This is a genomic window from Curtobacterium sp. MMLR14_006, assembly GCF_001864985.1.
Taxonomy (GTDB): Bacteria; Actinomycetota; Actinomycetes; order Actinomycetales; family Microbacteriaceae; genus Curtobacterium.
Window position 1 is genome coordinate 691,377 of sequence record NZ_MJGU01000012.1, and the last position, 55,680, is coordinate 747,056.

Below are 55,680 nucleotides of genomic sequence, written 5' to 3' on the forward strand. Positions count from 1 at the left end.
TCGTCGATCGGCATGACGCGGGTCGTGACCTCGAGGTCGGTGCGGATCGCGGTGTTCACGACCTCCTCGATCTCGGAGCGGGTCGCGAGCGAGATCGGCTGCGACCACGAGAAGTCGAGCCGCATGTAGCCGGACTTGTTGTACGAGCCGGCCTGCAGCGCCTCCGGCCCGAGGATGTCGCGGAGCGCCGCGTTCACCAGGTGGGTCGCGGAGTGCGCCTGGGTCGCGCCGCGGCGGTACTCGGCGTCGACGACGGTGCTCGCCGCGTCGCCCACGCCGACCTCGCCGGAACGGACCTGCACGGTGTGGCTCCAGAGTCCGGCGACGGGACGCTGGACGTCGAGGACCTCGAGGTCGAAGCCGTTGCCGACGATCGAGCCCTGGTCGGCGTCCTGGCCTCCGGACTCGGCGTAGAGCGAGGTCTCGCCGAGGACGACCTCGGCGATGTCGCCCGCGACCGCGCGGTCGACGCTGACGCCACCGACGATGATGCCGAGCACGGTCGTCTCGGCCTCGAGCGCGTCGTAGCCGAGGAACACGGTCTCGCCCTGCGCCCGGAACGCGCTGTAGACGCTGAGGTCGGCGATCGCGGTCTTCTTGCTCTTCGCATCGGCCTTGGCGCGGGCGCGCTGCTCCGACATGAGGGTCTCGAAGGCGGTGCGGTCGACGTGGACGCCGGCCTCCTCCGCCATCTCCATCGTCAGGTCGATCGGGAACCCGAAGGTGTCGTGCAGCAGGAACGCGGTGTCGCCGCCGATCGAGGGCGCGCCGTCCTGCTTCGCCCGCTCGACCGCGACGTCGAGGATCGTCGTGCCCTGCGCGAGGGTGCGGAGGAAGGTCTCCTCCTCCGCGTAGGCGATGCGGGCGATCCGGTCGTAGTCCGTGCCGACCTCCGGGTACGCGTCGCGCATCGCGTCGCGCGACGCCGGGAACAGCTCGGGGAACGTCGCGGTCTCGACGCCGAGCAGGCGCATCGCGCGCACGGTCCGGCGGAGCAGGCGGCGCAGGATGTAGCCGCGTCCCTCGTTCGACGGGCTGACCCCGTCCGCGATGAGCATGAGCGAGGACCGGACGTGGTCGGCGATCACGCGCATCCGGACGTCGTCCTCGTGGTCGGCGCCGTAGCGTCGGCCGGAGATCTCGGCGGCACGGTCGAGGACCGGGCGGACCTGGTCGATCTCGTACATGTTGTCGACGCCCTGCTTGATGAACGCGACGCGCTCGAGGCCCATGCCGGTGTCGATGTTCTTGTTCGGCAGCTCGCCGGTGATCGCGAAGTCGTACTTCGAGCGGACGTCGGCGATCTGGTACTGCATGAACACGAGGTTCCAGATCTCGACGTAGCGGTCGTCGTCGGTGGCGGGACCGCCGTCGACGCCGTACTCCGGGCCGCGGTCGAAGAAGATCTCCGAGCAGGGGCCCGCCGGACCGGGCTGCCCGGTCGACCAGTAGTTCGTGTCCTTGCCGAGCCGCTGGATGCGCTCGTCGGGCAGCGAGGAGTGCTGCTTCCAGAACCCGATCGCCTCGTCGTCGTCCTCGTACACCGTGACCCACAGGTCGTCGGCGGAGAAGCCGAGGCCGCCGTCGGACTCGTCGTTCGTCAAGAACTCCCAGGCGAACTGGATCGCCTGCTCCTTGAAGTAGTCGCCGAACGAGAAGTTCCCGTTCATCTGGAAGAACGTGCCGTGCCGCGGGGTCTTGCCGACCTCTTCGATGTCGTTCGTGCGGATGCACTTCTGCACGCTCGTGGCACGCGGGTACGGAGCGGGGACGAGCCCGGTCAGGTACGGGATGAACGGCACCATGCCGGCGACCGTGAACAGGAGCGACGGGTCGTCGGAGACGAGGGACGCGGACGGGACGACGGTGTGGCCGCGGTCACCGAAGTACTGGAGCCAACGGCGGCGGATCTCTGCGGTCTGCATGGTGCTTCCTGGGTTCAGGTCGTGGGCGGGAGGAGCGACGGGCCGGCCGGGTGCCGGTCGGCTCAGGCGTCGGTGCGGAGCTCGGCCTCGCGGGACCGGTAGCCGTCGGCGACCGCGCCGGTGAAGGCCTTCGTCCGGGCGTCGACCTCGGTGAGGAACCGTGCGCCACCGGGGGTCCGGGTGACCTGGTGTGCGACGGCGGCCCCGATGACGACGCCGACGACGACGAAGAACAGCTGCTTCACGGTGCCTCTCCCTCTCTGCACCCCGGCGGTGCATGCCGCGACAAGCTTAGCCGTCGGGCCCGGGACGCCGAACGGCGGGCCGTCCTGGAGAGGACGACCCGCCGTTCGGGTGCGATCAGGAGATCAGCGAGCTGCGTAGTACTCGACGACGAGCTGCACTTCGCAGGTCACGGGGACCTCGGCGCGCTTCGGGCGACGCACGAGGCGGGCCTGGAGCTTGTCGATCTCGACCTCGAGGTAACCCGGGACCTTCGGCAGGACCTCCTGGTGACCACCGGCAGCGGCGACCTGGAAGGGCTCGAGCGACTCGGAGCGCTGCTTGACGTGGATCTGCTGGCCCTCCTTGACGCGGAAGGAGGGGCGGTCGACGAGCTTGCCGTCCACCAGGATGTGGCGGTGCACGATCAGCTGACGGGCCTGCGCGGTCGTGCGGGCGAAGCCGGCACGGAGCACGAGGGCGTCGAGGCGCTGCTCGAGGAGCTCGACCAGGTTCTCACCGGTCAGGCCCTTCGTCTTGCGGGCCTCTTCGAAGACGATGCGGAGCTGCTTCTCGCGGATGCCGTACTGGGCGCGCAGACGCTGCTTCTCACGGAGACGGACGGCGTAGTCGCTGTCCGCGCGGCGACGGGTGCGACCGTGCTCGCCGGGGCCGTAGGGGCGCTTCTCGAGGTAACGGGCCGCCTTCGGCGTCAGCGGGATGCCGAGCGCGCGCGAGAGGCGGGTCTTGCTGCGGGTACGTGACTTGGTAGACACAGGGTCCTTTTCTCTGTTCGAACTGGGTGGTCGCGGGCATCGCACGAGTGGTCACGGCCTGGCCGTGCACGCTCGAACCCGACGACGGGATCCAGAGGGATGAGCCTGTGGGATCGGACGGCTACAGTCCGAACCTCTGTCCGCGTACCACCGGAGTGGCACTCTGTCCTCGATGCAGCCGAGCCCGAGGACCAGGACGTAGGCCCGTCAACGATAGCAGCATCCGGGCCGGTGCAGAAGCACCGTGTCAGTGCCCGCGTGTGATCTTCCGGAGCCGTTCGAGGCGCGGCCCGACCTCGCGTTCGTAGCCGTTCGTGGTCGGCGTGTAGTACTCGGTGCCCTCGAGGGCGTCCGGCAGGTACTGCTGCTCGGCGACCCCGTGCTCGGCGTCGTGCGAGTACACGTAGCCCTTGCCGTGGCCGAGCCGCTTCGCCCCGGCGTAGTGCGCGTCACGCAGGTGCATCGGCACGGTGCCCATGCGCCCGGCCTTGACGTCGGCCATCGCCTGGTTCACGCCGTTGTAGGCGGCGTTCGACTTCGGGGCGGTGGCCAGGTAGACCACGGCCTCGGCCAGCGGGATGCGGCCCTCGGGCATGCCGATGAGCTGCACCGCCTGGGCCGCGGCGACGGCGATGGGCAGCGCCTGCGGGTCGGCCATGCCGATGTCCTCGGAGGCCGAGATGATGATGCGCCGGGCGATGAACCGCGAGTCCTCGCCCGCCTCGATCATCCGCGCGAGGTAGTGCAGCGCCGCGTCGACGTCGCTCCCCCGCACCGACTTGATGAACGCGCTGATGACGTCGTAGTGCTCGTCGCCCTGCCGGTCGTACCGGAGCAGTGCGCGGTCGACGGCCGCGGCGACGGTGTCCGCGTCGACCACGGGGACGGTGTCGTCCTCGTCGTCCTGGGCCGCGGTGGCGGACGCCGCTGCTGCCTCGAGCGCGGTGAGGGCACGTCGGGCGTCCCCCGAGGCCAACCGGATGATGGCGCCACGGGCCTCGTCGCCGAGCACGACGGCGCCGCCGAGCCCGCGCGGGTCCTCGACCGCGCGGTCGACGAGCATGCCGAGGTCGGCGTCGGTGAGCGGCTTGAGCGTCAGGAGCAGCGAACGGGACAGCAGCGGGGAGATCACCGAGAACGACGGGTTCTCGGTGGTGGCGGCGATGAGGATGACCCACCCGTTCTCGACCCCGGGCAGCAGGGCGTCCTGCTGGGCCTTGCTGAAGCGGTGGATCTCGTCGAGGAAGAGGACGGTCGTCGACCCGTACAGGTCGCGGTGGGTGAGGGCCTTCTCCATGACCTCGCGCACGTCCTTCACGCCGGCCGTCACCGCGGACAGCTCGACGAACTCGCGCCCGGACTGCCGTGCGATCGCCTGCGCCAGGGTCGTCTTGCCGGTGCCGGGCGGTCCCCAGAGGATCACCGAGACACCGCCGGGGTTCTCACGTGTGCCGGACGCCAGCTGCACGAGTGGCGACCCGCGCCCGAGCAGGTGCTGCTGCCCGGCGACCTCGTCGAGGCTGGTGGGGCGCATCCGGACCGCGAGCGGGACGGAGCCCTGCGCGAGACCGGCGCGACCACCCGTCGTGGGGGCACGCATGCCCGAGTCCGCTGCCATCCTGCAATCGTAGGCCGGTCCACCGACGCCGGCCGCGCCTCCCGGTCGGTCACGGTGACCGTTCGGATACGCTCGTCGCACACTGCGAGGAGAGGGCAGACCAGCACCGTGGCACCGAAGAACCCAGCGCGTGACAACCGCGAGGCGCGCGAGCGCCTCCGCCTCTACCAGGCCCGCCAGGGGCTGCACGAGCGGCAGCGTCGCCGCCGGAAGCGGGACGACCTGCTCGGCGTCGGTGCGCTCGTGCTGGTCGCCGCCCTGGCGACCGGGTCGCAGCTCGCCTTCGCGGGCTCGCAGGGGAACGGGCCGGCGGACGCCGGCGCGAGCGCCACCGCCACACCGACGCCCTCGGCGAGTGCCACGGCGGCGAACACGGGCGACGTGCCGAGCAAGGAGATCGCGAAGGGCGCGACCTGGACGGGCTCGCTCACGCTGAACGGGTCGATCGACCTCGGCATCGAACTGGACGGCGCGAAGGCCCCGCAGGCCGCGAGCGTCGAGATCTCGTTGATCAAGGAGCAGTTCTACAACGGCACCTCCTGCCACCGGCTCGCCGACAGCGACGGGCTGCAGTTCCTGCAGTGCGGCTCCGCCAACGGCGACGGCACGGGCGACGCCGGGTTCCAGTACGGCCCGCTCGAGAACGTGCCGAGCGACGGCGTCTACGACGAGGGCACCATCGCGATCGCCCGGTCCGACTCGCCGTACTCGCAGTCGACCCAGTTCTTCATCGTCTACGGCGACACGCAGCTCAGCGGGGCGACCGGCGGCTACACCGTGGTCGGCAAGGTGACGAGCGGCCTGTCCGAGCTGCGGTCCGAGATCGCGGACAAGGGCATCTCCTCGCCCGGCGACGACGGCACCGGGGAGCCGAAGGTGGCCACCACGATCACCGCGGCGACCATCAGGCAGCAGAAGTAGTCCACAAGCAGGCACCGGCGGCGGACCGACGACCCCGTCCGTGCAATAGGCTGACGACCTGACCGTGCCGACGGGGACGTCGGCGATGCACGACCACGATCGAGGCGAGACCTGTGGCATCTGACGAAGCAACGACCTGGGGGCGGGTCGACGAGAACGGGACCGTGTACGTCCGGTACGACGAGACCGAGCGTGTCGTGGGCGAGTACCCGGACGCCACCCCCGACGAAGCCCTCGCCTACTTCGCGCGGAAGTACGCCGACCTCGAGGGGCAGGTGAAGATCGCCGAGCAGCGCGTGCAGCGCGGTGCCTCGGCGAACGACGTCGCCCGCACCGTCGAGCACCTGTCCGCCCAGGTGGCCGAGGCCCGCGTCGTCGGCGACCTGAAGTCGCTCGAGACCCGGGTGGCGGCGCTCTCCGAGCAGCTCGGCTCCCTCACCCAGGCGCAGGCGCAGCAGGCCCAGCAGGCCCTCGACGACGCCCTGGCGCACCGCACCGCCCTGGTCGAGGAGGCCGAGGCCCTGGCCGCGGTCGACCCGGCTCGCGCGCAGTGGAAGCAGATCACGGCGCAGCTCGACGACGTGTTCGCGCGGTGGCAGCAGCACCAGCACGACGGCCCGCGGATCCCCAAGAACGAGGCCAACGAGCTCTGGAAGCGGTTCCGCGCGGCGCGCTCGACGGTCGACCAGCACCGTCGTGCCTTCTACTCGGAGCTCGACGCGCAGCACCGCGACGCGCGGTCGCGCAAGCAGGAGCTCGTCCAGCAGGCCGAGGCGCTCGCGCCCCGCGGTTCGGACGCCATCCCGGCGTACCGCCAGCTGCTCGACGAGTGGAAGAACGCCGGCCGCGCCGGCAAGCGCCACGACGACACGCTCTGGGCACGCTTCAAGGCCGCCGGTGACGTGCTGTTCGAGCAGCGCCACGCCGAGAGCGCCGCCGAGAACGAGGAGTTCTCGGCCAACCTCGAGGCCAAGCAGGCCCTCCTGGTCGAGGCCGAGCCGCTGCTGCAGGCCACCGACCGCGTGTCCGCCCGGAAGACCCTGACCGGCATCCAGCGTCGGTGGGACGAGATCGGCAAGGTCCCCCGCGGGGACGTCCGCCGCGTCGAGGACCGCCTTCGTGCCGTCGAGGACCACGTCCGTGGCCTCGAGGACGCGCACTGGAAGGAGTCGAACCCGGAGCGCAAGGCCCGTCAGACCGGGCTCGCCAGCCAGCTCGAGGACGCCATCGGCAAGCTCGAGTCCGAGCTCGCCGCCGCGCAGGCCACCGGCGACGCCCGCAAGATCAAGGACGCGCAGGAAGCGCTCGACGCCCGCAAGATCTGGCTCGACGCCCTCGGCAGCTGAGCCGTCCCCCACGAAGGCTCACCACGCAGGACGCCCCGCGACCGATCGGTCGCGGGGCGTCCTGCGTGGTGGGCCCGCCGCCGTCCCGGCGAGGCACCGACCGGCTCAGACCGGCGCGGGCAGTCCGAGCAGCAGACGGATGTCGAGGTCGTCCTGCCGCATCTGTGCAGCGAGCTCGTCCATCGACGAGAACTTGACCATCCCGCGCACGTACGACACGAAGAGCACCGAGATCCGGTCGTCGTACAGGTCGATGTCGACGTCGAGCAGGTGGGCCTCGATCTGCTTCGCGGGCACGCCCTCGAACGTCGGGTTGTTGCCCACCGACACCGCCGCCGGGTAGACCGTGCCGTCGTGCAGCACGCGCGCTGCGTACACGCCGTCCGCCGGCACGAAGCCCTCGCACGCCGGGTCGAGGTTGGCCGTCGGGTAGCCCATCGCCCGACCGCGCTGGTTGCCGTGCACGACGGTGCTGCGGACGGCGTGCTCGCGGCCGAGCAGCCGCGCGGCCTCGGCGACGCGGCCCTGCCCGAGGAGCTCGCGGATCCAGGTCGAGGAGACCCGGCGTTCGCCGTCCGGGCGGACGTCGTCCACCAGGTCGACGTCGTCGATGAGCTCGACGGTGAAGCCGTGCTGCTCCCCCAGTGCCCGCAGGAGCGTCACGTCGCCGGCGCCCTTCGCGCCGAAGCGGAAGTCGCTGCCGACGAAGACCAGGCGTGCGTGCAGGGTGTCGACGAGGACCTCGGACACGAAGGCCTCTGGCGCCTTGGACTGCAGGGCCTCGTCGAAGCGGAGCAGCAGCGTGGCGTCGACCCCGGCCTCGGCGAGGAGCTCGCGGCGCTGCGCCGTGCTGGTGAGCGCCGGCGGCACGTGCGGCGGGTCGATGACGTTGAGCGGGTGCCGGTCGAAGGTCACGACGGTGGACACCAGGCCGTGCTCGCGTGCGGCACGCTCGAGGTGCGCGATGACCGCACGGTGCCCGACGTGGACGCCGTCGAACTTGCCGATGGTCACCGCGCTCGGGCCGAAGCCGTCGGCCACGTCGGCCGGGTCGTCGTAGTACTGCACGGGGGCTCCTACTCGCTCACCGGTGCGTCGACCGACGTCGCGGGCACGCCCGCCGCGGTGCGGTGGTGCTTGCGCAGCCACCAGAGCCCGGCGATCGGCAGGACGAGGGGCGCGAAGGCGTAGCCCAGGCCGTAGTACGACCAGATGGTGTCGTCGGGGAACAGCTGGCGGTCGACGAGCGACAGGGTGCCGATGACGAGCACCCCGGTCATCTCGAAGCCGATGGTCACGCAGGCGATGCGGTACCAGGTGCGTCCGGGGACGATGAGCGCGATCATCGCCACGATGTAGACCACGGCCGCGACGGCGCTCAGCGTGTAGGCGAACGGCGCGAACGAGAACTTCTCGATGATCTGGACGACGCTCCGACCCGTCGCCGCGAGGGCGAGGATGCCGTAGACGGCGATGAGGACGCGGCCGATGCCGGTCGCGAGTGAGGATCTGGTCGCCATTGCACCGATCCTACCGACGACCGACGACGCTCCGTACCGCTCCCGGGTGCCGGGCCGGGTCAGTTCAGGGCGAACCAGATCTGGTACATCCGGTAGACCATCACGGCCACCGTGAACGCCCCGGCGCCGAGCACCACGGTGCTCCACTTCGTGCGGTCGACGAGGGCCCACACCACCGCGGCCGGCGGCACGAGCAGCACCGACACGGCGTAGACGCCGAACTCCAGGGCGTTGCCCTGCGGCGGGCTGCCGGTCAGCGGCAGCACGAGCGAGATGACGCCCTGCGCCACGAGCAGCAGCTCGACGAGCACGAGCGAACCGACGGTGTAGTCGTTCGGCTTCCAACCGACGAAGCCGACCACGACCGCGAAGAGGCCGGCCAGCACCGCGACCACGAGCTGCACCCACATGTACCACTCGATCACGGGCGCGCCTCCGTGGGTGCCGGGAAGTTCGTGATGACCCGCAGCTGCCCGCGTCGCACCGACACCAGGCCCACCAGGCGGTCGTCGGCGACCGCGACGGCGGCGACCGGTGCGTCCGAGTCGGGGTGGTCGGCGGCCACACGCTTGCCGTCGGTCAGGTCCTTCGCCGCGGCGGCGTCGAGCGCCACCGTCGGGAACAGTCGGCGTGCGACGTCGACCGGTCGGGCGAGGGCGGCCCGGACGTCGACGGCCTCGGACTCGACGTCCACCGCGTCGGCGACGTCGAAGGGGCCGACCGCGGTGCGCCGGAGCGCGGTGAGGTGCGCCCCGGTGCCGAGGGTGGCCCCGACGTCCCGCGCGAGGGCGCGGACGTAGGTGCCGGACGAGCAGGTGACCACGACGTCGAGGTCGACGACCGCCACGTCGGCTCCGTCGACCGTGACGGTGTGCTCCGTCCGGGCCGTGACGTCGAAACGCGACACGGTGACGCTGCGGGAGCGCAGCTCGACCGTCTCGCCCTTGCGTGCCAGGTCGTAGGCGCGTCGGCCGTCGACCTTGATCGCGCTCACCGTCGACGGCACCTGGTCGATCTGCCCGCGCTGCGCCGCGACGGCACGCTCGACGGTGGCCTCCGACACGTCGGCGCCGGCGACCCCGACGGCCGCGGTCGGCGCGCCGTCGGCGTCGTCCGAGTCGGTCGAGACGCCGAGGCGGATGGTCGCCGTGTAGGTCTTGCCGAGCCCGACGAGGTGCGTCAGCAGCCGCGTCGACGCGCCGACGCCGAGCAGCAGCAGCCCGGTGGCCATCGGGTCGAGGGTGCCCGCGTGGCCGATCTTCTTCAGGCCGAGCCGCCGGCGTGCGATGGAGACGACGCGGTGGCTGGAGATCCCCTGCGGCTTGTCGACGAGGAGGATGCCGTCCGGCACGGTTTCGAGCACCAGAGGAGCGTAACAGCGCCGGTCAGCAGGCGTCGTTCCACTCGCGGCGGGGGTGGTCCGGGTCGGTGACGTCGAGCACCGCCGACGCGGCGATCTTGACGTCCGCCCGGCGTTCGAGCCGGCCGGCCTCCTGCTCGACCCAGAGCGACCAGCGCCAGAGCCCGCGGACACCGTGCCCGAGGACGCCCTGCCCGTGCACGACGAGGACGCCGTCGCCGGCACCCGTGGTGCGGAAGGGGGCGACGAGGTCGGCACGCAGGGTGTCGGCGTCGGTGGAGGGCGCTGCCGCGGCCATCGCGGACACGCCCTGCTGCTCGAAGCCGGCGACCAGGCCGCGGGCGACCCGCTCGAGGTCGGTGCCGTCCTGGCCGTCGATGCCGATGACGGTCCGGTTCGTGCCGACCTGTGCGATCACCTCCGACGCGATCGCGGCCATGGTGTCGGTCTCCTGCGGTGCCCAGCGTGCCATGCGACCACCGTAGGCTGTCGTGGTGAACGCGAGCAGGGCCTCCCGACCGGATGTGGACAACGCGAGCGTCCCGGACGTCGCGACCCCGCTGATCACCTGGTTCCGGGCTGCCGGACGGGACCTGCCGTGGCGTCGGCCCGGCTTCCCTGCGTGGGGCACGCTGGTCAGCGAGGTCATGCTGCAGCAGACGCAGGTCGCGCGCGTGGTCCCCCGACTGGAGGCGTGGCTCACCCGGTGGCCGACCCCTGCGGATCTCGCCGCGTCGCCCCCGGCGGACGCGGTGCGTGCCTGGGACCGGCTCGGCTACCCGAGACGCGCGCTCGCGCTGCACGCCGCCGCCACGGCGATCGCCGAGCGGCACGGCAACGTGGTGCCGCGCGACGTCGAGGCGCTGCTCGCGCTCCCCGGCATCGGCGACTACACGGCGCGCGCCGTCGCGGTCTTCGCGTACGGCGACCGGCACCCCGTCGTCGACGTCAACGTGCGCCGCGTCCTCAAGCGTGCGCTCCTCGGCGAGGGCGACCCCGGACCCGCGAAGGCCGGGGTCGACCTGCCGCTCATGGAGTCGGTGCTGCCCGCGGACCGCGACGCCGCCGCAGCGACGAACGCCGCGGTGATGGAGCTCGGTGCACTCGTCTGCGTCGCCCGCGCCCCGGCCTGCGACGCGTGCCCGATCGCGGACCGCTGCGCGTGGCGCGCCGCCGGGTACCCGGAGCACGAGGGGCCCCGGGCGCCGAAGCAGGCGAGGTTCGCCGGGAGCGACCGGCAGGTGCGCGGCCTCATCATGGCCGAGCTCCGCGCCAGCGACGTCCCGGTCACGCGGTCCGAGATCGAACCGGTGTGGCCGGACGCCGCCCAGCGGGACCGGGCGCTCGCGTCGTTGGTGCGCGACGGACTCGCCGTCGGCGACGACGCGAGCGGGTACCGGCTGCCGGAGGGCTGACCGGACGGCTCAGGCGCGCGCCGCGTCGGCGTCGCCTGCGTCCTCGTCCTCGTCCTCGTCGTGCTTGTACGGGTCGGCGTCGCCGGCGTAGCTCGCGCCGGCCGCGGCCGCACGCACCTGCTCGTCGCGCACCTGGGCCTGCACGAGCAGGTCCTCCATGTGCGCCGACGTCTCCGGCAGGGCGTCCGCGATGAACTCGAGCGACGGCGTGAGCCGCGCCGTGATGTTCTTGCCGACCTCGGACCGGAGCATGCCCGTCGCGGCCTTGAGGGCGGCGGCGGAGTCGGCGCGCTCCTCGTCGGTGCCGTAGACGGTGTAGAACACCGACGCATGCTGCAGGTCCCCGGTCACCCGGACGTCGGTGATCGTGACGAACCCGAGTCGCGGGTCCCGCAGGCCCTTGTCGAGTCGACGGGCGACGACTTCCTTGATGCGGTCCGCCATCTTGCGTGCGCGCTGCGGATCGGCCATGGGTGCCTCCTGGGGCAGTGGCGGGACGCGTCCCGCCGGTGGTTCTGCGTGGATGGGGGTTCACCCCGTCCCCGCGTGGAAAGGGGTCGGGCCCCGGCCTCCCACGCGGGGAGGCCGGGGCCCAGGGTACTCACGCGATCAGTCGCGCGGCTTCTCGACGAGCTCGGTGGTCTCGATCTCGTCACCGATCTGGATGTCGTTGAACTTGCCGAGACCGATACCGGCCTCGAAGTCCGTCCGCACCTCGGTGACGTCGTCCTTGAAGCGACGGAGCGACTCGATCGCCAGTCCGTCGGCCAGGACCACGCCGTCACGGATGACGCGCGCCTTGGCGTTGCGCGTGATCGTGCCGGAGCGGACGATGACACCCGCGATGTTGCCGAACTTCGAGGACCGGAAGACCTCGCGGATCTCGGCGACACCGGACTGGACCTCTTCGTACTCGGGCTTGAGCATGCCCTTGAGGGACTGCTCGATGTCCTCGAGTGCGTTGTAGATGACCGAGTAGAAGCGCACGTCGATGCCTTCGCGCGCCGCACGCTCGCGGGCCTTGACGTCCGGGCGGACGTTGAAGCCGACGACGATCGCGTTGTCGATCGTGGCGAGGTCGATGTCCGACTCCGTGATCGCGCCGACACCGCGGTGCAGGATCCGGAGCTGGACGCTGTCGTCGACCTCGATGTCCAGGAGCGACTGCTCGAGTGCCTCGACGGCACCGGAGACGTCACCCTTGATGATGAGGTTGAGCGAGTCGACCTTGCCCTCTTCGAGCGCACGGGTGAAGTCCTCGAGCGAGATGCGCTTGCGGGCCTTGGCCAGCTGGGCGTTGCGCTCGGCGGCTTCGCGCTTCTCGGCGATCTGACGTGCCGTGCGGTCCTCTTCGGTGACGAGGAACGTGTCACCGGCGCGGGGCACCGAGGACAGACCCTGCACCTGGACCGGGCGGCTCGGCGTCGCGGCCTTGACCGCGACACCGTTCTCGTCGGTCATCGCACGGACGCGGCCGTAGGCCGTGCCCGCCACGATGGCGTCACCGACGTGCAGCGTGCCGGACTGGATGAGGACGGTCGCCACCGCACCGCGGCCCTTGTCGAGCCGGGCTTCGATCGCGACACCGCGGGCGTCCTTGTCGGGGTTCGCACGCAGGTCGAGCCCGGCGTCGGCGGTGAGCAGCACGGCGTCCAGGAGGTCCTGGATGCCGACGTTCTGGCGAGCCGACACGTCGACGAACATGACGTCGCCGCCGTACTCCTCGGCCACCAGGTTGTACTCGGTGAGCTGCTGGCGCACCTTGGCCGGGTTCGCGCCTTCCTTGTCGATCTTGTTCACCGCGACCACGATCGGCACACCGGCCGACTGCGCGTGGTTCAGTGCCTCGATCGTCTGGGGCATGATGCCGTCGTCCGCCGCGACCACGAGGATCGCGATGTCGGTGACCTGCGCACCACGGGCACGCATGGCCGTGAAGGCCTCGTGACCCGGGGTGTCGATGAACGTGATCGGACGTTCGATGCCCTCGTGCTCGGTGACGATCTGGTACGCACCGATGTGCTGGGTGATGCCACCGGCCTCGCCCTCGACGACCTTCGAGTTCCGGATCGCGTCGAGCAGGCGGGTCTTGCCGTGGTCGACGTGACCCATGACGGTGACGACCGGGGGACGCTGCTGCAGGACGGAGTCGTCCTCATCGGCGTACTCGGCGTCGATGTCGATGTCGAAGCCCTCGAGGAGCTCCTTGTCCTCGTCCTCCGGCGAGACGATCTGGATCTTGTAGCCCAGTTCCTCGCCGAGGACCTCGAACGTGGCCTCGTCCAGCGACTCCGTCGCGGTCGCCATCTCACCGAGGTGGAACAGCACCGTCACGAGGTTGCCGGGCATGGCGTCGATCTTGTCCGCGAAGTCCGAGATGCTCGCACCACGACGGAGTCGGACGACCGTGTTGCCGTCGCCGCGAGGGACCTGCACACCGCCGAGCGACGGCGCCTGCCGCATCTCGTACTCGGCGCGCTTCGTCCGCTTCGACTTGCGGGCACGGCTCTTGCCGCCACCGCGACCGAACGCACCGGCGGTCCCGCCACCGGGACCACGGCCACGACCGCCGCCACCGGCGGGACGCGGGCCGCTGAAGGCCGGACGCGGGAAGCCGCCACCGGCACCGGCACCGGCACCACCCGGACGACCACCGGGGCCGCCACGGCCGCCGCCCTGGCCCGGGCGCTGCCCGAAGCCGGGGGCACGGTTGCCCTGACCGGGGCCGCCGGGACGCGGAGCACCCGGACGGGGAACGCCCGGACGCGGCGGAGCCGGACGCGGGATGCCGTTGCCACCACCGGAGCCGGCAGCCGGACGCTGCCCCATGCCCTGGTTCGAGGCGAACGGATTGTTGCCGGGACGCGGCGGGCGCGAGCCCATGCCCTGGTTCGACGCGTAGGGGTTGTTGCCCGGACGCGCGCCACCGGGCTTCGGGCCACCCGGCTTCGGACCAGCGGCGGCGGGCTTCGGGTTCGTACCCGGCTTCACCGCGTCGGACTTGGGGGCGTCGTCGGTCGAGGCGGCCGCAGCCTTCTCGGCGCGGGCCTTCTGCGCAGCCTCGGCCTCGGCCTGTCGCTGGGCGACGGACTTCGGCGCGGCCGGGGTCGGCGCGTCCTCGGCGGGAGCCGCCGGTGCTGCCGGGGCCTCGGGCTCCGGAGCGGGTGCCGGACGGACCGGGCCCGGGCGGGGGCCGCCGGGCTTCGGCGCGCCGGACTTCGGGGCGCTGGTCTTCGCGGGTGCGCTCGGCGCGGGGGCCGAGGCAGCCGGCTTCGCCGGGGCACCGTCCGCCTGCAGGGCGGCACGGAGCTTCCGGGCGACGGGGGGCTCGATGCTCGAGCTGGCACCCCGGACGAACTCGCCGAGCTCCTTGAGCTTCTCGAGTGCGGTCTTGCTGTCGACGCCGAGTTCGCTTGCGATCTCGTGTACGCGTGGTTTAGCCACTGTTCTCCTTCACGGGTCCCACCCCGTGAAGGGGCAGGACTCAATGGATGACGGGTCTCATTTCGAGCCGCTCATCAGTTGTCCATAAGCCGTTCAGCCTGTTCTGTCATGTCCGGGCGCTCGGCCGACTCCTGTGGGAGACCGGCGATGTGGTCGAGCACCGCGGACGTGTCGGGATCGCGATCCAGCCGCAGCGCACGGCGGAAAGCCCTGCGCTTGACGGCCTGATCGTAGGCATCGACGGTCGGTGTGAGCCATGCTCCCCGGCCCGGCATGACTGCCTTCGGATCCGCCACCACGCGCCCGTCGCTCAGGGCGACGACTCGGAGGAGGGAGGATCGGGAAGCGCGACGACGACTGCCGATGCACGTTCTGACGGGTTCCACTCTACTCCTTGCCTCGGACGTGCGCGATCCGGCGCGCCCTCGGCGTCACGCCGAGGGCGGAATCCGTCTAGTCCTCGCCGTCCAGGATCGAGTCCGGCTGGATGTCGATGCGGGCACCGGTGAGCTTCGCGGCGAGGCGGGCGTTCTGCCCCTCCTTGCCGATCGCGAGCGACAGCTGGTAGTCCGGCACGAGTGCGCGGACGGCCTTCGTCGAGGCGTCGAGCACGAACGCGCTCGTCACCTTGGCCGGCGACAGGGCGCTCGCGACGAACGAGGCGAGGTCGGACGACCAGTCGACGATGTCGATCTTCTCGGCGCCGAGCTCGTTCGTGACCGAGCGGACGCGGGCACCGAGCTCGCCGATGCACGCACCCTTCGCGTTCACGCCGGGCTCGTTCGCCTTCACCGCGATCTTCGTGCGGTGACCGGCCTCACGCGCGAGCGACGTGATCTCGACGACCCCGGACGCGATCTCCGGCACCTCGAGCGCGAACAGCTTGCGGACGAGACCCGGGTGCGTGCGGGACACCGTGATCTGCGGGCCCTTGTTGCCGCGGGCGACGCTCGTCACGTACACGCGGATGCGGGAGCCGTGCGTGTAGGACTCCCCCGGCACCTGCTCCTCCGGCGGCAGGATGGCCTCGATCGTGCCGAGGTCGACGTGCACCATCTTGGGGTTCGGGCCCTGCTGGACCACACCCGCGACGATGTCGCCCTCCTTGCCGCGGAACTCGCCGAGGATCTTGTCGTCGCCGATGTCGCGCAGACGCTGGTTGATGACCTGCTTCGCCGCGAACGCCGCGATGCGGCCGAAGTCGCTCGGCTGGTCGACGGCTTCACCGATGACGGTGCCCTCGTCGTCGAGCTCGGGGACGAAGACGCTGACCTCGCCGGACTTGCGGTCGAGCTCGACGCGCGACTGCGCGTGGGCCGGCTCGCCGTTCTCGTCGGCGTGCTTCTGGTAGGCGGTCAGGATGGCAGATTCGATGATCTGGACGAGCTCGTCGAACGGGATCTCCCGCTCGCGCTCCATGAGTCGCAGGACTGCGAGATCGATCTTCACCGAGGGCCTCCGTATTCAGATGAGTCGCTTCCGCGGGGTGGGACTGCGCAGAAGTCGGCCACAAGCGTACCCCAGAACCACGGGACGGACGGGAGGCCCGGTGCCAGCTGGCACCGGGCCTTCCGTCCGTCTCGTGGTTGCGTCTAGATCGCGCGGACCGCGTCGAGCAGCTCGGCGACCGGGACGTCGCGACGCTCGCCCGTGGCGCGGTCCCAGAGCTCGACGACGCCGTCTGCCGCGCCGCGACCGGCGACGACGACGATCGGCATGCCGAGCAGTTCCGCGTCGCGGAGCTTCACGCCGGGCGAGACCTTCGGCCGGTCGTCGTACACGACCTCGAAGCGCTCGCCCTCGAGCTGCGCGACGATGTCCGTCGCCAGGTCGTAGGCGACCGTGTCCTTGCCGGTGGCGACGACGTGCACGTCGAAGGGAGCGACGTTCTTCGGCCAGACCAGGCCCTTGTCGTCGTTGTGCGCCTCGGCGAGGATCGCCAGGATCCGCGTCACGCCGATCCCGTAGGAGCCCATCGTGACCGTGGCGAGCTTGCCGTTCTCGTCCTGCACCTTGAGGCCGAGCGCCTCGGCGTACTTGCGGCCGAGCTGGAAGACGTGGCCGATCTCCATGCCGCGGGCCGTCTCGAGCGGGCCGGACCCGTCGGGTGCCGGGTCGCCGGCACGGACGTCGGACACCTCGGCGACGCCGTCCGCGACGAAGTCACGACCGGCGACCAGCCCGGAGACGTGCACGCCGCGCTCGTTGGCGCCCGTGACCCAGGCGGTGCCGTCGACCACGCGCGGGTCGACGAAGTAGCGCAGGCCCGTGGCGCTCTCCGCGCCGAGCACCTGCGGGCCGATGTAGCCCTTCACCAGGCCCTTGTGCTTGCGGAAGTCGTCGTCGCCCGCGGCCTCGACCTCGGCGGGGGCGAACGCCACCTCGGCGCGCTTGAGGTCGACGTCGCGGTCCCCGGGCAGCCCGACGACCACGACCTCGCGCGTGCCGTCGAGGTGGGTGAGCGCGAGGACGACGTTCTTCAGGGTGTCCGCGGCGGTCCAGGGTGCGCCGTCGCGCGGGGCGACCGCGTTCGCGTGCTCGACGAGGGAGTCGATCGTCGGGGTGTCCGACGCGGGGAGCAGCACCGGCTCCGGCTGCCCCTCGATCGGCAGGGCGTCGGGGACCGGGGTGACGTACGCCTCGACGTTCGCCGCGTAGCCGCCCGCACTGCGGACGAAGGTGTCCTCGCCGACGCCGATCGGGTGCAGGAACTCCTCGGACTTCGAGCCGCCCATGGCCCCGGCGTCCGCCTTGACGATCACGTACTCGAGGCCGAGCCGGGCGAAGATCTTCTCGTACGCGTCGCGCATGACCTGGTAGCTGCGCTCGAGGCCCTCGTCGGAGATGTCGAACGAGTACGCGTCCTTCATCGTGAACTCGCGACCGCGCAGGAGTCCGGCGCGGGGGCGGGCCTCGTCGCGGTACTTGTCCTGGATCTGGAACAGCGTGACGGGCAGGTCCTTGTACGACGAGTACAGGTCCTTCACCAGGAGCGCGAACATCTCCTCGTGCGTCGGCGCGAGCAGGTAGTCGGCGCCCTTGCGGTCCTGCAGGCGGAACATGCCGTCGCCGTACTCGGTCCAGCGGTTCGTCGCCTCGTAGGGCTCGCGCGGAAGGAGCGCGGGGAGCAGGACCTCCTGCGCACCGGCCGCCACCATCTCGTCGCGGATGATGCCCTCGATGCGCGCGCGGACCCGCAGGCCGAGCGGCAGCCAGGCGAAGATGCCCGGCGACTGGCGACGGACGTACCCGGCGCGGACGAGCAGCTTGGCGCTCGTCACCTCGGCGTCGGAGGGGTCGTCGCGGAGGGTACGGAGGAAGAGATGCGAAAGCCGTGTGACCACGGGGCAAGCCTAGCGGCGACGAGGGGCGTGCTCGTGGTCGCGGTCGCGGTCGTGGTTGTGCCCGCCGTCGTGGTCGCGGTCGTGCCCGTCGGCACTCGGTGAGCAGAAGATGTCGAGTGCGCCCGCGCGACCCGACACCTTCTGCTCACGAAGCGTCACGCAGCACCGACGGGGAGCGTGCCCGGCGCCGCGCTCCCGGCCGCCGGCACTCGGTGAGCAGAAGATGTCGAGTGCGCCCGCGCGACCCGACACCTTCTGCTCATTCGGTGCGGCGCGCCGCAGCCCGAGCGCGCTCTACCCGAGCGCTACGGCGCGGTGATGACCTGGGGCGAGCCGAGTGCGGCCTCGGGGCCCATCTCGGCGGCGATGCGGTTCGCCTCGGCGATGAGGGTCGGGACGATCTCGTGCTCCGGCACGGTCTTGACGACCTCGCCCTTGACGAAGATCTGGCCCTTGCCGTTGCCGGACGCGACGCCGAGGTCGGCCTCGCGGGCCTCGCCCGGGCCGTTCACGACGCAACCCATGACGGCCACGCGCAGCGGCACGGTCATGCCCTCGAGGCCCTTCGTGACGTCGTTCGCGAGCTGGTAGACGTCGACCTGCGCACGGCCGCAGCTCGGGCAGGACACGATCTCGAGCTTGCGCTCGCGCAGGTTGAGCGACTGCAGGATCTGCAGGCCGACCTTGACCTCTTGCGCGGGGGGCGCGGACAGGGACACGCGGATGGTGTCGCCGATGCCCTCGGCGAGCAGGATGCCGAACGCGGTGGCGCTCTTGATCGTGCCCTGGAACTCCGGGCCGGCCTCGGTCACTCCGAGGTGCAGGGGCCAGTCACCGGCGGCCGCGAGCTGCCGGTAGGCCTTCACCATGACGATGGGGTCGTTGTGCTTGACCGAGATCTTGAAGTCGTGGAAGTCGTGCTCCTCGAACAACGAGGCCTCCCACACGGCGGACTCGACGAGCGCCTCGGGCGTCGCCTTGCCGTACTTCTGCAGCAGGCTCGGCTCGAGGGAGCCGGCGTTCACGCCGATGCGCAGGGACACCCCGGCGTCCTTCGCGGCGCGGGCGATGGCACCGACCTGGTCGTCGAACTTGCGGATGTTGCCGGGGTTGACGCGGACCGCGGCGCACCCGGCGTCGATGGCCTGGAAGACGTACTTCGGCTGGAAGTGGATGTCGGCGATCACCGGGATCTGCGACTTCTTCGCGATGATCGGCAGCGCGTCGGCGTCGTCCTGGCTCGGCACGGCCACCCGGACGATGTCGCACCCGGAGGCGGTGAGCTCGGCGATCTGCTGCAGGGTCGCGTTGATGTTCGTCGTCGGCGTGGTGGTCATCGACTGGACGGACACGGGCGCGTCACCGCCGACGAGCACCTTGCCGACCCGGATCTGCCGCGACTTGCGACGGGGGGCGAGGGTTTCGGGCGTCTTGGGCATACCGAGGTTGACTGCGGGCACGTCAGCACTCTACGCGCTCGCCCTGACGCTCCCCCGCACCAGGTCCGCGGCCGCGTCGACGACGGTGACCAGCGGTGCGTAGAGGCGCATGACGTCGAGTGCCCGGTCGTGGTCGGCGTCGCTCGCGCCGGCACAGGCGTCGGCCACGACGGTGACCGTCGCGCCCGCGTCCGCCGCCGCGAGCGCGGTCGACAGGACGCAGCAGTCCGTGGACACGCCCGTCAGCACGAGGTGCGGGTGGTCGCCGACGACTGCCTGGAGGCCCGTCCCCCACTTGCCGAACGTCGGTTCCGTCACGACGGGGTCGCCCCGGTCCGCGGCGGCGGACGCGAAGGGCTCGGTGAGCGCGTACAGCGGGTCGGCGTCCGGGACGAGCGCGAAGGGCCAGTCGCGGTAGTACGGCACCCACGCGCCCTCGGGCTGTGCCGGGGCGACGAAGCGCGTGAACACGGTGCGGCCGGTGAAGCGCGGCAGCAGGTGCTCGATCGCGTACCCGGCGTGGTCGTACCGCGGCGCGGCCCACGGGCTCTCCCCCGTGAACACCTGCTGCATGTCGACGACGACGAGCCAGGCGTCCTCGGCCACGACGGTGGTCACCGCTGCGACTCCTGCCGGCGGACAGCGCGACGGGCGGTGAGCAGCGTGCCGACGAACCCGACGACGAGCGCGACGAGGACACCGAGGTTCGCGTACGCCCAGGGTCCGCCACGCCCGCCGAGGCCGAACGGGCCGAGCAGGTAGCCCTGCCACGACAGCCACGCCGGCGACGAGAGCGTCACGAGTCCCCAGCCCAGGGCGGTGCCGACCAGGACCAGCGCGACGGCGCCCCACCGCACGTCGCCGTAGCGGCCGCGGCGGTCGTCGAGCTCCGCCTCGGCGTACGCCGTCCGTCGCAGCAGGACGTCGGCGACGAACACGCCCGCCCACGCGGCGACGGGGACCCCGAGCGTGATGAGGAACGCCTGGAACGGCTGCAGGAAGTCGGTGGCGAAGAAGACGACGTACACCGCGCCGACGACCATGACCACACCGTCGACCCCGGCGGCGACCGGTCGGGGGATGCGGACGCCCGCACTGAGCAGCGCGAGGCCCGACGAGTAGATGTCGAGCACCGCGCCGCCGACGATGCCGAGGATCGCGACGATCGCGAAGGGGACGAGGAACCACACCGGCAGCACGGTGGTGAGCGCTCCGATCGGGTCGGTGCCGATCGCCTTCCGCAGGTCGGGCGACGATCCCGCGAGCACCAGGCCGACCACGACGAGCACCGCCGGGGCGAGCGCTCCGCCGAACGTCGTCCAGCCGACGACCCCGCGGGTCGAGGCGGTCCGCGGCAGGTAGCGCGAGTAGTCGGCCGCGGCGTTCACCCAGCCGAGGCCGAACCCGGTCATCACGAGCACGAGTGCCCCGATCACCTGCTGGGCGCTGCCCGAGGGCAGGGCGCCGAGCGCCGCCGTGTCGATCGTCGGCGCCGCGAGGACCACGTAGAGGACGGTCAGCACGGCCGTGACGACCGTTATCACCGTCTGCAGGCGCATGATGACGTCGAAGCCCGCGACGCCGGCGCCGACCACGAGCGCGGCCACGACGACGAGCGCGACGAGCTTGGTGAGGACCCCGCCGTCCCAGCCGAGCTCGGTGAACACCGTCGAGGTGGCGAGGACCGCCAGGGCTGCCAACGCCGTCTCCCACCCGACGGTGAGCACCCAACTGAGGAACGAGGGCAGGCGGTTGCCCCGCACGCCGAACGCCGCGCGGCTCAGCACCATCGTGGGCGCGGAGCCCCGCTTGCCGGCGATCGCGACGACGCCGCAGAGCAGGAACGAGAACGCGACGCCGACGACGGAGACGACGGCCGCCTGGACGAGCGAGATGCCGAAGTCGAGCACGAACGACCCGTAGGCGAGGCCGAGCACGGAGACGTTCGCCGCGAACCACGGCCAGAACAGCCCGCGCGGCGTGCCCTTGCGGTCGCCCTCGGCGATGACGTCGAGGCCCTGCCGTTCGACGGCGCGGACCTCGGACGTGGGCTCGGCCGGCACGGTGCTCATGCGCCGAGCGTAGTGCTCGGTCGGCTACCCGAACAGGTCCACGGGGCGCACGAGGTCGGCGTAGATGAGCAGCGCGCTCATGCCCGCCAGCAGCACCACGACCACCATCGTCAGGGGCATCGTCTTCGCCAGGTCGATGGGACCGGGGTCGGCCTTGCCGACGAGCGTGAACGCACGACGCTTGATCGCCTCCCACAGCGCGCCCGCGATGTGTCCGCCGTCGAGCGGCAGCAGCGGCACCATGTTCAGCACGAACAGGCCGATGTTGAGCGACGCGAGCAGGCCGAGGATCGTGTACGCCTTGTCGACCACCGGGACGCCGCTCATCGACGAAACCTCGCCGATGGCACGGCCGACACCGACCACGGACACCGGGCTGTCCTGCGAGCGTTCCTGGGCGCCGAACGCCGCGTTCCACACCGCGACGAGCCGCTGCGGCAGGTCGATGATGAGGTGCGCCGACGCCGCGATCTGCGCACCGGTCGCGGGCAGGACCTCGGTCGGCGACTGCCGCACCAGGGACTGCCCGATGCTGACGCCCACCACGCCGACCTGCTGGGTCTTCGCGGTGCCGTCGGCGTTCTCGACAGCCTTGCCCTCGGCGTCGTACACGTCGCGGGTGGCCGTCGTCGGCGTGATCTCGAGCGTCTTCCGGGCACCGTCGCGCTCGACGACGACCGTCACCTGCTCACCGGCGGATCGCTGGAACACCTCGGAGACGCGGGCGATGGTGGGGTCCTGCTCGCCGTTCACCGACAGCACGACGTCCCCCGACGCGATGCCCGCCTGCTTCGCCGGCGACTCCGCGTCGCCCGGGGCGCACTCGGTGGCCTGGCTGGTCGGCAGGACGCAGTCGACGCTCGACGTGAACGTCGTCGTCGGCGCGCCGAACCCGCAGAGCAGCACGCCGAACAGCACGATGCCGATCACGAGGTTCATCGCCGGGCCGGCGACCATCACGATGATGCGCTTCCACGGGGTGAGCCGGTAGAACGCCCGGGAGTCGTCGCCGCCCGAGTCCGCGATCTGCTCGGCGCTGGCCTGGCGGGCGTCCTGCACGAACGCGCCGTACATGCCGGTGTTCGTGATCGCGTTCGCCCGGCCGGAGGCACGCGGCTTGAGCATGCCGACCATCGAGATGTAGCCGCCGAGCAGGATCGGTCGGATGCCGTACTCGGTCTCACCGCGGCGGAAGGACCAGATCGCCTTGCCGAACCCCAGCGAGTACTGCGTCACCTTGACGTTGAACAGCTTCGCGAAGGACAGGTGCCCCAGCTCGTGGAGCCCGATCGAGACCAGCAGGCCGACGATGAAGACGACCACGCCGAGGACGAAGAGCAGGACGGATTCGACGGTCACCGGGAAAGCGTACGGGACGGTGCCCATGACGGAGCCGAGCGCCGTCTGGGAGGTGGGACGGGCCTCCCGTCAGCGGGACAGCGCGCGGTCCGCAGCGGCGCGGGCCCACTGCTCCGCCGCGAGCACGCCGTCGAGCGACGGCTCCCCCGCGGTGTGCTCGTCGACGATGCGCTCGACGGTGTCGACGATGTCGAGGAAGCCGATCGCGCCCGCGTGGAACGCGGCGACCGCCTGTTCGTTGGCGGCGTTGAACACGGCTGGGAAGGTCCCGCCGAGCTCGCCGACCCGCTTGGCGAGCGCGACGGCACCGAAGGCGTCCTGGTCGAGCGGCTCGAAGGTCCAGGTGCTCGCGGTCGTCCAGTTGAGCGGCACACCGACGCCGGGCACCCGGTCCGGCCACGCCATCCCGAGCGCGATCGGCAGGCGCATGTCCGGCGGGGACGCCTGGGCGATGGTCGAGCCGTCGACGAACTCGACCATCGAGTGCACGATCGACTGCGCGTGCACCGTGACGTCGATGCGGTCGTAGGGGACGTCGAAGAGCAGGTGCGCCTCGATGACCTCGAGACCCTTGTTCACCAGGGTGGCCGAGTTCGTCGTGACGACGAGTCCCATGTCCCAGGTCGGGTGCGCCAGCGCCTCGGCCGGGGTGACGTCGCGGAGCTGCTCGCGGGAGCGCCCGCGGAACGGCCCGCCGCTCGCGGTCAGCACGAGCCGGTGCACCTCGGTGTCGGCGCCGGAGCGGAGCGCCTGCGCGATCGCGGAGTGCTCGCTGTCGACCGGGACGATCTGTCCCGGCGCGGCGGCCTGCTGCACGAGCGGACCGCCGACGATCAGGCTCTCCTTGTTCGCGAGCGCCAGGGTCGCCCCGGACTCCAGCGCCGCCAGGGTCGGACCGAGACCGACCGAACCGGTGATGCCGTTCAGGACGACGTCCGCCTCGACGCTGCGGACGAGCTGCTCCGAGTCCGCCGCGCCGAACGCGGTGTCCCGGACGCCGAACCGGGCGGCCTGCTCGGCGACGAGCGCGCGGTTGCTGCCCGCGGTCAGCCCGACCACCTCGAACCGGTCGGGGTTGCGGGCGACGACGTCGAGCGCCTGCGTGCCGATCGAGCCGGTGCTGCCGAGGACGACGACGCGCCGACGGACCGGACCGGTGCTGTCGAGACGGCCGTCCGTCACGGTCAGCCCTTGGCGAGGACGTCGACGACGAACACCAGCGTGGCGTTCTTCGGGATGCCCGAGCCCTCCTGCGGGTTCGCGCCGTAGGCGTCCTCCGGGGTCGCGACGATGAGGACCTGCGAGCCGACCTTCTGCCCGACGAGCCCGGTCACGAAGCCCTTGATGAGCGCCGACTCGGAGACCGTGAACGACGCCGGGGTGCCCTTCGACCACGAGGAGTCGAACTCCTTGCCGGTGCTGTAGACGACGCCCTTGTACTGCACGAGCGCGGTGTCGCCGTCGGCGATCGTCGCGCCGTCGCCCTGCTTGAGGACCTCGACCTCGGTCTTCGACGGGGCCTTCACACCGTCGGGGATGGTGATCTCCGGTTCGCCGGAGGCCTTGTCCTTCACCGTGGGGAGCTTCGGGTCCTGGTCCTGCGGCGTGCCGTCCGCCTTCGTGGGGACCTGGGCGACGACGTCCGCGACGACGACGATCTCGCCGCCCGTGTTGAAGCCGAGCGCGGCGGACTGGCCGACGGCCGCCACCCGGTCGCCCACCTTCGAGCATGCGAGGAGCGCACCGAACCCGGTCCCGCCGACCGACAGGACCTGCGGGTTGCCCTCGTCGAAGCCGACCGTGCCGAGCTTCTTGGCGTCCTTCGCCTCGTACACCGAGTACGACACCTGGGCGTAGTCGCCCTCGTCGAGCGCGGCACCCTTGCCGGTCTCGAGCTTCGTCGCCTGCGGCGGCGTCGCCGAGAGGCCGGCGTCGAACTTCACGATCGGGGCCTTGCCGCCCCCGAACTTCCCGGCGGCACGGATCGAGTCCGACTCGTCGCCCGGCTTCGGGCAGGCCGAGATCGGCGAGACCGTGGCGCTGGCGGAGGGCGTCGGCGTGGCCGAGGACCCCTCGGATCCGGCGCCGGAGCACGCGGCGAGTCCCAGCACGACGGCGGGGACGATGGCGATCGGGAGCAGGCGGAGTCGCTTCACGGGACCCTAGTCTGCCCCACCCGTCGACGAGTCCGCTGACGACGACGCAGGTCGGACGATCGTCTCGGCCTCGTGGTGGACGGGGAACGCCACCGAACGGGCGATGAAGCACAGGGCGTTGGCCGTGGCGTGGGCGGCCTCGGCGTCCGCCACCCGGTCGGCCTCGAGGATCGTGACCACGGGGTGCAGGGTCGCCTCGGTGAGCTCGCCGGAGCCGTCCCGGTTGAGCCGCAGCGACGCCGTCGCGGTGTCGCGGTAGTCGACGACCGTGAAGCCCTGCGTGACCGCGACGTGCAGGTAGCTGAGCAAGTGGCACTGCGCGAGGGCGGCGGCGACCATCTCCTCGGGGTTCCACCGGTCCCGGTCGCCGCGGAACGTCGGGTCCGCCGACCCGGGCACGTCCGGGTGGCCCGTGGCGGACACCACGTGGTCGCGTCCGAAGTCGCGGGGGCCGGACGTGCCGGTCCCGCGGTCGCCGGTCCACCGGACGGAGACCTCGTAGGAGTGGTCGTGCACGCGGGACGCCCTTCTCGGTTCGTTAGCATGGCGGCATGACGGTGAGCCACGGAGTCCGCACTGATCGCCATCCTCTCACCGCCGAGGGGTCGGTCGAGCTCGCGGTGCTCGACCGCTCCGGCTTCGACGAGAGCCGCCACGTCGGCGCCGGCGTCGTCGTCGACGCCTCGGGCACGGTCCTCGACTCGGTGGGTGACGCCACCGCCAGCATCTACCCCCGCTCGACGATGAAGCCGTTCCAGGCGCTCGCCGTGCGCGGCGCCGGCGCACTGTTCTCCGACGAGGAACTCGTCCTCACCACCGCGAGCCACGCCGGCACCGTCGCGCACCAGGCGCTCGCCCGGCACATGCTCGAGTCCTTCGACCACGTCGAGGCCGACCTCGGCTGCCCGCCGGACATGCCCTTCGACCGCGCGACCGCACGCACCATGGACGGCCCGCGCCGCCTGGCGATGAACTGTTCGGGCAAGCACGCCGGCATGCTCGCCGCGTGCCGGGTCAACGGCTGGGACGAGGCGACCTACCTCGACGTGGCCCACCCGATGCAGGAGCGCGTCCGCACCGTCGTGCAGGAGTACACGCACGAGACCGTCGACCTCGTCGGGACCGACGGCTGCGGCGCGCCGGTGTTCCCGCTGACGCTCACCGGGCTCGCACGGGGCTTCGCCGGGGTCGTCGCACGGGCCGACAGCGACTCGGCGGCGCTCACCGACGCGGTCCTGGCGCACCCGTGGGCCATCGACGGCATCGGCCGGGCGAACACCGTCACGATTGAGCGGCTCGGCGTGCTCGCGAAGCTCGGCGCCGAGGGCGTCATGGTGATGGGGCTGCCCGGCGGGGCTGCGGTGGCCGTGAAGGTGCTCGACGGCTCCGCGCGGGCGGGCACGCTCGCCGCGCTGACACTGCTGGAGCGGAACGGCCTCGTCGACGCCGACGGTGTGGCGGACGTCATGGCGGCCACCGGCGAGCAGGTGCTCGGGGGCGGCGTGCCGGTCGGTGCGGTGCGGGTCGGCGCGGGCCTGCGCTGACGGAACAGCGGCTGCTGCCCGTCGGCCGCCACGGACGGGTGCCGCTGAGCGGTCACGATCCGGTCGACGTCCCTGACGACCCTGACGACCCTGACGTCCCCGGGCCTGGGTCCGGATCCGGATCCGGATCCGGTGTGACCGGGAGCACGGGGACGAGCGGTTCCGCGGCCGGATCGGCCGGGCGACGGCTCGTGCAGCCGTAGCGGGTGACGACGACGGCGACGTCCCAGGTCCTCGGCATCGCCCCGAGACCCGGCACGTGCACCACCGTGGACACCGGCCGTCCGGTGTCGTCGAACCGGACCGCCGCGGCCGTGCCGGGCGGCATCCGACCGATCCGGTCCGTACCTGTGGCCGCGCCCGCGCCCCTGCCCGTGCCCGTGCGCACGGGCGGGTCCCGGTCCGGGTCGCTCCCCCAGCGGACGGTCCGGGCGGGGCCGCCCGGGTCCGCGACCCGCTGGTGGCTGCCCCCGGTCCTCGGTGCGACGCCGTCGTCGCCCGCGGCGTGCTCGCCCGCGACGTGGCCGTCCGCTGCCGGACCCGCTGCGAGCTGCGCGGCCAATGCCCGGAACACCGAGTCGGCGACGGCCCCGGATCCGACGACGACCAGGTGCGCCGGTGCTCCGTGGTGGACGACCGCACCGTCCGGGCGGTGCCCGAGGACGAACCCGGTCGACGGCCGGTCGACGTGCTCGAGGTGCGGGAGCAGCGGCAGCGGCAGTGACTCCCCCGCCTGCTCGGGTACCGCCGAGGAGGCCGACCGGTGCAGCACGACGTCGAGCACGGCACAGCAGGCCGCCGCTGCCAGCAGCGCCACCCGTCCGCTCGCCGCCACGGGCCCGAGCAGGCCGGACAGCACCAGCACGACCGCGGTGACGACCAGGACGCAGCGGGCGGTGAACGGGGACACCACTCCATCCGAGCACGTCCCCGTCGCCGCCGAGGGCCGTCCGAAGGGATCTGTGGACAGCCGGCGCCGACTACTGCACCAGGAAGAACTGCTCCCCGATGTCGACCCGCGCACCGCGCTCGACCCGGTACCGACGGCCCGGCTCGCAGCGACGGATCGAACCGTCGATGTGCCGGACCACGGTCCCGTTGCCCGAGAACCGGTCGGACACCCAGAGGTCGTCGCCGTCACGACCGAGCTCCAGGTGGATCTTCGACACCGACTTGCCGGGGTCGTGCACGGTCAGCAGGTCGTCGAACCGCTCGCCCGGCTGCGGGCGGGGCAGACGGCCGAGCAGCCCGGTGCCGTGCACGCCGAAGCGCTCACCGGTGCTGAAGTGCAGGACGAACGGGGCCTGCACCGGAGCCTGCCCGACGATGCGGGTCTCCTCGACGTCCTCGGCGAGGTCGTCGTTCGCGCTCGACACCAGGGACGCGGGGTCCGGCTGGGCCGGAGCCTGCGCGGCATGGTCCGCGGCGCCGGGCATCGGCGGGATCACTCCCGGAGCACCCGGGATCGGGGGCAGCGGCGCGGCGAACGGCGCGGTCGACGGTGCCGCGGAGGGCACGGTGGCGGAACCCGGCGTCGTGGTCGCTGGCGCAGAGGGGAACGCGTCCGGGGACAGGCTCGGGGCGGCGTGCACCCCGCGCGGGCGGAGGCGCGGCCCGGAGTCCGCGAACTCGTCGTCCGTCACGGCCGGGGCACTGTCCGCCCCGGCGCTGTCGGTCACGTCGCCGTCGTCACCGTGACCGTCCGCGACGTCGACGTCAACGTCCGCGTCCGAGTCGCCGGCGGTGTCGTCCGCGTCCGAGTCGCCGGCGGTGTCGCCCGCATCGCCGCCGGTGTCGACCGCGGACGTACGGTCGACCGCCTCGGCCTCGTCGTCGGCAGCCCAGTCCGGGCGTGCCATCGGCAGGGGGACGACCGGTCCGGTGAAGGCCGCGGTCACGGCCGGGCGGACCGCGCCGCACTCGCCGCAGAAGATGTCGTCCGGCTCGAGCTGGTGGCCGCACACGTGGCAGGTCGTCGTGGCGTGCATGCCCGGCGTGACCAGCGGAGCCGGACGGAGCGGTCGGCGGTCGACCAGGGGTTCCACGACCGCGGTGTCGCCGGGCTGCGGCGGCGACGCGACGGGGCCGTCCGCAGCGGGGACGACCGGCTGGCCCGACTCCGCGTCGCCGTCGTCGGCCGACCCTGCGGTCGGAGCGGGGACGCGCAGGCCGTCGATGCCGGCATCGTCGGACTGGTCGTCGCCCGGGCCGTGCTCGGCGGATGCTCCGGCGGCCTCGTCGCCGGCGGACTCCGGGACGGGCGGCACAGGAGGAACGGGCGGCACCGGCGGGACGGGCGGCACCGGGGGGACGACGGGTTCGGCGACGACCTCGGGTTCGGCGGCGTTGCCGCGCCCCACCCACCACGAGGGACCGGCCGGCGCGGCCGGCGGTGCGACGTCCGCCGGAGGTGCCCAGACCGATGCCGGGACGCCGCTGTCGGCCGCGGGAGCGTCCGTCGGGGCGGCCGCCGACGCGGGGGGCGCCAGGCGGGTCCGTTCGGGATCGTCGGCGAGGTCCGCGCCGGGGACCGGCTCGGAGCGGTGGTCGGCGGGGTCGAGCGAGGGCTCGGCGCGCTGCGGGTTCGGCGCACCGCGCTCCGCCAACCCGGAGTCGGCACCGTGGACGTGCGTGGGCGCCTGCCGTGGGGCGAAGTCGTCGGGCCGCTGGACGGGGACCGCGCCGTTCCCCGGACGGTCGGAGCCGGTGAGCCAGGCGCGTGTCGCCGGGTCGAGCGTGGCCTCGGGGAGCCAGGCGTCGGCGGCGGGGTCCGAGCGGCGGCCGTGCGCGTCGGGCTGCTGCAGGGGCGGCGGTGGTGCCTGTTCGACGGGGGGCTGGGCGACCGGGCGACGGCTGGCCGCGGCGGTCACCGCGCGTCCGCACTCACCGCAGAAGATCGCACCGTCCGGGAGCATCGATCCGCAGTGTTCGCATCTGATCACGGGGTGCCTCTGTCCTCACTCGGCCCTGCACGACGCTCGCCGGGCCTCGGCCCATCGTAGTCGCCGCGTCCCCGGGCACCCTGCCGGGTCCGCCCACGAGGGGGTCGCCGTCCGCGGAGCGACCGCAGGGAGACGGCGGTGCGGAACCGTTCCCGTCGGTTCCGTCCGGTCCGGAGACTGCCGATCGCGTCGTCGGTCGCCGACCACATCCGGTCGGCGACCGACTCGTCGACGTCGCTCGGACCGAAGACCGCGCGGTCGGCGAGGGCTGCGAGGCCGGTCCCGCCGTCGCCGGGAGCACCCACCACCGCTTCGCGTCGCGTCGCGGACCGGGACACGTCGTGCCCGCGGTCGAGCAGCGCGTCGCGGTACTCGTCCCAGGCGCCGACGACACGGCCGCGGGGCGTCGGCGCGCGACGACGGCGGCGGCGCCGTGCGCGCTTCGCGAGCACGATCACCGCGAACGGCAGCAGCACGAGCGCCGCGAGGCCGAGCACGCCGAGCACCCACGGCAACGCGGCCAGCAGGATCTGCAGCCACAGCGGCTGCACCGGCGGCGTGTTGCGGTCGGTCTGCGGCGGGGCCTGCTGGTCCTGGTCCTGCTGGGTGACGGGGGGCGGCGGCACGACCGTCTCCGGCCGGGTCACGGGCTGCGGCGTCTGCTGCTGCTCGTCCGGGATCTCGCGCACGGTCGGGTTCGGGTCGAGCATGACCCACCCCCACTGCGCGGTGTCGACCTCGATGCGCGCCGTCACGTCCGAGCCGCGGAACGTCGTCGTGCCACCGCTCGTGCCCGCGTCGCCGCGATCGGCTCCGGAGTCGCCGCCGGCGCTGAAGCCCATCACCACCCGCGCGGGGAACCCCAGCTCGTCGGCCATGAGCGCCGCGGCGGCGGCGTACTGCTCCTGGTCACCGATCATCAACGGCGCGGTGAGGAGCTCCTGGATCCGGTCGGCGCCGTGACCCGAACGGCTCATCCGGTCGTCCCCGACCCCGTGGCTGACGTAGCCGTTGCGCTTCAGCGACTGCAGGGCGGCCAGGAGCTTCGCGCCGGCCGCGGTCTCGCCGCGGGTCGTCGACTCGACGGTGTCGCGCACGGCCTCCGGCACGTCCCGCGTCGCCGGCACCGACGCGCTGCCCGGTCGCGCGGCGGCGAGCTGCTCCTGGGTCGGCTGGTCGGGCACGACGGCGGTCAGGTCGTACGACGTGCCGTCGCCGACCCCGCCCACCACGGCACCGGTCTGCGTCGACGCGTTGTAGAAGAACGATCCGCGCTCGGACTCCGCGCCGCGACCGGTGAACTCGACCCGCTCGAGGTCGCCCACCGTCGGCAGCCACACACCGCTGTACCCGTCGACGGTCACGCCGACGCGGACGGTGGTGCCGTCGACCCCGCGGACGTCGACCGAGGTCGGCACCCGCTCGAAGGTGCCCGACGCCGACGACCCGTCGGCGCCGCCCACCCGGTAGACGACCCCGTCGTACGTGTCGAGGGTGGCGATGCGCACGAACCCGTTCGCGGGGAGCCCGGTCACCCGCAGCTGCGGGGTGTCCGCGGCGGTCTGCTCCTCGTAGGCCCGGAAGCCGCTGAGGGGGCTGACGTGGTCGCGCGGGTCGAAGGGCTTCACGACGTCGGTCCGCGCCACGGTGCGCCCGACGGTGGGCGGTGCCACGAGGCCGAGTCCGGTCGCGACGACCGCGGCGGCGACGATCGTCCCCGTCCCCACGAGTGCCGGCCGCACGACGGACCGCACGAGCGGGACCCTGGTGCCGATGGTGGTCGCGACGGCCACGGCGCGTCGCGCATGGCGGACGGTCAGCGCCCACACCAGGGCGATCCCCACGAGCACCACCGCGGTCAGCACGGACGTGTCGAGTCGGCTCGGTCCGACGACCACGCCGACCGCGAACAGCACCAGTGCCGGGATGCTCGCGAGCTCCGGCCGGGAGGCACGGGTCGCCACGCTCACGGACGTCACCGCCGCCACCAGGAGCGTCACGAAGTACGGCACGAGGAGCGCCTCGTACGACCCGACCGGCAGGCTGATGGTCACCAGCTGCTTCCAGCCCAGCGCGACGCCGGCGAAGAGGTCGAGGAGTCCGGGACCGGTGGGCAGCAGCCCGGCCGCCCGGTCGGGCACCGCGGCCGGCACGCCGGTCAGCGTGAACGCCGCGACGCCCGCGACGGCGACCACCGCCGCGGGCAGCCGCAGGACGGCGCCGAGCAGGGCGACGAGCGTGCCGGAGACGATCGCGGTCACCGCAGCAGCGACCATCGCCTGGTCGCGGTAGACCGGCCACCAGGACGTGCTCGCCACGGCGAGCAGGAGCCAGACGACCAGGGTGCTGCCGGCCAGCCGCAGCGGTGCGGCACGGCGGGCGTCCCGGCGGTCGGAACGCCGGGTGGTGCGCCGTGCGCGCTCCGGCGCGGTCGGGTCGGCCACGGGTGCTGCGCTCATGCGGCCGCTGCCGATCGGTGCAGCGCGTGCCGGAGGTCGTCCAGGTAGCCGATGGTCATCACCGTCAGACCCGCGACGCGCAGGAACCGGGGCTGCGCCTCCGGCTCGCAGATCACCGCGACGACCTCGACGCCGACCGGGAAGCGCGTCGCCGCGAGGCGGAGCGCCGGCAGCCCGACGGTCGACCCGACCACGAGGAAGGCGACCGAGATCCCCTCGGCGTCGTTGCCGACGATCCGCGCGACCTCGGCGACCGGCAGGCACGCGTCGGCCAGGGCGACGGACGCGAAGTCGTCGAGCAGGCGGGTCGGCGTGATCGTCGGCAGGGACCGCACGGCGTAGACCGCGCGACGCGCGAACTCGGGTGTCCGCTCGGAGACCACGACGGAGACCTCGCGACCGTCGCGGATCGCCCGCGCGCCGAGCGACGCGGCGGCGCTGACGGCGAGCTCGAACTCGTCGTCGTCACCGAACTCGGCACGCGCCGTGCCCAGTGCGACGACGAGGTGGGAGCGACGCGTGTCCTCGAACTGGCGCACCATCAGTGCGCCGGACTTCGCCGTCGACTTCCAGTGGATCGTGCGCGGGTCGTCTCCCGGCATGTACTCGCGGATGGCGTGGAAGGCGATGTCCGCCGGCGAGAGGTCGGTGGTCGCCTGTCCCTCGAGGTCCCGCACCAGACCGGTGCTCGTGGACGGGATCGCGATGGTCCGGGGGTGCACGATGACCTGCTCCCGGGCCGTCCAGACGACCTCGCGGCGGACCAGTCCGACCGGGTCGGCGCGGACGCCGGTCACCGGGCCGACGTCGAGCACCCCGCGGCGCAGGGTCGGCACCGGCACCTCGCGCCCGAACGTGCCCTGCGGGCCGATCGCGGGGATGGCGACGTCGACCAGCCCCGAACCGACCGGCACCTCGACGGTCGTCGGCACCGAGGGCAGCCGCGAGGGGTTCTCCGCCGTCACCACCACGCCAGCGGCGTCGCCGACGGCCACCCGGTGCTGCGGCAGCCGCATGCGGATCACCAGCCGTGACCGGCCGATGAGCGCGACGGCCGCGACGACCACCAGCACCGCACCGGCGAACCCGACGACCACGATCTCGCGCAGCCCGAACCGGTAGCCCGTCACGAACGCGACGAGCGTGAGCGCGGCGACCGTCCAGCCGAGCCCGGTGACGACCGACGAGACCTCGCCCCAGGAACGCGTGACGAGCCTCCAGGCCGTCGCCCAGGCCCGGACGACGCCGACGACGGCGTCCGCTGCCACGCCCTCGCGGTCCCCGACGATCCGGGACCGGACGTTGGTCATGCCGGCGACCGTCCCCGTGCGCTCGTAGGCCGTCGTCCCGCGACGCGACCGCGTCGAGGACGGGCGGCGCGAGCGCGTGGAGACGGGCCGGCGGTCCGTCACGTCGTGACCCGGTCGGCCGGCGGCGGGGTCTCGACCAGGAGCTGCGCGATCACGCTCGGCGAGCTGACGCCGTCGAACTCGGCCTCGGCGTCGAGCACGAGCCGGTGCGCGAGCACGGGCACGGCGAGGGCCTTGACGTCGTCCGGCGTGACGTAGTGGCGGCCGTTCAGCGCCGCGAAGACGCGGGCGGCCCGGATGAGGCCCATCGCGCCACGCACGCTGACGCCGAGGCGGACCTCGCTCGCCGAGCGGGTGGCGTCGACGAGCCGTGCCACGTAGTCGGCGATCACGGCGTCGACGTGCACCGACCGTGCGAGCGCGGCCATCTCGGTGATCGTCGCCGCGGGGACGACGCTCGCGAGCGGCACCGAGGCCGAGGGCGCCGAGGAGGTCTCGAGGATCTTCACCGTCGCGGCGTGGTCCGGGTAGCCGATCGAGGTCTTCATGAGGAAGCGGTCGAGCTGCGCCTCGGGCAGCCGGTACGTGCCGGCCTGCTCGACGGGGTTCTGCGTGGCGATCACCATGAACGGGGCGGCGAGGCGGTGGTTCACGCCGTCGACGGTGATCGCGGACTCCTCCATCGCCTCGAGCAGCGCGGACTGGGTCTTCGGGCTCGCACGGTTGATCTCGTCGGCGAGCACGATGTTCGCGAACACCGGACCGCGGTGGAAGTCGAACTCCTGGGTGCGCTGGTCGTACACGCTGATGCCGGTGATGTCACCGGGCAGCAGGTCCGGCGTGAACTGGATGCGGTTCGTCGTGCCCTGCACGCTCTGCGCCATCGCCCGGGCGAGGCTGGTCTTGCCGGTGCCGGGGACGTCCTCGAGCAGCAGGTGGCCCTCGCTCAGCATGGCCGTGACCGCGAGCCGGATCACGAACGTCTTCCCGAGGAGCACCTGCTCGACGTTGGTCACGATGCGGCCTGCGACGTCGGCGAACCAGGTGGCCTGCTCCGGGGTCATGCTCATGCGGGGTCGGTCCTTCGTTGGTGGCGTGCGGGCGGTGGGTCGGTCGGGTCAGGGGGTGGTCGGGTCCGAGGGGGCCGGTTCGGGCTCGGGCGGTGGCGCCGGGTCGATCTTGGCGATCGGCGGGTTCGGGTCCTCGTGCCCGTCCACGATCGACGCCACGACGACGTAGTTCGCGGTGAGGGAGTCCTCGACGGTCGGCAGTGCGTTCGGCGGGTAGATGTTCCCGCTGTCGCAGCCGACGCGCGTCAGACAGAAGGAGACGCGGTAGCCGGAGGGCTGGTAGCCGCCGTTGGCCGGTGCCGACGACACCGTCACCTGCGTGCCCGCGGTCATGGAGTCGGGGATCGTCGCGCGGGTCTGCACGGGTCGGAGCCCGTCGACCGACGTTCCGTCACCGCAGAAGTTCGAGGAGCTGTCCGCGCACGCCACCACCTTGACGCTCACGGCGGACCCGTACGCGACGCCGTCCACCCAGCCGCCGGTGTCGCTGGTCGTCGTCAGAGCACCGCCGTTCACCGAATAGGCGTAGTGGTCGACCCGGCCGCCAGGGCTGGCCTGGGCGGAGGGGTTGCGGATACGGATCGCCCAGGTGCCCTCGTCCTGCCGGAACCGCTCGACGGCGATGTCAGCGCTGGCGTTGCCCGGCGCCGCGAAGCTCTGGACCTCGGCGGGCTTGCTCGGCGTGCAGAAGAGACCGTTGTCCGCGAGGGCGACGTACTGGTACGCGCCGTTCGACCGCAAGGAATCGGTCGCGCTGCCGCTGTCCCAACCCCTGTCGGAACCCGAGGTCGAGCAGCCCGATGCCGGGCTGACACCCGGGGCGTACCGCACGATCTTCAACGAACGACCGCTGCCTGCCCAGTTGCTCTCGCTCGCGTTGAGCACGACCGTCGTCTCTCCGGACGAGACCGACCGCTTCGCGTCGAGATCGGGAACGGCAGGGGATCCGACCGCCGTGCCGGACCCCGAGCCGGAGTTCCACTGCACCACGGTGCCGTTGCGGTCGGCGTCGTTGTGCGCGGAGACGGAGACCGAGTACTTCGCACCGCTCTCGGCACCGGTGAACGAAGTGCTCGTCGCGGTGCCGGTACGCCGCATGGTGGAGAGGCCGGGGCCCTTGATCGTCACGACGTAGTCGTCGACCGCGCTCCCACCCCGGGGTGCCGGTACTGCGTTCCAGGCGACGTCGAGCTGGTTCGGCGTGCTCTTGCTCGGTGAGACCCGGATGTTCTTCGGCGGGGCCGGCACGTAGTCCGCGCTCATCGAGACGGACCGCGCGGACGGCTTCGAGTCGCCGATGGCGTTCGTCGCGACGACCTGGAACCGGTACGACGCCTTCGGGTCGATCCCGGTCAGCTGGCAGACCGTCGACGTCCCGCAGTTCTTCGAGAGCCCGTTCGTCCCGACGACGCGGTAGCCCGTGATCGGCGCGTTGTTGCCCTGCGGCGCGGCCCAGGTCAGCGAGAGCTGGCCGCCGTCGTACGACCCCGTGCGGGTCGGCGTGCCGGGTGCGTCCGGCACGTCCTGCACCGAGATCGTCACGTCGCCCCAGACGTACCGGTTCGGGTCGTTCGTCGCGTCGGCGACCTGGTACTGCAGGTGCGCGTCGACGGGCTTGGCCGTGTCCGACACCCGGACCTGCAGCCGGGACCGGTCTCCGCTCGGCGTGACGGTCACGCCGCTCGGCAGCCCGCCGGACAGGCCGCGGATGTTCACCACGCGCAGTCGCTGCCCGGGGAACGGGTTGGTCGGCTGGTCGTTCGTGAGCACGTCGATGGTCGTCGTCGCGCCGCGCTTCGTGACGGACCGGTCCGCGCCCGGCTGCACGAGCGGTCGGGTCGACGCGACGATGCCCACGGTCACGGTTCCCGCGCGGCCGGCGTTGGCGTCGTCGTTCACGCCGATCCCGATGGCGGCCGTGGTGTTCTTCTTCGCCGTGTCGGCGACGGCGATCGTCAGCTGCTGCTTCGCGATGCTCGCGGTGACGCCGTCCGCCGGCCGCCCGACGACCGAGTACCGCAGCTCGGGCAGGTCGCGCGGGTACGGGTAGTCGGTGAGCTTCGTCAGGTCGATCGTGCGGCGCTCCCCCGGCTGCATCTCGACGGCCGAACCGGTGAAGGCCGGCGGCTGGTTCGACCGGGGCGTCACCGTGATGGGCAGCACCAGGGTCGCGACGCGTCCCTTGCCGCCGTTCGCCGACGAGCCGTCCGTGACCTCGAACGAGATGGAGGCGTTGCCGTAGTACAGCTTCGACGACGTGAACTGCAGGGTCGACGAGTCGACGACCAGGCGCTGCCCGTTCGCGTGCGTCGCCTTCACGGTGCCGCGGTCGGTGATCGTCGCGGTCTTGCCGTTCGCGGTCACGACGAAGTCGTCGAGCGGGATCCGCACGGTCGCCTCACTCTTCACCGTGATCGTCCCCGCACTGCGGTTGATCTGCGGCAGTGCGTCGTCGAAGCCCGGCACGTTGATGAAGCCGTAGGACACGATGTCCGGGTGGTCGACGCGTGCCACCGAGAACGGGATCACCTGCGAGTCGTCGGTGAGCCGGACGGTGATCCGCTCGTCGTCGGTGGTGCGGGCCGTGTCGCCGTAGCCGTCGACCAGACCGACCTTCAGGTCGGCCGAGGTGCCCTCGGCGAAGAAGACGTTCTCGAGCACGTCGACCGTCACGCTCTGGCGGTGCAGGATGTCCTGCAGGTCGAGGGTGGTGTCGTCCACCTCGGGTCGCAGCGGTTGGGCGTCCTCGTCGACCGTGACCGTCAGGAACGCGGTGCTCGAACCGCCGCTGCTGTTGGTCACCGTGTAGAGCACGGCGTAGTCGCCGGACTTCGCCGTCTTCGGCGGGGTCACCCGGATCTGCTGCTTCCGCAGGATCTTCGCCGCGACGTCGTCGGCGGTCGGCTCGGCGGCGGTGACGGTGAGCTGTCCGCCCTCGGGGTCGGAGTCGTTCTGCATCACCCGGACGGTCACCGAGCCGCCGGGCCGGATGGTGACGTGGTCGGCCTGGGCGACGGGGTTGGATGCCTGCTCGGCGCGCGGCGCGATCCCGACGCGCACGGTGCCGCTCGCACGGGCACCGAGTGCGTCGACGACCGTGTAGGTGAACTCGTCGGTACCGGCCGAGTAGTCGCCCGCCTGGTAGGTCAGCGAGTCCTTCGAGACGTCACTCACCGAGCCCTTGTCCGGGTTGGAGCCGACGCCGACGAGCTGCACCGAGTCGCCGTCCGGGTCGATGCCGTTCAGCGGGATCGACACCCGCACCGAGGACCCGGCGACGACGCGCGCGGTCACCGTCGGCGGGACCGGCGGGTTGTTCGTGGCGGCGTCGCGCTCGCGGACCGAGATCGACACGGACGCGTCGGCGTGCTGGCCGTCCGGACCCGCGACGCGGTACACGGCCGTGTAGTTGCCGGGGGTCTCCGGCGCGAGGTAGCGCAGGTGGTCGCCGGAGACGAAGAGCAGACCGCCGTCGCCCGGCACGTTCTGCACCAGGTCCGGCTCGAGCGTCAGGGGCTCGCCCTCGGGCTGCGTGTCGTTGTCGAGGACGGCGATGTTCGCGACGTCGCCCACCCGCACCGTGCTGCTGTCGGGCTGCGCCACCGGCGGCTGGATGCGGTCCGGTCGAAGGATCTCGACGACGGTGATCGTGCCGGTGGACGACGCCAGGCCGTTCGTCTCGGTGTACTCGAAGGACACCGGCCCGTCGAGCGGCGCCGTCAGCGTGATGCGGACGGTGTGCTGGTCGAGGATGCTCGCCTGCACGCCGCTCGACCGCTGCGGCGCGTCGATGGCGGTCACCATGAGCACACCGCCGGCCGGGTCGATGTCGGTCGCGGTGACGTCGGTGTCCTTCGTCGACAGCGTGTTCACGAACACCGTCTTCGGCGTGGTGATCGGCGCGGTCGAGGCGTCGGGCGGCGCGAGGATCGTCACCCGCACGATGCCGCTCGAGGTCTTCACGCCGTCGGTCACCGTGTACTCGAGCTGGTGGTCCCCCGCTCCGGCGCCGAGCACGCGGAAGGTGCCGGCGTCGTAGCTCGGGGTGACGGTCAGGCCGGACGCCGAGGACACGCTGGTCAGGGTCACGGTGCCGTTGCCGCCGCGCACGTGGTCAAGCGGGTCGACGCTGAAGGCCTTGCCCGCGTACCCGCTCACCGGGAAGGGGTCGGCGCGGAGCGGCACGCTGCCCTGCTTCGCGACCCGCATGGTCGCCGAGCCGCGGCCGTCCGCACGCCCGTCGCTGACGACGACCTGCACCGACCGCTCGCCGGTCCTGCCGCTGTCGTTGCGGTAGTCGAGCAGGCCGTCCGGCGTGGTCGACGCGTTGTCGGGGTCGGCCGCCGTCGCCGACTTGAGGTAGACGGGGTCGCCGTCGGGGTCGACCCAGTCGCCGAGCACGTTCGTCACGACGTGCCCGTTCTGCACGACGTCCGCCGAGGTGTCGCGGACCTGGCGCGGAGCGTCGTTCTGCGCCTCGGGTCGGACGCTGACGCGGACGGTCGCGGTGTCGGAGCCGCCGTTGCCGTCGGTGATCGTGTACTGGAACGATACGGTGCCCGAGGCGCGGGACGACAGCGTCACCTGCAGGCGCTGGCCGTCGCCGACGATCGCGACGCGGCCGGCGGAGTCCGAGATCCGTCCGACCTCGCTCACCACGATCGGGTCGCCGTTCGGGTCGTAGTCGTTGAGCAGGACCGGGAGGCTCGTGGTGCGTCCCGGACGAGCGCCCAGCTCGTCGTCCACCGCCACCGGCGGCTTCTGGTCCTTGTCGACCTCGGGGTCCTCGTCGGAGACCTGCTCGCGCTGCTTCTGGTCGTCCTGCTTGACGAGGTCGGCCCAGTTGTCGATGAGCTGCCCGCTGCGGTCGATCGCCCACGACCGGCCGCTCGACGGGTCGTTGGCCACGACCGTCCGGCCGTTGTGGAGGATCTGCATCTCGCTCGTCCCACCGGTGCTCGCCAGGCGCTGGAGCGCACGGCCGTCGCAGGTGTCCATCGCCTGACCGCCGGCCCAGGCGGCGTAGGTGCAGCTGCCGTCGACGTAGGGCCGCGCAGCGCGGCCGGACACGGCCAGGGGCGTGCCGTCGACCCGGCCGGACGGGGTGACCCGGGCCAGGCCGGCGGTCCCGGCGACCGTGACGTCAGCGCCGTCGTCGGACGACCGCTGCAGCGCCGGGGACGAGCCCACACGGTCGCCGAGGTCGACCGCGTCGCCGTCCACCGTCAGGGTGCCGCTGGTGCGGTCGAGCACGGCGAGGTGGGACCCGAAGGCAGCGACCTGGAAGTCGTCGCCGCGACCGGCGTCGACCTTCCAGCGGCGGTCGACGGTCAGGGTCGCGCCGATGTCGACGAGCGAGGCGGTGCCGGTCTTCGCCGAGTAGACGGCGACGTGGTCGTCCGAGGCGTCGAACACGGTGTCGGCACCGAGCGTCAGGTCGGCCTTCGTGGAGGCGTCGAACTCCTCGAGCTGGTCGGCCGGGGTCGCCCAGAGCTCGCCGGTCTCCGCGTTGCCGATCACGGCGGTGTCCCCGGCCAGGAAGACCTGTGGCGAACCGGCGGGCAGGGTGACGGCGTCGCCGACCGTGGCGGCCGCGACGTCGACCTTCGCGACGGTGCCCTTGGTCTCGTCGACGCTGTAGACGGTGGAACCGCGTTGCAGGACCGAGAGGTCGTCGCTGGCGGTCTCGACGGCCGTGTTGAGCTGCAGCACCTCGGTGTTGGCCCGGCCGACCGCGCCGTACTCGGCCGAGGGGACCCAGACCGTCCCGTCGCCGAGGTCCACGCGCTGCGTGTGGTAGCCGGTCGACACGATCGCGGTGCCGGCGACCACCGCGGCGACGACCACGGACACGCCCGTGGTGACGGCGGCGGATCGGTGCTTCGCGAGCAGGGCGCGGATCACCCGGCGCTCCCGATCGTCGCGCACTTCTGGGCACTCGCTGCACCGGTCTTGCCGTCGCGGTTCACGGCGACCGCGATGCACTGCTCCTCGCCGCGCTCCCCCGAGACGACGAACGTCGTGCCGGACTGCTGGCTCGAGGACCCGTTCGACGAGATGACGTACGTGTCACCGGTGCGCAGGCCCGGATCGGCCCACGAGAACGAGACCGCACTGGCCGAGGTCGATGCACGGACGTCGGCCACGACCGGGATCGCACCGGTGCCGAGACGACCGACCACGACGACCGTCGCGACGGCGAGGGCCGCGACGACCACGACGGTGAGCGACGTCGCCCAGAGCAGCGTCGAGCGCGTCCGGCGACGGGTGCGGGTGACGGAACCGGTCCGGTGCACGGTGCCGACGCTCTGCGCGCCGCCGGCGACCACACCGCCCTGGACCGGACGTCGGGTGCGACGGCGACCACCGACCCGTGCGGGCGCCTGCAGCTGACGCACCACCGTGCGTTCGCCGGCGGGCGTCGGCGACGCGACCGCCCACGCCTCGACCGCGACGTCCGCTGGGGTCTGCGGGATGCCGAGTTCGGCCTCGACCTGCTGCAGGCCGCGGACGAACTCGATCACCGTCGCCGGTCGTGCCTGCGCCTTGCGGGACAGCGCCGTCGCGAGCAGTCGCTCGAGCGACGGCGGCACGTCGGTGCGCCCCGTCGGCTTGACGCCGCCCTTGTCGATCCGGTGCATCAGGTCGTTCGCGCCGTTCTTGCCGCCGCGGATCTCGAAGGGACTGCGGCCGGCGAGCAACGAGTAGACGGTGGCGGCGAGCGAGTAGACCTCGGACTGGATCGTGCCGCGGGACTCGTCGATGAGCACCTCGGGCGCGGACCACGGGATGGACATGCCGACCGGTTCGTCGGGGTCGGTCCCGCCGATGGTCGCGGCGATGCCGAAGTCGGACAGCACCGGGTTGCCGTACGCCGTGAGCAGGATGTTCGAGGGCTTGATGTCCCGGTGCAGCACACCCTCGCGGTGCGCCGTCTCGAGCGCCGACCCGATGCGGATGCCGATCGACAGGACCTCGGACACCGGGATCGGCTCACGGCGGTACCGCTCGCTGAGCGACGACGAGCAGAGCTCCATCACGAGGTACGGGCGTCCGTCCGCGGCCACGCTCGCCTGGAAGACGGTGAGGATCGACGGGTGCGTGCTGAGCCGGGCCATGAGGTTCGCCTCGGCCTGGAACATCTGGCGCACGCGGTCGTCCACGACCTCGTCGAGGAGCACCTTCACCGCGACCTGTCGGCGCGGCATGTCCTGCTCGTACAGGAAGACGTCGGCGAAGCCACCGGAGCCGAGCACGTGCACGGGGCTGAAGCCGCCGATGACGGGCGGGTTGGACGGCAGGCGTCGCGCCATCGTCCTCTCCTCCCCGGGCCGGGTGGCCGCGTGTCTCGTCGTGGCCCTGCTCATTGTACGAACCGTTCGTGAACGGGTCGCCGCGCGCCGGTGGGCCGTGGGCGGGCGCGGTCCCCCAGTTCGGGGGACGATCAGTGCCGGGGCAGCGTGTCCTCGAGGTCACCGTCGTCGGGGGCACCGTCGACCTGCAGCACCACCACCGTGACGTTGTCGCGCCCCCCGGCGACGACGGCGTCGCCGACCAGGCGCTCCGCGAGCTGCTGCGCGTCGGATTCGCGGGCTGCGATCCGCGCGATCCCGGCGTCGCCGAGCTCCTTGGTGAGGCCGTCCGAGCACACGATGTACCGGTCGCCGGCCCGGAGCGGGAGGGTCCACCAGTCGGGTGCCGGCGGCTCGCCGAAGCCCACCGCGCGGGTGATGACGTTGCTGTCGGGGTGTCGTTCGGCGTCCTCGGCGCGGAGCAGACCCGCGTCCACCATCTCCTGCACGACGGAGTGGTCGACCGTGACGCGACGGAGCACGCCGCCCTCGATGCGGTAGGTCCGGGAGTCGCCGACGTTGAACACCAGCGCGGCGGGCTGCCCGAGCGAGGCCACGAGGGCGATGCCGGTGACGGTCGTCCCCGCGCCGATGGCGTTGCCGCCCGCAGCCCGCTCGATGTCGGCGGTGGCCAGGAGCAACGCCCGCTGGATGCCCTGCCGCGTCGTGAACGGGTCGGTCGTCACCTGCTCGAGGCGTCGCACCACGGCGTCGCTCGCCCGGTCGCCGGCCAGGTGTCCGCCCATGCCGTCCGCGACGACGAAGAAGGGGGCACCGACGATGTAGCTGTCCTCGTTGTGGTCACGCCGTCGCCCGACGTCGGTCGAGGCTCCCCACGACAGGGTGAGGGTGGCGCCGTCGGCACCGGGGACGTCGATGGCGTGCGCAGTGGCTGCTCGGCCGAGTTCGGTCACGTGTCAGGATCGCTCTCTGGTGGGTCGGGGCGTGCCGTGTGCTTGCTGATCGGAGGGCCACGGGGGAACCGGAGCGGACCCGTCCGCCGTCGGTGCGACCCGGAGGTACGGCGAGAGGACCTCGATGGCGTTGCCGTCACCGATCTCGACTACCGTACCCGTCAGCGCGACGATCGACGCACCCGACGGCATGCGGTACGCGGGTGCGCCGGCCGGACGGACGACGGTGCCGTTCGTCGACCGGAGGTCCTGCACGACGACGGCTTCGCCCTCGGCGTGCAGCCGGACGTGGGACGACGAGACCTGCCCGTGCGCCGAGCGCACGGTCACCAGCTCCGGTTCCGGTCCGCGGGTGATCCGCGGCAGCGACGGCCGTCGTCCGATGACCACGGGGTGGTCGAGGCGGAAGAGCTGGTCGCCGATCCGGATCGACGGCACCTTCGCCGTGCGTTCCGTCGGAGCGGACGGGAGGCCCGGTGCGGCTCCGCCGGCGGCGCCCGGTCGCGTGGGTGGTCGGCCCGGGGCGCGGACGACCGTGGCCTCGGCATCGGTGTCCGCTGCGTCGGACGCGGCCGGGCCCGACGCACCGCCGCTTCCGGTGCCCGGGACGGGCGGCACGGGCCGGACGACCGTGTCGCCGAGGGGGTCGCCGTGGACGTCCGACGGCGCGTCGGGCACCTGCGGCAGGGGCCGGACGACCGTCTCGCCCAGCGGGTCGTCGCCGCCGCGCGACGCACCCGGCATCGGCGGTACCGGCCGGATGACCGTGTCGCCGAGGGGGTCGCCGTCGACGCCGTCCGACGAACCGGTCGCCGGTCGGACCCGCGGCACCGGCCGGAGAATCGTGTCGCCGACCACGTCGTCGCCTGTTGCCGACGCTCCCGGCGTCGGAGGGACCGGCGGCACCGCCCGGAGGACCGTGTCGCCGACCACGTCGTCGCCCGCTGCCGACGCTCCGGGCGTCGGAGGGACCGCCGGCACCGGCCGGAGGACGGTGTCACCGAGCGGATCGTCGGCGTCGGTACGGCCGCGGATGACGGTGTCGTCGAGGGCCTCGGCGACGCGGTCACCGCTGAGCGCCGCGCGGGGTCGCCGGATGACGGTGTCCTCGATGTCCTCGAAGCCGTCGTCGTCGTCGCGCAACCGGAGCCCTTCCCACGTGGTTGCGTCCACCGTAGACGATCCTGTCGACCCCGCATCACCGCGGCGACCACGTCGGACGGCTGTCGGCGAGCACCGAGCGCAGCACGAGTCCGGCCAGCGCGTCGTCGTCACGCAGGTCCAGGGCGTACCGCGCCCGGGTCTCGGCGCGGGCCGCCGAGCCCAGCGCCCAGGCGCACCAGGCGGCGAGGGCCAGCGCACCGGCCGCTCCCGCCGTGCCGTCGGCCGGTCCGTCCTGCACGTGCCAGGTCCGCCAGGCCTCGACGCACCGGTCCCCCGCCGTCCGCAGACGGGAGCGCGAGGGTCGCGGACCGATCCCGGAGAGCGCGGGCGGTGTGTCGTCGTGGAACGGGTCGAACGCACGGAGCGTCCGAGGGTCGTGCGCACCGGGGGCGGCGAGGAAGTCCACCAGGGCCATCCGGGTCGCGAGGGCGCCGCACGCGGTGACGACGGCCGTCGCCGCGCTCCCGCGCAGCGGGCCGTCGCCGGGCGCGACGAGCGCTGCAGCCGCGGCGGGGAGGGTGACGGCCGCCGCGATCTCGCGAGGGAACCGCACTGCGGAGTCGTGGTCGGAACGAGTGGTGAGCGGGATCATGCACGCCATCGAAACGTGATCCGCGCCTCCCGACCGGCCCACCCGGACCGACTGTGGACGGCTGCCGCGCTGACGGACCCTGTGGAGGACCGACCATTGCGCCCGCCGTCAGGCGGTGACGGGCTCCAGGCTCTCGGCGACCAGGTCCCAGCCGTCGGCACCGCGCTCGAGGACGACGCCGTTGCCCGCAGCCCAGTCGACCAGGTCGTCCATCGACGCGACCGCAGCGGAGGTGCGTCCGAGCAGCGCGACGAGACGGCCCTTCGCGGTCTTGTTCCAGTGGTTCAGCGCCCGACGCCGCCCGGTCCCGTCGACGCTCACGACGCGGGGCGCGACGGCGCCGGGGACCGGACCGAGCTTGCGGTACCCCTCCGACCGGAGGTCGAGCACCAGGCCGTCCCCGACCTGCGCGAGGGCACGGCTCGAGGCGGCGGGCCAGTGCGTGGCCAACCGGAGCGTGCCCAGGCGCGAGTCGTGCGACAACCGGTACGCGGGGATCCGGTCGCCCGCACCGATCGGACCGAACATCGCGGACTGCACGACCACGTGCTCCGCCCACCAGTTCCGGGTGGCCTCGGGGGCGTCGACGGCCCCGAGGGGGTCGTAGAGCACCCCGGTGTAGCGCTCGATCGCCGGCATCGTGCCGGAGGTCTCGAGCTCGAGGTTGCGCAGGCGCTCCCCGATCGACTTCGGGCCGAGCTTCAACGCCGTCCGGGCAGAGGACTCCTCGGAACTGACGGAGCGGGCCGCGGTGATCACCGCGGCCCGCTCGTCGACCAGTTCCGGGAAGGACAGCGCACGCAGGTCGAGCGTGCGGGTCCGGTCCCCGCCCTCCCGCTTCGTCTCCGAAGGCGGGAGGAGGACGGTCAGTCCGGTCAGGACGCCAGCGCGGCCTGCCGCGCGACGATCGTCACCGTGTCGTGCTCGACCGACAGGAAGCCGTCCTCGGCGTCGACCGTGACGGTCGAACCGTCGGCCCGCGTGATGCGGACCTGACCCTGCGCCAGGATCGCGAGCATCGGCTCGTGCCCGGCGAGGATGCCGATCTGACCCTCTGTCGTCCGTGCGACGACCATGGTGGTGTCGCCCGACCAGACCTCGCGGTCGGCCGAGACGACGCTCACGCTGAGACCCGCCATGTCAGCGGTTCTCCTTCTGGATCTGCGACCACTTCTCTTCCACGTCGTTGATGCCACCGACGTTGAAGAACGCCTGCGTCGCAACGTGGTCGAACTCGCCGTCCGCGATGGCGCGGAAGGACTCGATGGTGTCCTTGAGCGGCACCGTGGAGCCCTCGACACCCGTGAACTTCTTCGCCATGTAGGTGTTCTGCGAGAGGAACTGCTGGATCCGACGAGCGCGCTCGACCGTGATCTTGTCCTCTTCGGAGAGCTCGTCCACACCGAGGATGGCGATGATCTCCTGCAGCTCCTTGTTCTTCTGGAGGATCTGCTTGACGCGCGTGGCCGTCTCGTAGTGGTCGGCGCCCAGGTACCGCGGGTCCATGATGCGGGACGTCGAGGTCAGCGGGTCGATCGCGGGGTAGAGACCCTGCGACGCGATCTCACGCGAGAGCTCGGTCGTCGCGTCGAGGTGCGCGAAGGTGGTCGCCGGAGCCGGGTCGGTGTAGTCGTCGGCCGGCACGTAGATCGCCTGCAGCGAGGTGATCGAGTGACCGCGCGTCGAGGTGATGCGCTCCTGGAGCACACCCATCTCGTCGGCGAGGTTCGGCTGGTAGCCCACCGCGGACGGCATGCGGCCGAGCAGCGTCGAGACCTCGGAACCGGCCTGCGTGAAGCGGAAGATGTTGTCGATGAAGAGGAGCACGTCCTGCTTCTGGACATCGCGGAAGTACTCCGCCATCGTCAGCGCCGACAGGGCCACGCGCAGACGCGTTCCCGGCGGCTCGTCCATCTGGCCGAACACGAGGGCGGTCTTGTCGAAGACACCCGCCTCTTCCATCTCGCCGATGAGGTCGTTGCCCTCACGGGTGCGCTCACCGACACCGGCGAACACCGACACACCGCCGTGGTCCTGCGCGACGCGCTGGATCATCTCCTGGATGAGGACGGTCTTGCCGACGCCCGCACCACCGAAGAGGCCGATCTTGCCACCCTGCACGTACGGGGTGAGGAGGTCGATGGACTTGATGCCGGTCTCGAACATCGAGGTCTTGGACTCGAGCTGGTCGAAGGCCGGGGCCTTGCGGTGGATCGGCCAGCGCTCGGTGATCTCGAGCTTCTCGTCCGTGTTGAGCACGTTGCCGAGGACGTCGAAGACCTTGCCCTTGGTGACGTCGCCGACGGGGACCGAGATCGGAGCGCCCGAGTCACGGACCTCCTGGCCACGGACCAGGCCGTCGGTCGGCTTCAGGGAGATGGCGCGGACGAGGTCGTCGCCGAGGTGCTGCGCGACCTCGAGGCCGATCTCCTGCGACGAGTCACCGATGGTGATGGTCGTGAACAGGAGGTTGTACATCTCCGGGATTGCGTCGTGGGGGAACTCGATGTCGACGACGGGGCCCGTGACACGGGCGATCCGGCCGACACCGGGCGCCGACGACGTCTCGACCGCGGTGGTTGCGGTGTCGGTCATGGCTGGTGCCTTCCTGAGGGTGGGTATCTGTCCGCGAACGACGCGGACTACTTCTTCTTCGACGAGAGGGCGTCGGCGCCGCCGACGATCTCGGAGATCTGCTGGGTGATCTCCGCCTGACGCGCGTTGTTCGCGAGTCGGGTGAAGTCACGGATCAGCGAGTCGGCGTTGTCGCTGGCCGCCTTCATCGCCTTCTGACGGGCGGCGTGCTCGGAAGCAGCCGACTGCAGCATGGCGTTGAAGATGCGGCTCTCGATGTAGACCGGGAGCAGCGAGTCGAGCACCGCGTCGGCGTCCGGCTCGAACTCGTAGAGCGGCAGCGGCTCGTTGCCCGCGGGCTCCTCGACGCCGTCGACGACCTCGAGCGGGAGCAGGCGCACGACCTGCGGCTCCTGGGTCGCCAGGCTCAGGAAGCGGTTGAAGACGATGTGGATCTCGTCCACGCCACCCTCGGCCGTGTCCTGCAGGAACTTCGCCACGACGGCGTCGCCGATCTCCTTGGCCGTCGAGAACTCCGGCTGGTCGGTGTTGCCGACCCACTGCTGCTCCGACGCGCGCTCACGGAACGCGAAGTACCCGACGGCCTTGCGGCCGACCAGGTAGTAGACGACGTCCTTGCCCTCGCTGCGGAGCAGGGAGGCGAGCTCCTCGCCCTGCTTGAGGACGTTCGTGCTGAACGCACCGTTCAGACCGCGGTCCGAGGTGAAGAGCACCACGGCCGCGCGGGTCGAGGACTCCGGCTCGGTGGTCAGCACGTGGTCGACGTTCGAGAACGTCGCCACGGCCGACACCGCACGCGTCACGGCTCGCGAGTACGGGCCGGACGCAGCCATGCGGGCCTGCGCCTTCTGGATCCGCGACGCCGAGATCAGTTCCATCGCGCGGGTGACCTTCTTCGTGGTCTTCGCGGACTTGATTCGCTGTCGGTAGACCCGGACCTGCGCTGCCATCTAGCGACGACCCTTGACGATCTGCTCCTGGTCGACGTCCTCGGCGTCAGCCGCGTCGAACTGCTCGGAGCCGAGGGTCTTGCCGTCGCTCGTCTGGAAGCTCTTCGAGAACTCGTCGATCTGCTTCTCCATCTCGGCGACGGTCTCGTCGCTGAGCTGGTTCGTCTCGCGCAGGGTCGTGAGGACCTCGGAGTTGCGACGCAGGTGGTCGAGCAGCTCGGACTCGAAGCGGAGCACGTCCGGCACCGGGACGGTGTCGAGCTTGCCGTTCGTGCCGGCCCAGATCGAGACGACCTGCTCCTCGACCGGGTACGGCGAGTACTGCGGCTGCTTGAGGAGCTCGGTCAGGCGGGCACCGCGGTCCAGCTGGCGACGCGACGCCTGGTCGAGGTCGGACGCGAACATCGCGAACGCCTCGAGCGAGCGGTACTGCGCGAGCTCGAGCTTCAGCGTGCCGGAGACCTTCTTGATCGACTTCACCTGGGCGTCACCACCGACGCGCGACACCGAGATGCCCACGTCGACGGCCGGACGCTGGTTCGCGTTGAAGAGGTCCGACTGCAGGAAGATCTGGCCGTCCGTGATCGAGATGACGTTGGTCGGGATGTACGCCGAGACGTCGTTCGCCTTGGTCTCGATGATCGGGAGACCCGTCATCGAACCGGCGCCGAGCTCGTCGGACAGCTTCGCGCAACGCTCCAGCAGACGGGAGTGCAGGTAGAAGACGTCACCCGGGTAGGCCTCGCGGCCCGGCGGACGACGCAGGAGGAGCGACACCGCACGGTAGGCCTCGGCCTGCTTGGACAGGTCATCGAAGATGATGAGGACGTGCTTGCCCTGGTACATCCAGTGCTGGCCGATGGCCGAGCCGGTGTAGGGGGCGAGGTACTTGAAGCCGGCCGGGTCCGACGCGGGAGCGGCGACGATCGTCGTGTACTCCATCGCACCGGCGTCCTCGAGCGCGCCCTTGACGGAGGCGATCGTGGAACCCTTCTGACCGATGGCGACGTAGATGCAGCGGACCTGCTTGTTCTCGTCGCCGGACTCCCAGTTGGCCTTCTGGTTGATGATCGTGTCGATCGCGATGGCCGTCTTGCCGGTCTGGCGGTCGCCGATGATCAGCTGACGCTGACCGCGGCCGACGGGGATCATCGCGTCGATGGCCTTGATGCCGGTCTGCAGCGGCTCGTGGACCGACTTGCGGGACATGACGCCCGGGGCCTGGAGCTCGAGGGCACGACGGCCCTCGGCTGCGATCTCGCCGAGACCGTCGATCGGGGCGCCGAGCGGGTCGACGACACGGCCGAGGAAGCCGTCGCCGACGGGGGCGGAGAGGACCTCGCCGGTGCGGGTGACCTCCATGCCCTCCTCGATGCCGGCGAACTCGCCGAGCACGATGGCGCCGATCTCGTCTTCGTCGAGGTTCTGCGCGAGGCCGAGCGTGCCGTCCTGGAAGCGGATGAGCTCGTTGGCCATGACGCCGGGGAGGCCCTCGACGTGCGCGATGCCGTCACCGGCGTCGGTGACGTGCCCGACCTCGGCCGTGGAGGCCTTCGTCGGCTCGTAGTTCGAGACGAAGTCCTTCAGGGCATCACGGATCTCATCGGGGCTGATGGTGATGTCTGCCATGGGATTTTCCTTGTGGTTTTCCGGGGCCCTTCGGCTCCGAGAGGGTGACGCTGCCGGACTCGGCAGTTCCCGTTGTGGACTTGGGAGGAGCGGCTTCGACCGTACGCCTAGCCGGCGAGCTGGAGCCGGAGCTCCGAGAGCCGCGTGGACACGGTGCCGTCGATGACGTCCCCGCCGATCTGCACCCGGACCCCGCCGACGACCGAGGGGTCGACGACCTGGTTGATGCTGATGTCCTTGCCGTAGCGCTCGGCCAGACCGCGTGCGACGCGGGCCGACTGGGCGGTCGTCAGTTCCGTGGCGGTGACCACGGTGGCGACGAGCTTGCCGTTCTGCTCGGCCACGATGCGCGAGGCATCGCGGACCAGTTCGCCGATGCGGCGGCCACGGGGCTGCTGCACGAGCGCGGAGACGATCGTCACGGTCTGCGGCGACGCCTTGGACCCGAGGAGACGCTCGACGAGCGCACCCTTCTGGTCCGGGCTGCCGAGCTTCGTGCCGAGCGCGAGCACGAGGCCGGCGTCCGAGCGGACGGCGGTCTCGAAGGCGAACAGCTCCGACTCGATGGGCGACTCGGCACCCGCGGTGGCGGCGACGGCGCGGATGCCCGCGTCCTCGATGCCCGCGAGGAGGTCCTGCTGCGAGGACCAGCGCGAGCCGGCCACCGCGGTCAGCACCGCGCGCGTCGCGTCCGACTGTCCGGCGAAGACGCGGTCGATGAGGACCTTCTTGCCGGCCGGGTCGGCCGTCGGGTCGGACAGCAGCCCGAGCAGCTGCGGCGCACCGGCGATCGCTCGCCCGGAGGCGAGGATCTCGGCACCCGCGGCCAGGTCGGCGCTCGGACCGAGGTCCGTCAGCACCGCCCTGGTGGACGCGAGTGCTTCTCTGGTAGCGCTGCGCATGCTCAGTGCTCCCCCGTCTTCGTGGCCTGCGAGGCCTCGAGGTCGGCGAGGAAGCGGTCGACGACGGCGGTCGACTTGGCGTCGTCCTTGAGGGTCTCACCGATCACACCGGACGCGAGGTCCAGCGCGAGGGTGCCGACCTCGGCACGCAGTGCCTGGACGGCGCTCTGCCGCTCGGCCTCGATCTGCGCCTGGGCGTTCGCCGTGATGCGTGCTGCATCGGCGGCCGCCTGCTCGCGGACCTCGTTGCCGATCGCCGTGGCGTCGGCGCGGGCCTGCTCGCGGATGCGGGATGCCTCGGCACGGGCGTCGGCGAGCTGCTTGTTGTACTCGTCGAGCGCCGCAGCGGCCTGCTGCTGCGCAGCTTCCGCCTTCTTGATGCCACCTTCGATGGCCTCGGTGCGCTCATCGAGCATCTTCGTGATGCGCGGCGTGACCACGTAGCGCATCACCAGGAAGATGATGACGAAGGCAAGCAACGACCACACGATGTCGTACACCGGCGGGATCAGCGGGTTGTGCGTCTCCTCCGCCGCGATGATGAGTGCGTTGTGCATCGAGGAGCCTTAGTTGGTGCCGGTGAAGATGAAGTACGTGGCGATACCGATGAAGGCCAGGGCCTCGGTGAAGGCGATACCGATGTACATGAGGGTCGTCAGGCGGCCCTGGAGCTCGGGCTGGCGAGCGACGGACTCGATCGTCTTGCCGACGACGATGCCGACGCCGATGGCCGGGCCGATCGCTGCGAGGCCGTAGCCAACCGTCGCGATGTTGCCGTTGATCTCCGCGAGAACGGTCGTTGCGTCCACGTGTTTTCCTTTCGAGGTGCGGGCCCGACGGTCGTCGGCCCCGTAGGGGGTCAGTGAGGAATCAGTGCTCGTCGGCCAGCGCCAGCTGGATGTAGACGGCGGTGAGGAGCATGAAGACGTAGGCCTGGAGCAGCGCGACGAGGACCTCGAAGAAGCTGAACGCGATGCCGAACGCGATGGTGCCGACGCCGAAGGCCTTGAAGCCCAGGGAAGCGTCGAAGAAGAAGAACTGCGTGGCCGAGAAGAACAGGACGAGCAGCAGGTGCCCGACGACCATGTTCATGAGGAGTCGCAGCGTCAGCGTCACCGGACGGAGCACGAAGGTCGAGACCAGCTCGATCGGCGTCACGATGATGTAGAGGAACCACGGCACCCCGGGCGGGAAGAGCGAGTTCCGGAGGAACGTGCCCGGGTGCTTGCGGAGGCCGGCGTAGATGAAGGCGAGGTACGCGACGATCGCGAGGACCATCGGCATCGCGATGCGGCTCGTGCCGGCCAGGTTCATGCCCGGGATCAGACCGGTCAGGTTCATGAACAGCACGCCGAAGAAGATCGTCGCGAGGAGCGGCAGGAAGCGCTTGCCGTCCTTCTCTCCGAGGTTGTCGAAGGTGTTGCGGCGGACGACGTCGAACGCGTACTCGATGAACGCCTGACCGCGACCCGGCACGAGCTTCAGTGCACGGGTGCCGACGAACGCGAACACCAGGAGCACGGCAACGGCGAAGAAGCGGATGAGGACGAGCCGATCGATCTCGAACGGCGTCCCGGCGAAGAAGATCGCATCCGGGAAGAACTCGTTGATCGACGGACCATGGAACTCGGCGGCCTTGCTGCTCCCCGCCGCGACGGTGTCAACCGCAGCGGAGAGGGACAGGGGAAGAGCGTGGGATAGCAGCGCTGTCTCCTGTGTCGGCGCGCGCACATCATGGCACGCGATGGTGGACGTTGTGGAGGCTCGTCCGCTCCGAGCGCAGGCTCCGGTGGCGGACTCCGAGAAGCCTATCAGGTGCGAGAGGCTTCCCGGCTTCTCAGTCGCTCGGACCGGACTTCCCAGGCTCCGTGGAGCCGCCCGACACCTGTTGCGTGCCGCCCGACGGGTACCCGCTGTCGCCCGGCAGCGCGACCCCGACGGGGATGCGGGCCTTGGCCACGGCGACCACGTCGATGACGAGCGAGCCGACGACGCCCGCGATGATCACGAAGGCGAGCACCGGGAAGTCCACCCAGTCCTGGTTGCGCAACAGCACGAGCACCACGATGAACACCACGAACTTGAGCAGCCAGGTACCCATCACGATGCCGAAGAAGGCACCTGAGATCATCTGCCCCTTCGAGACCCGCAGCGCCACGAGGACGCTGACCGCGGTGAGTCCGAGGAACACCACGCTCAGCACGGCGCCGAGCAGGCCGCCGAGCAGGCCGGGCGTGTCGGCCACGAGCAGACCGACGACTCCCCCGACCACCGCCAGGGCGACGGCGAGGACGGCGCCCCACAGGATGATGCGGCGGAACACCGGCCGGACGTGGTCGAGCGCGTTCGGTGCGGTCACGTGATGTCTCCAGGGATCGTGCGGTCGTTGGCTGCCCGGTCGAGCGGGTCGAGGGCGGGGTCCACCACGGCGGCGGAACGGTTGGCGGTCTGGGCGGCGATCTCGGTGCGCTTCCGGCCGAGCGGCGCGAAGGTGGCGACGGCGCACACCGTGAAGCCGACGGCGACGAAGGTGACGACCCAGTACCAGTCGAGGAACAGGAACAGCAGGCAGCCGAAGGCCACGGTGGCCGTCCACGCGTAGAAGATCAGCACCGCGTGGAAGTGCGAGTGCCCCATGTCGAGCAGGCGGTGGTGCAGGTGCTTCCGGTCCGCCGAGAACGGCGACTTGCCCGCGCTGAGCCGCCGGGTCACCGCGAGCCCGAAGTCCAGGATCGGCACGATGAGGATCGCGAACGGCAACAGGATCGGGATGAAGGCCGGCAGCAGCGCCTGGCGTGTCTGCACCGCTGCGGGGTCGATGTTCCCGGTCACGGACACCGCGCTCGTGGCCATGAGGAACCCGACGAGCAGGGCGCCGGCGTCGCCCATGAAGAGCTTCGCGGGGTGCCAGTTGAGGATGAGGAAGCCGAAGCACGAGCCGACGAGCACCGCGGTGAGCAGCGACGGCAGGTTGAAGAAGAACTCGGTCTCGACGACCACGCGGTTGATGAAGAACGTGTACAGGAAGAACACGCCACCGGCGATGATCGCGACGCCCGCCACCAGACCGTCGAGCCCGTCGATGAAGTTCACGGCGTTCATCACGAGCACCACCGCGAGCACGGTGAAGATCAGGCTCATGTACGACGATCCGACGCCGAGCGTGTTCCCGATGGGCAGCGACACGATGGCCACGCCCTGCCACGCGAGGATGCCGGCGGCGATGATCTGCCCCGCGAGCTTCGTCATCCAGTCGAGGTCCCAGATGTCGTCGGCGACACCGAGCACGACGATGATCGTCGCTCCGCCGAGCACCGCCAGCACCCGGCCGGGTTCCGAGAACACCAGCCGGAAGTAGTCGGTCCCCGCGATGGAGGGGAACAGGAACCAGGCGGCCAGCAGCGAGGCGATGACGCCGAGGTACATGGCGATCCCGCCGAGCCGCGGCGTGGGGGTCCGGTGCACGTCCCGCTCGCGGACCTTCGGGTACCACCCGTACCGGAGCCCGAGCTTCCAGACGAGCCAGCTGACGCAGAAGCTCACGACCGCGGCGATCGCCCCCGCCAGCAGGTAGTACTTCATGTGACGAGGTCGGCTCCGACGACCCGGATGATCTCCTCGTCGGGGATCACACCGTGACGGACGATGCGCAACGTGCCGCCGTCGGAGAGCCCGGTGGCGTCGACGATCGTCGAGCCTGTGGACGCCTCGAAGCCGTCGTGCAGCTCGATCGGGCCGCCGTCCAGGTAGACGGCCACGCTGTCACCGAGCATGCGTTCGGCGTCGTCCGCGTCCATCGCCGCGGGGTCGCCCGTCGAGTTCGCGGAGGACACCGCCAACGGTCCGACCTCCTGCAGCAGTTCGAGCGCGATCCGGGAGTCCGGCATCCGCAGGGCGACCGTGCCCCGGGTCTCGCCGAGGTCCCAGTCGAGCGAGGGCTGCGCCCGGAGGATCACCGTCAGACCACCCGGCCAGAACTCGGCGACGAGGTCGCGCACCGCCTGCGGCACGTCGACGGCCAGTGCGTCGAGCGTCGGCGGCCCCGGGATCAGCACCGGCGGCGGCGACTGCCGCGTCCGGCCCTTCGCGTCGAGCAGCCGCTGGACCGCCGTCGCGCTGAAGGCGTCCGCGGCCACGCCGTAGACGGTGTCGGTGGGGACGACGACGAGCTCTCCGCGTCCGAGCGCGGCTCGTGCGAGCCGCATCCCGGTCAGGAGCCCGTCGGAGTCGGTGCAGTCGTATCGGGATGCCATGACTCGACGATGATAGTGCGACACAATGGAGGACATCGTGAACGAGACCTCCGCGCCCCCGCTCCTGTTCCTCTTCGACATGGACGACGTGCTCGTCCGGTACGACTGGCGGGTCCGGATGGCCGCCCTCTCCGACTTCACCGGGCACGAGTTCCAGGAACTCCGTCGCCGCTGGTGGGACTCCGGGAACGAGCAGCGGGCCGAGGCCGGAGGCTTCCTCGACGCCGACGCCTACCTCGCCGCGTTCGCCGAGGCCATGGAGTGCGACGTCCCCGAAGCCGAGTGGGCCCGGATCCGCGGGGCCGCGATGACCGAGCTGCCCGAGCGCATCGAGGCGGTCCGCATCGCGAGCGAGCACGGGCGCGTCGGCCTCCTCACCAACAACGGCCCCCTCGCCAGCCGCTGGATCCACGAGTGGGCCCCGTCGCTGCCGCAGCTCTTCGGCGAGCACCTCGACACCTCGAGCAACTTCGGCGCCCGCAAGCCCGAGCCCGAGGTCTTCCTCCGCGCGCTCGAACACCACGGAGTCCCCGCCGAGCGCACCTTCTTCGCCGACGACATGCCGGAGAACGTCGCAGGGGCCCGCAGCGTCGGCATCCACGCGGTCCTGGTCGAACACGACACCGACCTGCGCGACCACGTGCGCGCCTTCGTCGCCGCCCAGCGCGAGGCCTCCCCCGTCGCCTGACCGCGCGCGTTCCGCCCCGCTCACCCACGGCACGGGAAGCAGAACCGCGCGTCGGCAGCAGGAACGACGGGGCTCCCCACGAGCGGCACAGCTCGGCTGGCCCGGCCAGGAGGCCCGCCCCACGCCCGCCCCGCACGTTCTGTCCCATCGCGCCCGGCATGGGAAGCAGAACCGCGCGTAGTCAGCAGGAAAGAACGGCTCACTACGCGCGAAAGACCACACCACGCGCGACACAGCCCGGCTGGCCCCGGCCAGGAGGCCCGCCCCACGCCCGCCCCGCGCGTTCCGTCCCATCGCGCCCGGCATGGGAAGCAGAACCGCGCGTAGACAGCAGGAAAGGACGGCTCCCTACGCGCGAAAGACCCCACCACGCGCGGAACAGCCCGGCTGGCCCCGGCC

At 71.7% G+C, this 55,680-nt stretch carries 49 protein-coding genes (1 of these 49 cut by a window edge); 5 read left to right on the plus strand and 44 right to left on the minus strand.

Annotated features, from left to right (window positions below):
- The 4 genes from alaS to BIU94_RS06820 form a co-directional block, all read right to left on the minus strand.
- Positions 1-1,925, minus strand: partial view of an alanine--tRNA ligase gene (alaS, locus tag BIU94_RS06805; RefSeq protein ID WP_071255811.1) — the 5' portion only. It extends 733 nt beyond the left edge of the window; the window shows 1,925 of its 2,658 coding nt (coding positions 1-1,925); the start codon lies at positions 1,923-1,925; the stop codon falls past the left edge of the window.
- A 62-nt stretch (positions 1,926-1,987) separates the two neighbouring features.
- Entirely contained in the window at positions 1,988-2,170 is a 183-nt protein-coding gene (locus BIU94_RS06810; RefSeq protein WP_071255813.1) for a hypothetical protein, read from the minus strand.
- 123 nt (positions 2,171-2,293) lie between these two features.
- Positions 2,294-2,923 (minus strand): 30S ribosomal protein S4, encoded by a 630-nt coding sequence (rpsD, locus tag BIU94_RS06815; RefSeq protein WP_071255814.1) that lies wholly within the window; start codon positions 2,921-2,923, stop codon positions 2,294-2,296.
- 247 nt (positions 2,924-3,170) lie between these two features.
- Positions 3,171-4,523, minus strand: coding sequence for a replication-associated recombination protein A (locus BIU94_RS06820; protein WP_083404655.1), 1,353 nt, complete (start codon positions 4,521-4,523; stop codon positions 3,171-3,173).
- A gap of 126 nt (positions 4,524-4,649) precedes the next feature.
- Between BIU94_RS06820 and BIU94_RS06825 the strand changes: the two genes are divergently transcribed.
- Entirely contained in the window at positions 4,650-5,462 is an 813-nt protein-coding gene (locus tag BIU94_RS06825; RefSeq protein WP_071255816.1) for a peptidylprolyl isomerase, read from the plus strand.
- Between the two features lie 113 nt (positions 5,463-5,575).
- Complete coding sequence (locus BIU94_RS06830) at positions 5,576-6,808, plus strand: DUF349 domain-containing protein (RefSeq protein ID WP_071255818.1); 1,233 nt, start codon at positions 5,576-5,578, stop codon at positions 6,806-6,808.
- Positions 6,809-6,913: 105 nt separating this feature from the next.
- Here the strand turns inward: BIU94_RS06830 and BIU94_RS06835 are convergent, their stop codons facing one another.
- From BIU94_RS06835 to BIU94_RS17760, 5 genes are read right to left on the minus strand one after another with little or no spacing between them, the layout of a single operon-like run.
- The gene (locus BIU94_RS06835; protein WP_071255820.1) at positions 6,914-7,876 is read right to left on the minus strand and encodes a bifunctional riboflavin kinase/FAD synthetase; all 963 of its coding nucleotides are present in this window, start codon (positions 7,874-7,876) and stop codon (positions 6,914-6,916) included.
- 8 nt (positions 7,877-7,884) lie between these two features.
- A complete protein-coding gene (locus BIU94_RS06840; RefSeq protein ID WP_071255826.1) occupies positions 7,885-8,328 on the minus strand; it encodes a hypothetical protein in 444 nt (147 codons plus the stop codon).
- 59 nt (positions 8,329-8,387) lie between these two features.
- A complete protein-coding gene (locus BIU94_RS06845) occupies positions 8,388-8,753 on the minus strand; it encodes a hypothetical protein (RefSeq protein WP_071255830.1) in 366 nt (121 codons plus the stop codon).
- Positions 8,750-9,691, minus strand: coding sequence for a tRNA pseudouridine(55) synthase TruB (truB, locus tag BIU94_RS06850; RefSeq protein WP_071255831.1), 942 nt, complete (start codon positions 9,689-9,691; stop codon positions 8,750-8,752). Before truB ends, BIU94_RS06845 begins: the two co-directional genes overlap by 4 nt.
- Before the next feature lie 22 nt (positions 9,692-9,713).
- Positions 9,714-10,160 (minus strand): hypothetical protein, encoded by a 447-nt coding sequence (locus BIU94_RS17760; RefSeq protein WP_071255832.1) that lies wholly within the window; start codon positions 10,158-10,160, stop codon positions 9,714-9,716.
- A gap of 52 nt (positions 10,161-10,212) precedes the next feature.
- Here BIU94_RS17760 and BIU94_RS06860 point away from each other — a divergent pair, with 52 nt between their 5' ends.
- Positions 10,213-11,103 (plus strand): A/G-specific adenine glycosylase, encoded by an 891-nt coding sequence (locus tag BIU94_RS06860; RefSeq protein ID WP_071255839.1) that lies wholly within the window; start codon positions 10,213-10,215, stop codon positions 11,101-11,103.
- 9 nt (positions 11,104-11,112) lie between these two features.
- Here BIU94_RS06860 and rbfA read toward each other — a convergent pair whose 3' ends face one another.
- The 13 genes from rbfA to BIU94_RS06920 all read right to left on the minus strand — a co-directional run bounded on the left by rbfA (position 11,113) and on the right by BIU94_RS06920 (position 25,433).
- Positions 11,113-11,574 carry a 30S ribosome-binding factor RbfA gene (rbfA, locus tag BIU94_RS06865; RefSeq protein WP_071255842.1) on the minus strand — a complete coding sequence of 154 codons (462 nt, stop codon included), beginning with the start codon at positions 11,572-11,574 and terminating at the stop codon, positions 11,113-11,115.
- Between the two features lie 138 nt (positions 11,575-11,712).
- Entirely contained in the window at positions 11,713-14,547 is a 2,835-nt protein-coding gene (gene infB / locus BIU94_RS06870; RefSeq protein ID WP_071255847.1) for a translation initiation factor IF-2, read from the minus strand.
- Between the two features lie 74 nt (positions 14,548-14,621).
- On the minus strand, positions 14,622-14,933 hold the full coding sequence (locus BIU94_RS06875; RefSeq protein WP_071255850.1) for a YlxR family protein: 312 nt from the start codon (positions 14,931-14,933) through the stop codon (positions 14,622-14,624).
- A gap of 67 nt (positions 14,934-15,000) precedes the next feature.
- Positions 15,001-15,996, minus strand: coding sequence for a transcription termination factor NusA (gene nusA / locus BIU94_RS06880; RefSeq protein ID WP_071255854.1), 996 nt, complete (start codon positions 15,994-15,996; stop codon positions 15,001-15,003).
- Positions 15,997-16,139: 143 nt separating this feature from the next.
- Positions 16,140-17,891: a proline--tRNA ligase gene (locus tag BIU94_RS06885; protein WP_071255856.1), complete on the minus strand. Its 1,752-nt coding sequence runs from the start codon at positions 17,889-17,891 to the stop codon at positions 16,140-16,142.
- Positions 17,892-17,900: 9 nt separating this feature from the next.
- A complete protein-coding gene (locus BIU94_RS17765) occupies positions 17,901-18,050 on the minus strand; it encodes a hypothetical protein (protein WP_175472118.1) in 150 nt (49 codons plus the stop codon).
- A gap of 146 nt (positions 18,051-18,196) precedes the next feature.
- Complete coding sequence (ispG, locus tag BIU94_RS06890) at positions 18,197-19,330, minus strand: flavodoxin-dependent (E)-4-hydroxy-3-methylbut-2-enyl-diphosphate synthase (protein ID WP_071255859.1); 1,134 nt, start codon at positions 19,328-19,330, stop codon at positions 18,197-18,199.
- Between the two features lie 30 nt (positions 19,331-19,360).
- Entirely contained in the window at positions 19,361-19,948 is a 588-nt protein-coding gene (locus tag BIU94_RS06895; RefSeq protein ID WP_083404626.1) for a cysteine hydrolase family protein, read from the minus strand.
- Positions 19,945-21,402, minus strand: a complete 1,458-nt coding sequence (locus BIU94_RS06900; protein ID WP_071255863.1) for a cytosine permease — start codon at positions 21,400-21,402, stop codon at positions 19,945-19,947. Before BIU94_RS06900 ends, BIU94_RS06895 begins: the two co-directional genes overlap by 4 nt.
- Positions 21,403-21,426: 24 nt before the next feature.
- Positions 21,427-22,761: an RIP metalloprotease gene (locus BIU94_RS06905; protein WP_175472119.1), complete on the minus strand. Its 1,335-nt coding sequence runs from the start codon at positions 22,759-22,761 to the stop codon at positions 21,427-21,429.
- Between the two features lie 69 nt (positions 22,762-22,830).
- Positions 22,831-23,943, minus strand: coding sequence for a 1-deoxy-D-xylulose-5-phosphate reductoisomerase (dxr, locus tag BIU94_RS06910; RefSeq protein WP_071255872.1), 1,113 nt, complete (start codon positions 23,941-23,943; stop codon positions 22,831-22,833).
- Between the two features lie 2 nt (positions 23,944-23,945).
- Positions 23,946-24,917, minus strand: a complete 972-nt coding sequence (locus tag BIU94_RS06915) for an FKBP-type peptidyl-prolyl cis-trans isomerase (protein WP_071255873.1) — start codon at positions 24,915-24,917, stop codon at positions 23,946-23,948.
- 6 nt (positions 24,918-24,923) lie between these two features.
- A complete protein-coding gene (locus BIU94_RS06920; RefSeq protein WP_071255875.1) occupies positions 24,924-25,433 on the minus strand; it encodes an OsmC family protein in 510 nt (169 codons plus the stop codon).
- 35 nt (positions 25,434-25,468) lie between these two features.
- On the opposite strand from BIU94_RS06920, the gene BIU94_RS06925 reads away from it, so the two are divergent.
- Complete coding sequence (locus tag BIU94_RS06925) at positions 25,469-26,461, plus strand: asparaginase (RefSeq protein ID WP_071255877.1); 993 nt, start codon at positions 25,469-25,471, stop codon at positions 26,459-26,461.
- 52 nt (positions 26,462-26,513) lie between these two features.
- Here BIU94_RS06925 and BIU94_RS06930 read toward each other — a convergent pair whose 3' ends face one another.
- The 22 genes from BIU94_RS06930 to BIU94_RS07035 all read right to left on the minus strand — a co-directional run bounded on the left by BIU94_RS06930 (position 26,514) and on the right by BIU94_RS07035 (position 54,593).
- Positions 26,514-27,371 carry a hypothetical protein gene (locus BIU94_RS06930; RefSeq protein ID WP_139196319.1) on the minus strand — a complete coding sequence of 286 codons (858 nt, stop codon included), beginning with the start codon at positions 27,369-27,371 and terminating at the stop codon, positions 26,514-26,516.
- Between the two features lie 70 nt (positions 27,372-27,441).
- Positions 27,442-29,403, minus strand: coding sequence for a zinc-ribbon domain-containing protein (locus BIU94_RS06935; protein ID WP_139196321.1), 1,962 nt, complete (start codon positions 29,401-29,403; stop codon positions 27,442-27,444).
- Complete coding sequence (locus BIU94_RS06940; protein WP_083404627.1) at positions 29,400-31,862, minus strand: DUF3488 domain-containing protein; 2,463 nt, start codon at positions 31,860-31,862, stop codon at positions 29,400-29,402. The genes BIU94_RS06935 and BIU94_RS06940 overlap by 4 nt, the downstream gene beginning before the upstream one ends.
- Positions 31,859-33,172 carry a DUF58 domain-containing protein gene (locus tag BIU94_RS06945; RefSeq protein ID WP_071256465.1) on the minus strand — a complete coding sequence of 438 codons (1,314 nt, stop codon included), beginning with the start codon at positions 33,170-33,172 and terminating at the stop codon, positions 31,859-31,861. Before BIU94_RS06945 ends, BIU94_RS06940 begins: the two co-directional genes overlap by 4 nt.
- A gap of 98 nt (positions 33,173-33,270) precedes the next feature.
- Complete coding sequence (locus BIU94_RS06950; protein ID WP_071255898.1) at positions 33,271-34,242, minus strand: MoxR family ATPase; 972 nt, start codon at positions 34,240-34,242, stop codon at positions 33,271-33,273.
- A 48-nt stretch (positions 34,243-34,290) separates the two neighbouring features.
- Complete coding sequence (locus tag BIU94_RS06955) at positions 34,291-40,170, minus strand: Ig-like domain-containing protein (protein WP_071290533.1); 5,880 nt, start codon at positions 40,168-40,170, stop codon at positions 34,291-34,293.
- Complete coding sequence (locus BIU94_RS06960; protein WP_071255901.1) at positions 40,143-41,555, minus strand: serine/threonine-protein kinase; 1,413 nt, start codon at positions 41,553-41,555, stop codon at positions 40,143-40,145. The genes BIU94_RS06955 and BIU94_RS06960 overlap by 28 nt, the downstream gene beginning before the upstream one ends.
- A 131-nt stretch (positions 41,556-41,686) precedes the next feature.
- A complete protein-coding gene (locus tag BIU94_RS06965; protein ID WP_071255903.1) occupies positions 41,687-42,508 on the minus strand; it encodes a PP2C family serine/threonine-protein phosphatase in 822 nt (273 codons plus the stop codon).
- Positions 42,509-42,511: 3 nt separating this feature from the next.
- Positions 42,512-43,681, minus strand: coding sequence for an FHA domain-containing protein (locus BIU94_RS06970; RefSeq protein WP_139196323.1), 1,170 nt, complete (start codon positions 43,679-43,681; stop codon positions 42,512-42,514).
- A 25-nt stretch (positions 43,682-43,706) separates the two neighbouring features.
- Entirely contained in the window at positions 43,707-44,264 is a 558-nt protein-coding gene (locus BIU94_RS06975) for a hypothetical protein (RefSeq protein WP_071255907.1), read from the minus strand.
- A gap of 108 nt (positions 44,265-44,372) precedes the next feature.
- A complete protein-coding gene (locus BIU94_RS06980; protein ID WP_368086397.1) occupies positions 44,373-45,143 on the minus strand; it encodes a YaaA family protein in 771 nt (256 codons plus the stop codon).
- A complete protein-coding gene (locus tag BIU94_RS06985; RefSeq protein ID WP_071255911.1) occupies positions 45,140-45,403 on the minus strand; it encodes a F0F1 ATP synthase subunit epsilon in 264 nt (87 codons plus the stop codon). Before BIU94_RS06985 ends, BIU94_RS06980 begins: the two co-directional genes overlap by 4 nt.
- Before the next feature lies 1 nt (position 45,404).
- Entirely contained in the window at positions 45,405-46,859 is a 1,455-nt protein-coding gene (atpD, locus tag BIU94_RS06990; protein ID WP_071255913.1) for a F0F1 ATP synthase subunit beta, read from the minus strand.
- 47 nt (positions 46,860-46,906) lie between these two features.
- Positions 46,907-47,809, minus strand: coding sequence for a F0F1 ATP synthase subunit gamma (locus tag BIU94_RS06995; protein ID WP_071255917.1), 903 nt, complete (start codon positions 47,807-47,809; stop codon positions 46,907-46,909).
- Positions 47,810-49,438, minus strand: coding sequence for a F0F1 ATP synthase subunit alpha (gene atpA, locus BIU94_RS07000; protein ID WP_071255919.1), 1,629 nt, complete (start codon positions 49,436-49,438; stop codon positions 47,810-47,812). It lies immediately after the preceding gene.
- Positions 49,439-49,545: 107 nt separating this feature from the next.
- Positions 49,546-50,340 carry a F0F1 ATP synthase subunit delta gene (locus tag BIU94_RS07005; RefSeq protein WP_071255922.1) on the minus strand — a complete coding sequence of 265 codons (795 nt, stop codon included), beginning with the start codon at positions 50,338-50,340 and terminating at the stop codon, positions 49,546-49,548.
- A 2-nt stretch (positions 50,341-50,342) separates the two neighbouring features.
- Complete coding sequence (locus tag BIU94_RS07010) at positions 50,343-50,897, minus strand: F0F1 ATP synthase subunit B (RefSeq protein WP_071255924.1); 555 nt, start codon at positions 50,895-50,897, stop codon at positions 50,343-50,345.
- 9 nt (positions 50,898-50,906) lie between these two features.
- Complete coding sequence (gene atpE, locus BIU94_RS07015; RefSeq protein WP_017885749.1) at positions 50,907-51,149, minus strand: ATP synthase F0 subunit C; 243 nt, start codon at positions 51,147-51,149, stop codon at positions 50,907-50,909.
- A gap of 61 nt (positions 51,150-51,210) precedes the next feature.
- Positions 51,211-52,071, minus strand: coding sequence for a F0F1 ATP synthase subunit A (gene atpB, locus BIU94_RS07020; protein WP_254782895.1), 861 nt, complete (start codon positions 52,069-52,071; stop codon positions 51,211-51,213).
- Positions 52,072-52,177: 106 nt separating this feature from the next.
- Positions 52,178-52,699, minus strand: a complete 522-nt coding sequence (locus BIU94_RS07025) for a hypothetical protein (RefSeq protein WP_071255925.1) — start codon at positions 52,697-52,699, stop codon at positions 52,178-52,180.
- Positions 52,696-53,922 carry an MraY family glycosyltransferase gene (locus BIU94_RS07030; RefSeq protein WP_071255927.1) on the minus strand — a complete coding sequence of 409 codons (1,227 nt, stop codon included), beginning with the start codon at positions 53,920-53,922 and terminating at the stop codon, positions 52,696-52,698. Before BIU94_RS07030 ends, BIU94_RS07025 begins: the two co-directional genes overlap by 4 nt.
- Positions 53,919-54,593, minus strand: a complete 675-nt coding sequence (locus BIU94_RS07035) for an L-threonylcarbamoyladenylate synthase (RefSeq protein WP_071255930.1) — start codon at positions 54,591-54,593, stop codon at positions 53,919-53,921. Before BIU94_RS07035 ends, BIU94_RS07030 begins: the two co-directional genes overlap by 4 nt.
- 37 nt (positions 54,594-54,630) lie before the next feature.
- Between BIU94_RS07035 and BIU94_RS07040 the strand changes: the two genes are divergently transcribed.
- Complete coding sequence (locus BIU94_RS07040; RefSeq protein ID WP_175472120.1) at positions 54,631-55,281, plus strand: HAD family phosphatase; 651 nt, start codon at positions 54,631-54,633, stop codon at positions 55,279-55,281.
- The last annotated feature ends 399 nt before the right edge of the window (positions 55,282-55,680 follow it).

Bases quoted from the DNA above. Each gene is read 5' to 3' on its own strand.
- BIU94_RS07035 (WP_071255930.1), bottom strand. From the start codon at position 54,593: ATGGCATCCCGATACGACTGCACCGACTCCGACGGGCTCCTGACCGGG.
- BIU94_RS06945 (WP_071256465.1), bottom strand. From the start codon at position 33,172: ATGACCAACGTCCGGTCCCGGATCGTCGGGGACCGCGAGGGCGTGGCA.
- BIU94_RS07010 (WP_071255924.1), bottom strand. From the start codon at position 50,897: ATGCACAACGCACTCATCATCGCGGCGGAGGAGACGCACAACCCGCTG.
- atpD (WP_071255913.1), bottom strand. From the start codon at position 46,859: ATGACCGACACCGCAACCACCGCGGTCGAGACGTCGTCGGCGCCCGGT.
- BIU94_RS17760 (WP_071255832.1), bottom strand. From the start codon at position 10,160: ATGGCACGCTGGGCACCGCAGGAGACCGACACCATGGCCGCGATCGCG.
- BIU94_RS07030 (WP_071255927.1), bottom strand. From the start codon at position 53,922: ATGAAGTACTACCTGCTGGCGGGGGCGATCGCCGCGGTCGTGAGCTTC.
- BIU94_RS06940 (WP_083404627.1), bottom strand. From the start codon at position 31,862: ATGAGCGCAGCACCCGTGGCCGACCCGACCGCGCCGGAGCGCGCACGG.
- BIU94_RS07005 (WP_071255922.1), bottom strand. From the start codon at position 50,340: ATGCGCAGCGCTACCAGAGAAGCACTCGCGTCCACCAGGGCGGTGCTG.
- BIU94_RS06820 (WP_083404655.1), bottom strand. From the start codon at position 4,523: ATGCGTGCCCCCACGACGGGTGGTCGCGCCGGTCTCGCGCAGGGCTCC.
- BIU94_RS06900 (WP_071255863.1), bottom strand. From the start codon at position 21,402: ATGAGCACCGTGCCGGCCGAGCCCACGTCCGAGGTCCGCGCCGTCGAA.
- BIU94_RS06840 (WP_071255826.1), bottom strand. From the start codon at position 8,328: ATGGCGACCAGATCCTCACTCGCGACCGGCATCGGCCGCGTCCTCATC.
- ispG (WP_071255859.1), bottom strand. From the start codon at position 19,330: ATGCCCAAGACGCCCGAAACCCTCGCCCCCCGTCGCAAGTCGCGGCAG.
- rbfA (WP_071255842.1), bottom strand. From the start codon at position 11,574: ATGGCCGATCCGCAGCGCGCACGCAAGATGGCGGACCGCATCAAGGAA.
- BIU94_RS06925 (WP_071255877.1), top strand. From the start codon at position 25,469: ATGACGGTGAGCCACGGAGTCCGCACTGATCGCCATCCTCTCACCGCC.
- BIU94_RS06995 (WP_071255917.1), bottom strand. From the start codon at position 47,809: ATGGCAGCGCAGGTCCGGGTCTACCGACAGCGAATCAAGTCCGCGAAG.
- BIU94_RS06975 (WP_071255907.1), bottom strand. From the start codon at position 44,264: ATGATCCCGCTCACCACTCGTTCCGACCACGACTCCGCAGTGCGGTTC.
- BIU94_RS06960 (WP_071255901.1), bottom strand. From the start codon at position 41,555: ATGGCGCGACGCCTGCCGTCCAACCCGCCCGTCATCGGCGGCTTCAGC.
- BIU94_RS06985 (WP_071255911.1), bottom strand. From the start codon at position 45,403: ATGGCGGGTCTCAGCGTGAGCGTCGTCTCGGCCGACCGCGAGGTCTGG.
- atpA (WP_071255919.1), bottom strand. From the start codon at position 49,438: ATGGCAGACATCACCATCAGCCCCGATGAGATCCGTGATGCCCTGAAG.
- BIU94_RS06950 (WP_071255898.1), bottom strand. From the start codon at position 34,242: ATGAGCATGACCCCGGAGCAGGCCACCTGGTTCGCCGACGTCGCAGGC.